General features: G+C 30.4%; 39 protein-coding genes and 1 pseudogene (1 of these 40 only partly in view). 2 read left to right on the forward strand and 38 right to left on the reverse strand.

Annotation, left to right across the window (positions count from 1 at the left end; genetic code table 11):
- The 5 genes from spoIIAB to FAY47_RS01995 form a co-directional block, all read right to left on the reverse strand.
- Positions 1-352 carry the 5' portion of an anti-sigma F factor gene (gene spoIIAB, locus FAY47_RS01975; RefSeq protein WP_143314710.1) on the reverse strand. Its footprint begins 80 nt before the window's first position, so the window shows 352 of its 432 coding nt (coding positions 1-352); the start codon lies at positions 350-352; its stop codon lies beyond the left edge, outside the window.
- Between the two features lie 14 nt (positions 353-366).
- Positions 367-702, reverse strand: coding sequence for an anti-sigma F factor antagonist (gene spoIIAA / locus FAY47_RS01980; RefSeq protein ID WP_143314711.1), 336 nt, complete (start codon positions 700-702; stop codon positions 367-369).
- A gap of 191 nt (positions 703-893) precedes the next feature.
- A complete protein-coding gene (locus tag FAY47_RS01985; protein WP_143314712.1) occupies positions 894-3,185 on the reverse strand; it encodes an AAA family ATPase in 2,292 nt (763 codons plus the stop codon).
- A 135-nt stretch (positions 3,186-3,320) separates the two neighbouring features.
- Positions 3,321-4,367, reverse strand: coding sequence for a DNA polymerase IV (locus tag FAY47_RS01990; RefSeq protein WP_143314713.1), 1,047 nt, complete (start codon positions 4,365-4,367; stop codon positions 3,321-3,323).
- A gap of 13 nt (positions 4,368-4,380) precedes the next feature.
- Positions 4,381-5,331, reverse strand: coding sequence for a DUF4003 family protein (locus tag FAY47_RS01995; RefSeq protein ID WP_185966687.1), 951 nt, complete (start codon positions 5,329-5,331; stop codon positions 4,381-4,383).
- Between the two features lie 249 nt (positions 5,332-5,580).
- Here FAY47_RS01995 and FAY47_RS02000 point away from each other — a divergent pair, with 249 nt between their 5' ends.
- Complete coding sequence (locus tag FAY47_RS02000) at positions 5,581-5,991, forward strand: hypothetical protein (protein WP_143314715.1); 411 nt, start codon at positions 5,581-5,583, stop codon at positions 5,989-5,991.
- 47 nt (positions 5,992-6,038) lie between these two features.
- Here FAY47_RS02000 and FAY47_RS02005 read toward each other — a convergent pair whose 3' ends face one another.
- Positions 6,039-8,585, reverse strand: a complete 2,547-nt coding sequence (locus FAY47_RS02005) for a calcium-translocating P-type ATPase, PMCA-type (protein WP_143314716.1) — start codon at positions 8,583-8,585, stop codon at positions 6,039-6,041.
- Between the two features lie 196 nt (positions 8,586-8,781).
- Between FAY47_RS02005 and FAY47_RS02010 the strand changes: the two genes are divergently transcribed.
- Positions 8,782-10,425: a putative manganese-dependent inorganic diphosphatase gene (locus FAY47_RS02010; RefSeq protein ID WP_143314717.1), complete on the forward strand. Its 1,644-nt coding sequence runs from the start codon at positions 8,782-8,784 to the stop codon at positions 10,423-10,425.
- Positions 10,426-10,467: 42 nt separating this feature from the next.
- Here FAY47_RS02010 and FAY47_RS02015 read toward each other — a convergent pair whose 3' ends face one another.
- The 32 genes and pseudogenes from FAY47_RS02015 to FAY47_RS02165 all read right to left on the reverse strand — a co-directional run bounded on the left by FAY47_RS02015 (position 10,468) and on the right by FAY47_RS02165 (position 40,855).
- A complete protein-coding gene (locus tag FAY47_RS02015) occupies positions 10,468-11,238 on the reverse strand; it encodes a flagellar hook-basal body complex protein (protein ID WP_143314718.1) in 771 nt (256 codons plus the stop codon).
- Between the two features lie 17 nt (positions 11,239-11,255).
- Positions 11,256-12,026: a flagellar hook-basal body complex protein gene (locus FAY47_RS02020; protein WP_143314719.1), complete on the reverse strand. Its 771-nt coding sequence runs from the start codon at positions 12,024-12,026 to the stop codon at positions 11,256-11,258.
- On the reverse strand, positions 12,023-12,145 hold the full coding sequence (locus FAY47_RS21115; protein ID WP_279232032.1) for a hypothetical protein: 123 nt from the start codon (positions 12,143-12,145) through the stop codon (positions 12,023-12,025). The genes FAY47_RS02020 and FAY47_RS21115 overlap by 4 nt, the downstream gene beginning before the upstream one ends.
- A 77-nt stretch (positions 12,146-12,222) precedes the next feature.
- A complete protein-coding gene (locus FAY47_RS02025; RefSeq protein WP_143314720.1) occupies positions 12,223-12,672 on the reverse strand; it encodes a hypothetical protein in 450 nt (149 codons plus the stop codon).
- A gap of 14 nt (positions 12,673-12,686) precedes the next feature.
- Positions 12,687-13,412 carry a FliA/WhiG family RNA polymerase sigma factor gene (locus FAY47_RS02030; protein WP_143314721.1) on the reverse strand — a complete coding sequence of 242 codons (726 nt, stop codon included), beginning with the start codon at positions 13,410-13,412 and terminating at the stop codon, positions 12,687-12,689.
- A 204-nt stretch (positions 13,413-13,616) separates the two neighbouring features.
- Positions 13,617-14,471 (reverse strand): MinD/ParA family protein, encoded by an 855-nt coding sequence (locus FAY47_RS02035; RefSeq protein WP_143314722.1) that lies wholly within the window; start codon positions 14,469-14,471, stop codon positions 13,617-13,619.
- Entirely contained in the window at positions 14,465-15,586 is a 1,122-nt protein-coding gene (gene flhF, locus FAY47_RS02040) for a flagellar biosynthesis protein FlhF (RefSeq protein WP_143314723.1), read from the reverse strand. Before flhF ends, FAY47_RS02035 begins: the two co-directional genes overlap by 7 nt.
- Positions 15,587-17,656 carry a flagellar biosynthesis protein FlhA gene (gene flhA / locus FAY47_RS02045; RefSeq protein ID WP_243129513.1) on the reverse strand — a complete coding sequence of 690 codons (2,070 nt, stop codon included), beginning with the start codon at positions 17,654-17,656 and terminating at the stop codon, positions 15,587-15,589.
- A 36-nt stretch (positions 17,657-17,692) separates the two neighbouring features.
- A complete protein-coding gene (locus FAY47_RS02050) occupies positions 17,693-19,528 on the reverse strand; it encodes a fused FliR family export protein/FlhB family type III secretion system protein (protein ID WP_143314725.1) in 1,836 nt (611 codons plus the stop codon).
- A 13-nt stretch (positions 19,529-19,541) separates the two neighbouring features.
- A complete protein-coding gene (gene fliQ / locus FAY47_RS02055; protein ID WP_143314726.1) occupies positions 19,542-19,811 on the reverse strand; it encodes a flagellar biosynthesis protein FliQ in 270 nt (89 codons plus the stop codon).
- Between the two features lie 11 nt (positions 19,812-19,822).
- Positions 19,823-20,602: a flagellar type III secretion system pore protein FliP gene (fliP, locus tag FAY47_RS02060; protein WP_143314727.1), complete on the reverse strand. Its 780-nt coding sequence runs from the start codon at positions 20,600-20,602 to the stop codon at positions 19,823-19,825.
- Positions 20,595-20,984, reverse strand: a complete 390-nt coding sequence (locus FAY47_RS02065; protein WP_143314728.1) for a flagellar biosynthetic protein FliO — start codon at positions 20,982-20,984, stop codon at positions 20,595-20,597. Before FAY47_RS02065 ends, fliP begins: the two co-directional genes overlap by 8 nt.
- Before the next feature lie 4 nt (positions 20,985-20,988).
- Positions 20,989-21,471 (reverse strand): flagellar basal body-associated FliL family protein, encoded by a 483-nt coding sequence (locus FAY47_RS02070; protein WP_143314729.1) that lies wholly within the window; start codon positions 21,469-21,471, stop codon positions 20,989-20,991.
- A gap of 80 nt (positions 21,472-21,551) precedes the next feature.
- On the reverse strand, positions 21,552-21,743 hold the full coding sequence (locus FAY47_RS02075; protein WP_143314730.1) for a flagellar FlbD family protein: 192 nt from the start codon (positions 21,741-21,743) through the stop codon (positions 21,552-21,554).
- A gap of 98 nt (positions 21,744-21,841) precedes the next feature.
- The gene (locus FAY47_RS20775) at positions 21,842-24,061 is read right to left on the reverse strand and encodes a flagellar hook-basal body complex protein (RefSeq protein WP_341480394.1); all 2,220 of its coding nucleotides are present in this window, start codon (positions 24,059-24,061) and stop codon (positions 21,842-21,844) included.
- A pseudogene (locus FAY47_RS21280) lies at positions 24,041-24,550 on the reverse strand (flagellar hook-basal body complex protein); the annotation flags it as partial. The pseudogene FAY47_RS21280 and the gene FAY47_RS20775, both read right to left, overlap by 21 nt.
- 82 nt (positions 24,551-24,632) lie before the next feature.
- Positions 24,633-25,019 (reverse strand): TIGR02530 family flagellar biosynthesis protein, encoded by a 387-nt coding sequence (locus FAY47_RS02090; RefSeq protein ID WP_143314731.1) that lies wholly within the window; start codon positions 25,017-25,019, stop codon positions 24,633-24,635.
- A 42-nt stretch (positions 25,020-25,061) separates the two neighbouring features.
- Positions 25,062-25,781 carry a flagellar hook capping FlgD N-terminal domain-containing protein gene (locus tag FAY47_RS02095; protein ID WP_143314732.1) on the reverse strand — a complete coding sequence of 240 codons (720 nt, stop codon included), beginning with the start codon at positions 25,779-25,781 and terminating at the stop codon, positions 25,062-25,064.
- A gap of 11 nt (positions 25,782-25,792) precedes the next feature.
- Positions 25,793-27,238, reverse strand: coding sequence for a flagellar hook-length control protein FliK (locus FAY47_RS02100; RefSeq protein WP_143314733.1), 1,446 nt, complete (start codon positions 27,236-27,238; stop codon positions 25,793-25,795).
- Between the two features lies 1 nt (position 27,239).
- Positions 27,240-27,683, reverse strand: coding sequence for a flagellar export protein FliJ (fliJ, locus tag FAY47_RS02105; RefSeq protein ID WP_143314734.1), 444 nt, complete (start codon positions 27,681-27,683; stop codon positions 27,240-27,242).
- Positions 27,684-27,699: 16 nt separating this feature from the next.
- On the reverse strand, positions 27,700-29,007 hold the full coding sequence (fliI, locus tag FAY47_RS02110; RefSeq protein WP_143314735.1) for a flagellar protein export ATPase FliI: 1,308 nt from the start codon (positions 29,005-29,007) through the stop codon (positions 27,700-27,702).
- Between the two features lie 14 nt (positions 29,008-29,021).
- A complete protein-coding gene (locus FAY47_RS02115; RefSeq protein WP_143314736.1) occupies positions 29,022-29,786 on the reverse strand; it encodes a flagellar biosynthesis protein in 765 nt (254 codons plus the stop codon).
- The gene (fliG, locus tag FAY47_RS02120) at positions 29,770-30,786 is read right to left on the reverse strand and encodes a flagellar motor switch protein FliG (protein ID WP_143314737.1); all 1,017 of its coding nucleotides are present in this window, start codon (positions 30,784-30,786) and stop codon (positions 29,770-29,772) included. Before fliG ends, FAY47_RS02115 begins: the two co-directional genes overlap by 17 nt.
- 6 nt (positions 30,787-30,792) lie before the next feature.
- The gene (gene fliF, locus FAY47_RS02125; RefSeq protein WP_143314738.1) at positions 30,793-32,364 is read right to left on the reverse strand and encodes a flagellar basal-body MS-ring/collar protein FliF; all 1,572 of its coding nucleotides are present in this window, start codon (positions 32,362-32,364) and stop codon (positions 30,793-30,795) included.
- A 17-nt stretch (positions 32,365-32,381) separates the two neighbouring features.
- A complete protein-coding gene (fliE, locus tag FAY47_RS02130; RefSeq protein ID WP_143314739.1) occupies positions 32,382-32,687 on the reverse strand; it encodes a flagellar hook-basal body complex protein FliE in 306 nt (101 codons plus the stop codon).
- A gap of 11 nt (positions 32,688-32,698) precedes the next feature.
- Positions 32,699-33,103 (reverse strand): flagellar basal body rod protein FlgC, encoded by a 405-nt coding sequence (gene flgC / locus FAY47_RS02135; protein WP_143314740.1) that lies wholly within the window; start codon positions 33,101-33,103, stop codon positions 32,699-32,701.
- A gap of 5 nt (positions 33,104-33,108) precedes the next feature.
- The gene (flgB, locus tag FAY47_RS02140; protein WP_143314741.1) at positions 33,109-33,516 is read right to left on the reverse strand and encodes a flagellar basal body rod protein FlgB; all 408 of its coding nucleotides are present in this window, start codon (positions 33,514-33,516) and stop codon (positions 33,109-33,111) included.
- Positions 33,517-33,765: 249 nt separating this feature from the next.
- Positions 33,766-34,623, reverse strand: coding sequence for a flagellin (locus FAY47_RS02145; RefSeq protein ID WP_143314742.1), 858 nt, complete (start codon positions 34,621-34,623; stop codon positions 33,766-33,768).
- Between the two features lie 106 nt (positions 34,624-34,729).
- The gene (locus FAY47_RS02150) at positions 34,730-35,398 is read right to left on the reverse strand and encodes a glycosyltransferase family protein (protein WP_185966689.1); all 669 of its coding nucleotides are present in this window, start codon (positions 35,396-35,398) and stop codon (positions 34,730-34,732) included.
- A 1-nt stretch (position 35,399) separates the two neighbouring features.
- Positions 35,400-37,529, reverse strand: a complete 2,130-nt coding sequence (locus FAY47_RS02155; protein ID WP_143314744.1) for a glycosyltransferase family 2 protein — start codon at positions 37,527-37,529, stop codon at positions 35,400-35,402.
- A gap of 23 nt (positions 37,530-37,552) precedes the next feature.
- A complete protein-coding gene (locus tag FAY47_RS02160; protein ID WP_143314745.1) occupies positions 37,553-38,605 on the reverse strand; it encodes a glycosyltransferase family 2 protein in 1,053 nt (350 codons plus the stop codon).
- A 9-nt stretch (positions 38,606-38,614) separates the two neighbouring features.
- Positions 38,615-40,855: a glycosyltransferase gene (locus FAY47_RS02165; RefSeq protein ID WP_143314746.1), complete on the reverse strand. Its 2,241-nt coding sequence runs from the start codon at positions 40,853-40,855 to the stop codon at positions 38,615-38,617.
- Positions 40,856-41,075: the final 220 nt, after the last annotated feature.

A 41,075-nucleotide genomic window follows, 5' to 3' on the forward strand; every position in this document is an offset into this window, starting at 1 on the left:
TGAAAGTTTCCATAACCGTAAAACCCATACCTGATCTTTCAAGATCTGGCCTTGATGTATATAATGGCTCTTTTGCTTTTTCTAAATCCTCTATACCTTTTCCATAATCGATTACAGTTATAGTAACTTCATTTTTTAATAGCTCAGCTTCTATTAAAACCCTTTCGTCTTCTTTTCCTTCATAGCCATGAATGATTGAATTTGTAACAGCTTCTGATACTGCTGTTTTCACATCTGTTATCTCTTCTATTGTTGGATCTAGTTGAGAGACAAAAGCTGCTATTGCAACCCTTGCGAAGCCCTCATTTTGGGACTTACTTTCAAATTCAATTTTTATCTTATTATCATACATGAAAAACCCCTCCATTAAATGCACTTTAGTGCTTCTGTCACATTACTATAGCTATCTATAATTTTGAATAATCCTGACAACTCAAATACTCTATTAACACCATTAGTAACATTAGTTACACAAAGTGCACCACCTTTTGACGATATCTTTTTATATCTTCCAACTACAACCCCAATTCCTGAACTATCCATAAATGTTACTCCTGAAAAATTTAAGATTAATTTTTGGATATTGTCTCTGTCAATTCTATCATCAATCTTAACTCTAACCTCTTCAGCACTATGATGATCTAGCTCTCCAACTAGATTTGCAATGAGTTTATCTTCATTCTTCTCAAACTTTAGATACATATTATGTTACCCTAGAGATCCCCCTTAGAGTAATTCACCTCCTCGTAAGCCCTTTTTCCATATTTTAACACAGTTGTTAAGTGATAGTCAACAATATTATGAATTTTATTACATTTATTGGAACATCAAAAAAATATAAAGCGAAGCTTGTTGAAAAATTCACTTGCCTCGCTTTATATTTTTCTTTAATTTTATTTTACTCTATATTTATCTATTTCCTTGGAAATATCTTTGTAAAATCCCTCCAAATCATGACTTTTATCTAGCATCATAATCTCTATTGCATCCTCTAAATCATCCATAGTATAGATATGGAATTCTCCCTTTAATATAGCCTCTTCTACCTCTGGTTTTAAAATCACCTCTTCTTTATTTAATGAAGGAATTAAAACACCTTTGTCTCCCCATTCCCCCATAAGCTTACAAGTTTTATAGAAACCTTCTATCTTCTCATTTACTCCTCCTATAGGTTGAACTTCACCAAATTGATTAATTGACCCTGTTACTGCTATATTTTGTCTGATAGCATATTTACTTAAAGCTGATAATAAACATAAGAATTCCGAAACAGATGCACTATCTCCATCAATTTTTCCATAAGTTTGTTCAAAACTCAAATGAAAATCTACAGGTAACTTTTCATAAGGGTTTATGATAGTACTTAATAGTCCTGAAAGTATATTTATTGATTTTTCATGTATACTTCCTGATAAATTACTTTCCTTTTGAACATCTATTAGCTTTCCATCCCCTTTACATGCAATACATGTAACCTTCATAGGTTTTCCAAAACTATAATATCCTGAATTCAAAACAGCTAATCCATTTATCGATCCGACTTTTTTCCCCTTTAATGAAATTAATATTTTCTTTTCTTTATACATATCCATTATCTGCTCTTCTACTAGTTCTTCCTCATATGCTACCTTTATTATGTCCTTACCAAAAACTTCTCTTCTTCCATGATTTTTTATTTCATTTTCCGTCAATATTAATATTTTATCTATATCACTTTCTTCTATACTAACCTTTTTTTTACTATTAGCTATTCTAGATAAATATTTTATTATTTCTTTAATTCCATTATCATCTATATTATTTATATTATATTTCTTTCCCCTATCTATAATATAATTCTTTAAATACTTACCTTTTATATCTTTATAATTAATTACATTAGAAAACTCTACTCTAAGAGGAAATAACCTTCTAAAGTCCTCATCAGCATCATAGAGGACATCATAACTTTCATAATCTCCAATTATAATCACTTTAACCTTTATAGGAATAGCCTTTGGTTTTAATCCATTAATAGATAATATATCTAAATAACTTTTAGATAAATCTATATTCACTTTTCCTGACATTAAAGTCTTTTTTAGATAATAATAACTATAACCATTGCTTATTAATTGATTTAATCTTAAAATAATACATCCTTCATTTGCTAAAAGAACCGATCCTGGTGTTATTAAAGAAAGTTCACTTGTATATAATCCATTATGATTTTCATATTCTACATTACCTAATAAATTTACTATACTTGGGTCTTCCTCAAATATAACTCTAGGTTTTTTATAATTACTGTTATCTACCAAGACAGAGATATCATATTTATTTAATATTTCATTGATATTAGCTTCATCTTCATCTATATTAATTGTATAACAATCTACTAAATTCTTTTCTATATTAAAGAACAATTTTTCTAAATATTCATAGGCATCATCATCAGTTATAAATTTTAACAAACATTCTTGCTTCTCTTCTTCTAACTCAACATCTAAAAATTCTGCGTATATATCCTTTAACTTTTTAATAGATGTAAGCTCGATATCCTTTAGCTTTTCAAGTACTAATTCTGCTTTATTCCTGAGTTTAGAAGCCTTTTTTACTATTGAATCCTTTGATTCATTTGCTAAGACATCATATTCTTTTTCAGTCATAGCTTTACCTTCTTTTAAAGGTAAAAAAGCAAAACCTCCAGTAGTTGCTTTTACATCAAACCCTTCATTCTTTGCCATATCTACAAGTTCACCAATATAATTACTTCTTTTACTATGAACTTCTTCTATTATATTATCTTTTTCTGATTCAGAGGAGGTATTATAAAACTCCATCACTACTTCATAATAGCTATTTTTAATATTCTCAACTTCATCTTTAAGCTCTTTCCCTTTTCCATTACTCAAAAAAATCGCCTCTGGTTTTTTGGGATCATCTATAGTTACATAACAAATATCTTTAGGTGAATTTGAATCCTTGTGAATATCCTCAATAAATTTAATTAGGTTATTTAGCTTATCTTTTGAAAAAGAGTCTATTAGATATAAATTATACCCCTCTTCTTCAATTTCAATAGCTCTCCTAACCTTTTGATATGCTAAATTTATACTAGGAATATCATTAAATTTTACATTTTCTTCTCCTTCATTTAGATCAATATTAAATAGTACTTCACTTGGAGTTAACTCTTTTTTCATTTAATAATTACCCACTTTTAAAACTGTACTAAAACAGTCTTATTTAAGTAGCTCCCTCCTTTTTAGTAATCTACTATATTAATATTCTTCTACTGCCTATTTAGATAATACTTTTAAAAAATTAATATAATTTTTCTAAAATAATTTGAGTTGTTCTATCCTTGTTTCTTTAAAGGAAGATATACTAATCCCTATTAATCTAAGTTCCTCATTAATTTCTTCTCCTATAAGCATTTCTTTAGCGACTTCATATATCTCTTCTTCTGTAGATATATAATAATTTAAGGTCTTACTCCTAGTGTGACTTTCAAAATCACCTGTTTTATATTTTAAAGTTACTGTCTTCCCTAAAATATTTTTAGATGCTAAAATAGAGCCTACTTCCTTTGAAAACTCTTTAATATAAATTAATAATTCATCTTTATCCATTGTATTTTCCTTTAAAGTCCTCTCTTTTCCAACAGACTTCCTTTCTCTAAAGGTTTCAACATCTCTGTTATCTATACCTCTAATCCTGTCATATACCACAAGTCCCATTTTCCCTAAAATACCTTGTAAAAAATCTTTAGGAAGCTCATATAGATCTTCTACTGTAAAAACGCCCATATTATTTAGCCTTCCTACTGATTTTTTACCAAGTCCAAAAACTTTTGATATAGGAATCGGCATAAGTATATCAGGTATCATTGCTTTAGTTATAACCATAATACCATTTGGCTTATTCCAATCAGAAGCTAGCTTTGCCAAAAACTTATTATAAGAAATGCCAATTGATAATGTAAGTCCTAACTCCCTCCTAACTCTTTCTTTTATATATAATGCTGCTTTCTCTCCAGTTTTAAATCTGCTATCTGTAATATCTAAAAAGGCCTCATCTATTGAAAGAGGCTCAATTATTGGTGTTACTTCCCTGAATATTCGAAAAATTCTCTCAGAGGTTTCTTTATATCTAAAATATCTTACAGGTAAAAAAATTCCCATAGGGCATTTTTTTCTTGCTAAGAAAACAGGCATAGCTGAATGAACTCCATATTTTCTAGCTTCATAGGAACAGGTAGAAACTACACCTCTTTCACCTATACCCCCAACTATAACTGGCTTTCCCTTTAATGAAGGATTATCTTTTATCTCAACTGACGCAAAAAATGCATCCATATCTACATGTAATATAATTCTATCCATATCTATGTTTTTATTAAGCTAATACCTCTGCAAATATACCTTGATTCTTACTTACAAGGATTAAATATATTCCTACAGATAGAAGCTCATTAATATACCTTTCTTCTTTTATATTTCTAGAGTATTCAATTATTGCTATACTTATAAATTTTCTAAATCCTTTATCCATGTAAAATTCATATTGTCCATCTTCGTCACATAGATACTGTATTACTTCATTTATCTTATTTATATATTTTTTAGATTCATCATATCCTGATATAGCTCCAAAAAGAGGTATTAACTGATGACTTACCTTGATGTCTTCTTTTTCAAACTCCAAAAGCAACTCTTCCACTTTATCAGTAGCTTTCTTATTTTTATTTAATAGCAAAGTCATAGCTAATCCTTGTATACTATTATTTGAAAGTATATCTAATTTCGTATATCTCTCAAATAGTTTATCCATATATTCTATAATTAACTCTTTTCTTACATCATTTATAGCTAAAAGAGCACACTCTAAATAATCTTCATGATTAGTAACATTATTATACTTTCCTCTAATCACTTCATAAATCTCTCTCATATATAAAATCCTTGAAAAACGTTCTTCATCTTCTACATATTTAACCAATGTATAGCTAGCTAAAACTAAATGTTGACTATCTTTAAATCCTACTTCCATTAGTTTATCGTATACAGAAAACATATTACTTATAAAATTATTAACATCCTCTTCTAATGATATTAATAAAGACACTATATATAAAATATCTCCTCTAAAAGCAGACATTCTTGAAGTTTCTCTTTTTATTAAACTCCTTACTTCTTTTATTTTTTTTGTTGGAATTTCTTTTCCCTCTTGTGCATAAATCAATGAAGATAAATGATTAATGTAATCTCCATCAAACCTTAATTCCTCTTTTGCTTTTCTATAATTTCTTATTGTTGAGTCACAAATATCTTCTATTTTCATCTTCATCCCACTCACTCTTTCTACCATATTTATATACATATATATTATACTATAATTATCTCTTAATAAGGTATTAAAAACCTTATTTATTCCTTAATTTAATTTTATTAATATAATTTGTCAACATGATGTCAAATTTATAATATATATATTAATTAATTTTAATTTTACAAAACTTTAAACTATGTTATAATACTCATGATAAGGTTTAATTATCATAGGACTTATATGTAATATATATAAAGGAGATTTGCTATGAGCTTTAAAGATAAGTTTGACAAATATTTTAGAGATTCTTATTTTCAAAAATACGGAGATAGGATAGCTAGTGCTGCAGGTACAGTTGTTTCTATAAAAATCAAAGAAAAAAGTTACCTTTTCTTTCACAGATTAGTTGTAGATATGATTATAAAACCTGAAGCTGGTAAAGCAGTGCTTAAAGCTAAGTATGTGAAAAACAGATGGTTTAAAAAAGTAGATTTTATTCCTGTAAAAGTAGGGCATAAGGTTATGCTGATGGGACTTAAGGGTATTAAAGGTAAGAAAGATGCTGATGTTCTTACTTTACAAAATATACTTAATCTGACTACTAAAAAGGATTTAGTTCCAATAGATCATTCTCAAATAAAAAAATCAAGACAACAAGCTGGAAGAATGAGATACTAAAGATTTAAGCCTTGGCATGATAGAAATATTATGACAAGGCTTTTTTATTACTTTGTTTTTATAAACAGATAGACACTATTTATCATAGCAATAGTTCCTGAGAAAAATAATACAATAAGCCATTGATTTAAGGCTAAAGGTATTGTATGAAAAACATTTTGCAAAAAAGGAACATAAAGTATGCTGCAAAGCATAATTATAGAAACTGTTACAGCACCAACTAAATACATATTAGTAAATAATTTTATTTCAAATATTGAATGTCTCTCTGACCTGCACTCAAAAACATGAAATAATTGTGACATTACAAGCGTAGCTAGCGCAATAGTCCTGCAAGCTACTAAGTTCATTCCATAAAATCTTGATATCATAAATGAAAGTAAAGTACATATTCCAATTAAACATCCTCTAACTAAAATCTTTTCTGCTAACCCTCTTGCAAATATCCCCTCCTTTTTTTCCCTAGGAGTTTCTCTCATTATATCCTTATCTGCAGGGTCCACCCCTAAAGCTATAGCAGGAAGCCCATCAGTTGCTAAGTTTACAAAAAGAATCTGTATCGGCGTTAATGGATTAGGCAAAGTAAATAATGATGCTAAAAACATAGTTAATACTTCTCCTAAATTACAAGACAATAAATATCTTATAAATTTTCTTATATTATCATAAATAACTCTTCCCTCTTCAACAGCTGCTACAATAGTTGCAAAATTATCATCCATAAGTATCATAGATGATGCTTCTTTAGTTACATCTGTACCCGAAAGTCCCATAGATATACCTATATCAGCTTCTTTAATCGCTGGAGCATCATTTACACCATCACCTGTCATAGCTACAACATTATTTTTCTTTTTAAATCCTCTTACTATTCTAAGCTTGTGATCTGGTGAAACTCTAGCAAAAACTCTAGTTGTGTCGAGCCTTTTATCTAATTCCTTATCGCTTATATTTTCTAACTCTTCACCTACTATAACCTGTTCTTCACTATTACATATATTTAAAGATTTTGCTATAGCTAAAGCTGTATTTTTATGGTCTCCAGTTATCATTATTGGTCTAATTCCTGCTAGTTTGCATTTTAGTACTGCATCTCTAGCTTCAAGTCTTGGAGGATCTATACTCCCAGCTACTCCAATAAATATTAATCCCTGTTCTAACTTTTCACTTTTAGTTAGTCCTTCTTCTTTATAGGCAGCAGCTATACATCTTAGTGCCCTTGATGACATTGCTTCAATAAATGCTGCTACCCTCTTTCTTTTTTGAAATGTTAGAGGTTTGACTTTGTCATCTTCTAGTATAAATGAACACTTTTCTATTAACCTTTCTGGAGCACCTTTTACATAGCAAGTTTCTTTACCACTTTCCTTTATAATTACAGACATCATCTTTCTAGTTGAATCAAAAGGAATGTCAAAAACTCTTTCAGCTTTACCTATGTAACCTTCAAGATCCTTTACATCTTCAAAAAACAACTTAATTAAGGCTGTTTCTGTTGGATCTCCATGTAAAGCTCTTTCCATATATTTCTCATTAAAGTCATAGTTACAATCATTACAATAGACTAATGCCTTTCTAAAGAATTCATAATCCTTTAATTTTTCTCTTTCTAATTCAACAATTCTTCCATTTATATATACTTCTTTTACTGTCATCTTGTTTTGTGTTAATGTACCTGTTTTATCTGAGCATATTATTGATGTACAGCCTAAAGTTTCAACAGCTGGCAACTTTCTAATTAGAGCATTTCTCTTAAGCATTCTTGATACTCCTAGAGCTAAGGCTACTGTTACTATGGCTGCTAATCCTTCTGGAATTGCCGCAACAGCTAAGCTTACTCCAAGTAAAAACATTTCTGTTACATCATTTCCTCTAATTATTCCAAGAACTGTTACTACTCCACATATAACCAAACATAATATAACTAAAATTTTCCCTAAAGATTCAAGCCTTTCCTTTAACGGTGACTTTTCGTCCTTAATATTATCTAGAAGGTTGGCTATTTTCCCCATTTCAGTGTCCATACCAATTCTAGTTACCTTAAATATACCCTTCCCTTTTAATACGGTTGTCCCCATAAACACGTTACACTTTTTACTTGAAGAATCTTTACTAACACCAACTGACTCACCAGTTAATAGTGACTCATCTACCATAATTCCAGAAGCTTCAAATAACTCCCCATCAGCTGGTACTCTATCTCCTGCTTCTAATACAACAACATCACCTATAGTTAAATAAATAGAATTTAAAACTTTTATTCTTCCATCTCTAAATACTTTACAAGTTGGTGCTGCTAAATTTTTAAGCGCTTCCAATGACTTTTCAGTTCTAAACTCCTGAATAAACCCAAGTATAGCATTAACTATTACTATTATTATTATAGTAATTGCATCTGCTGTATCTCCCATTATTCCTGAAATAACTGTTGCTCCTAATAATACCCACACCATAAAATCATTAAATTGAGATAAAAAGATAACAATAGGTGAAATTTTCTTTTTATGTTGTAATTCATTTAATCCAACTTTATTTATTCTTTTTTCTGCTTCTCTTGTTGATAATCCCGGAATTACTGTCTTTTCCTGTATCACCCTTTTTCCTCCTTAAACAAAACTCTATAATATATATATTTTTCTTCTATTGACTTAGAACATAATAAAAAATACATAATATATTTCTTCTGTTGTATAAGATATAAAAAAAACTCTATTTCGACCCTTTCTTTACTTTTTAGCCTTTTAGCCTTAAAATATAATATGTAAATTTAATAATAAAGGAGGAATCGTCTTGAAAAACGTAGTTTATGTAACTGGACATAAAAACCCAGATTCGGATTCTATATGTGCAGCCTATGCATATGCTGAATTTAAAAACAAAACTAGTGAGCTTCCTGCAATTCCAGTAAGACTTGGAAATGTAAATAGAGAAACTCAATATATCTTAGATAGATTTAACGTAAAGGCACCTGAATATCTAGAAACTGTAAAGCTTAAAGTTGGTGATTTAGATATAGATAATATAAGTCCAATTTCACCTGATATTTCATTAAAAATGGCATGGAATATCATGAGAGATAAAAACGTAAAATCTTTACCTGTAGCAGATATCAATGATCATTTAGTTGGAATACTATCAATTTCAAATTTAACTTCATCTTATATGGATATTTGGGACAATGTAATTTTAGATAAGAGTAATACTACTATAGACAATATAATCGATACTCTTTCTGCTAAAGAAATATATATAAACGCTAACAACCAAAGATTTCCTGGCAAAATTGTAGTAACTGCAATGCAACCTGATAGCTTAAAAGGAATGGTTGAAAAAGGAGATATAGCTATAGCTGGTGATAGACCAGATGTGCAAGAAGCTTTAATAAATATAAATGTTTCATTAATGATAGTAACAGGATCTCATAAGGTTTCTGATAAAATTATAGAAAAAGCTAAAGAAGCTGGAGTTAATATAATAAGTACTCCTCACGATTCATTTACTGCTTCAAGATTAATAATACAAAGTATTCCTGTTAGTTATGTTATGGCTAATGACAATCTAATATCTTTCACTGAAGATGATTTAGTTGATGATATAAAAGATACTATGATTGAAACTAGATTTAGAAGTTATCCTGTAACTGATTCTGATGGAAAGGTTGTTGGAACTATTTCTAGATACCATCTTATTTCTAACTTTAAGAAAAAAGTTATTCAAGTTGACCATAATGAAAGAGGCCAATCTGTTGATGGATTAGATGAAGCTGAAGTTTTAGAAATTATAGATCATCACAGGGTTGCTGATATTCAAACTAATAATCCAATTTACTTTAGAAACGAGCCTCTTGGAAGTACTTCTACAATAGTATCAAAGTGCTTCTTTGAAAATGGAATAAGACCTTCTAAGGAAGCAGCAGGGCTATTATGCGGGGCAATAATTTCAGATACTCTTCTATTTAGAAGCCCAACATGCACAGAACAAGATATTCATGCATGTAAAAAGTTAGCTGAAATAGCTGGAATATCTGATATAGACGACTTTGCCAAAGAAATGTTTAAGGCAGGAACATCATTACAAGGCAAAACAGTAGAAGAAATATACAATCAAGACTTTAAACCATTTAAAATCGGTGATATGAAAATCGGTGTTGCACAAGTAAACACTATGGATATAGATGGATTTATGCCACTTAAGGAAAATATGCTTTCATATATGAATAAAAAAGCAGAAGAAGGTGGATTTGATACTATTATACTTCTACTTACCGATATATTGAATGAAGGATCTCAAGTTTTAGTAGCAGGTAAGTCTCCAGAAATAGTAGAGAAGACTTTTTCAGTGAAACTAGAAGATTCAACTTGCTTCCTTCCTGGTGTACTATCAAGAAAGAAACAAGTTATACCACCACTAACAAATACAATAGCATTAATATAATAAAAAAATTAGTGATAAAAATTTTATCACTAATTTTTTTATTTATCTTCTCATATTATTAATCATTTCAAGCATTTGATCAGCAGTGGTTACACCCTTTGATGAAAGTTGGAATGCTCTTTGTGCTACTATAAGATCTGTCATTTCAGTAGTTAAATCTACGTTAGATGCTTCTAGCATACCTTGACGGACATCAGTTTCTGTAGATCTCTCTAACCTTGCTCCATCTGTAGGCATAAATAAGTTCTTCCCAACTGAAGTAAATGAAGTATCTCCTGTAGCTGTATACACAGGAATTTCAGCTACCTTTGTAAAAGAATCTCCTTCTTTAGTAAACACATTTCCTGCTGTATCTACTAAAATATTATTTCTTTTAAAACTAGTATTATCTTCTGATCTTCCATTTACATAATTTAATTCAAGCTTATTCCCATTAGCATCAACTAATCTTCCCATTCCATCAATCTTAAATGAACCATCTCTAGTATAAGCAACATTTCCATTAGCTAGTTGAACTCTAAAGAAACCTGGTCCATCAAGAGCAAAATCTGTAGGTAATTCAGTTGTCATCAAATTACCTTGAGAGTTATCTCTAAACATTTCACTAGCTTTTACACCTGTTCCCATTGAAGCTCCTTTATCATTAGTTCTATAACCTTGTCTATTTAAAGATTCACTTAATAAATTTTGAAATCCTACATTTACCTTTTTATAACCTGTAGTTTCTGAATTAACTATATTATTTCCTATAGTATCTAATCTAGTTTGATTAGCATTCATACCAGCTTTACTAGTACTTAAAATTCTATACATCCCATTTCACCTCTTTATTATCTAACAGAACCAATATTGTTTGCAGCTTTCCCCAAACTTTCATCAATCATGCTAACAAACTTTTGATTTGTTTCAAAACTTCTCATTGTGCTTATCATATCTACCATTTCATTCATTATGTTAACATTTGATGTTTCTAAAAATCCTTGGCGAACTGTAGCATTATTCACATATACCGCATTTTCTCCAGTATAATAGTTGTCCCCTGCTTTTCCTAGCTTTGAATAATCCTGAAAATCCGCTATAGCTAACTTATAATTAGAAACTCCATTAACATTAACGTTATTATAATCATCTATTGTATAATCTCCCTTACCAACATTTATTGGTTCTACAGCACCAGTTCTGTTGTTTATTCCTAATACTAAATCACCTGAATTGTTGACTAAATTACCATTATTATTAACTCTAAATTGACCATCTCTAGTATACTTAACACCTTGTGGAGTCTGAATTGCAAAGAAACCTCTACCATCTATAGCAAAATCGCCAATATTTTCGGTCTGCTTTAAGTCACCTTGAGTAAATGCTGTGTCAACAGTATCAATAGCTACACCTAAACTCATTTTACCTAATTTTTGTGTAACATTATTATTTCCAAGTATTTTGTCTTTATTTTCAACTAACACATCTTTAAAGCTCTTTGTTGCAAGATTTTCTCTTTTATATCCTGTTGTATTAGCATTTGCCATATTATTAGTAACAGTATTTTGCTTATTTTCCATAGCTATCATTCCTGATACAGCTGTGTAAAGACTTCTAATCATTTTTTCCCATCCCTTTCAAATAGTACTTTGCATTCACCTTCGTAATGCATTCCCATATCTCTAGCTCTCTCTTCTATCTTAGCATCGGAAATAGTACTCTTATACTCATAACCAAACATGAGTATAACTCCTAAGATTAATCCTATACCTATTCCAAATAGTATTTTTCTATCACTAAAAAAATCTATTATTATCTTTACTTTTTGAATAATCCTCTTACTAATAGTACTTCCCCCTTGCCTAAAGATAGCTTCTCACAAATTTCATCTTCACTTAAGCCCATCTCAAGAAGCTCTTTTATTCTTTCTGTTTTACTTTTTTCAGTAATATTATTGATGACTCCTTCATCCGAACCTAGTAAATATGCTTTTTCATCTTTTTTCAATTCTTCTTTATCTTCGTCTATTTCTTTAACACTATCATTATCGTCCACTTTATATGAATTCTTTAATTCTAGGATATCCTGTTGTATTTCCAGTAAACTTTCAGCCATATCCTTTCTAACCTCACCTATTTTAATTTCTAGGTCAGAAACATCTTCCTCTTTGTATTTTAACACATTTCCAAAGGAGTTTTCACCTTTTTTTATAGCTTTATAATTTAAAAATATTAGAATTATACCTATTACTATCAATATTATTGGCATACAATTTACCTCTTCTATAAATAATTCATAGCAAGCATCTTTTCACGTAGCTTTCTAATAGCCCTGCTATGCAATTGACAAACTCTAGATTCAGAGACATTTAATACTACTCCAATTTCTTTTAATGTTAATCCTTCATAATAATATAAATTTAAAACTGTTCTATCTTTTTCTTTAAGTCCTTCTATAGCTCTAGCAAGCATTGCAACTTCTTCATCTTTCTCATAGCTTTGCTCAGGGCTTGGACTATTCTTATCTTCAATAATACCCATTATAGTCATATCTTCTCCGTCAGAAAATATGATATCTTCTAAAGAAACAACTGAAATATAATTTATATAATTTTCTATCTCTCCTATTTCATTAATAGATAGATTCATATGTTTTGCTATTTCATCTATAGAAGGCTCTCTAAAGAATTTTCTTTGTAGTTCTTCAACAGCTTCATTATATCTATTTAACTTATCCATTGCTCCCTTAGATATAGGTCTGCACTTTCTAATTTCATCAATAATTGCACCCTTTATTCTTATTGATGCATACGAAGAAAACTTCATACCTTTATTTTTATCATATTTTGACATAGCATCCATTAAGCCAATCATCCCATAGCTTACTAAGTCTTCATACTCCATATACTTGTTTTTCCCTAAACTTACCCTTGAAGCAATATATTTAACTAAAGGTATATATTTTGCTACTATTTGTTCTTTTCCTTCTACAATATCTAAGGTGGTCATTACCTCTTCCTCCTCTAAATCTCTCTCTACATAAGCTCGCGCTGTTTTCTCATTACATTAAATACCTTTTTAATTGTCTTATTTCTCTCTTTTTTCGTTTATATCCACAAATGTACTATCCATCTTTACATTTGTCACACCTAATTACCTTACCTACAAGTGAATACTTTTCTTTATCGTTCTTCAAACTATCATAATTTTTCTCTAAGAAAATATATTAAATAACTTCTTAAATAGTCCTTGAGCACCTAATTTACTATCTGAACTTTCTCCTAAAAACTTCTTTGAGATTTCCTCAATTGATCTTGAAGCATCTGAATTAGGATACGAAAGTACAAAGGGAACCTGCTCTCTTACTCCTTGAACAAGTTTTCTATCATCTAGAATACATCCTAAATACTCTACCTTAACAGATAAAAATCTATTTATCGCTCTTTCAAACTTTCTAAAAGTTTCTTGACCTTCTTCTTTTGTAAACGCTCTGTTAACTACAACTTTAGCCCTGTCTTTAATGTTAAAGTGATCTGTAGCTTTTATTAAACTATATGCATCAGTTAATGATGTTGGCTCTGGAGTAGTAATTATTATAAGTTCTTCAGAACACGCAATAAACGCTAAAACACTTCTACTTATTCCCGCTCCAGTGTCCATAAGTATATAGTCAAACCCATCTAAGCTTTCTAGCTTTTTTAAAAATATATCTCTTTCATTACTTTGAAGATCTTCTACTTGATTTAATGCAGATCCGCCTGGAAGTAACATTATTCCTTCTGGTCCCTCAACAAGTATATCTTCTATATTTCTACCTTTTATTAAATCAAATACATTATATCTTGGGTATACCCCCATAAGTACATCATCATTTCCCATACCTATGTCAGCATCAAAAATTAAGACCCTTTTTCCCTTTTTTTGAAGGGTTATTCCAAGATTTACTACAAAGTTACTTTTTCCAACTCCACCTTTACCAGATGTTACTGTAATTATTTTTGCTTTCCTATAGTTTTCATTATTCTCTTCATTAACCAATCGTCTTAATCTTTCAGCTTGATCTAACATAGGGCTTCCTCCCCAAATATAAATCTTATAATATCACTTTTTGTTGGCGCCTTTATATCATCTGGAACATTTTGCCCAGTAGTTATAAATCGTAAAGGTTGCTTAGAAATTTTACGAATATTATATATACACCCATAAACTGAAGTTTCATCAAGTTTAGTTATTATCACACTCTTATATTCTAATTCCTTATATCCTTCTAAAATTGTTTTGATGTCTCTATTTTTAGTAGTTGCACTAATTACTAAATTAACGGAATCTGGATTAGCCTTTTGAACAAATGCTCTAAGTTCAGAAATCTGCATAGTATTTTTGCTACTTCTTCCAGTAGTATCAATTAGTACTATATCACAATCCTTCATTGATTCTACTGCCTCCTCCATTTCCTTCATGGTTATTACCACCTTAAATGGAATATTCATAATTTCCGCATATGTTTTTAACTGTTCAACAGCACCAATCCTATATGTATCTACTGTAATTAAACCAACTTTCTTCTTATCTATCAGAGAAAGCTTTCCAGCAAGTTTTGCTATAGTTGTTGTTTTACCAACTCCAGTTGGACCTACAAATACTACATTCCCACTTAATTCATCTTTAGATATTTCTATTTCATCTTCAATTACCTTTCGAAACTTGTCAGAAATATCTTCATCTCCAACTTTAGTTTTTAACTCTTCATAAAACTGAACATCTATATCTATATCCTTAATTAAAGTAAGAAGTTCATCTTCTGGTGCCTCACCTTTATCAGTATTTTTAATAACCTTATTTAGAAGTTCTTTCATTTCAGCAACTTCTGCTTGAAGTTGGTTATTCTCAGCTGGCTCTGTCTCTTTTTTAGTCCCAATTTCCTTACTCATAACTCTTTTAAAGTTATGTAGAGATTCTTTGAAAAGATCATCAGACTGTTTTTCCTCTGCCTTCTTACTTGATCCTAAAGTAGAATTTTCAATTGCTGCAGTTACTTCTATCAATTTACTTGAAAAAAAACCTTTTATTCCTGGTCTCTTAATCTTTCTCTGGCTTATAATTACAGCTTCTTTTCCCAGTTCATGTCTAATTCTAGTAAGTGCTTCATTCATATTGTTTGCTGTATATTTTTTTATAACCATTTACACTGATACAACTCCTTCAGTTCTTATTTCAATATCGTTTGGTATTTCATTTAATGAAATAATCATTACGTGAGGGAATGCCATTTCAACTAACTTTCTAAATACTGCTCTAATATTTGGAGAAACTAGTATCACCGGTTGATTATTATAAAAATATACTGAATCTATAGTTTCTCTTATATTATGGAAGATTCTTGTTGTAGTATCTGGATCAATTGTTGGGAATGATCCTTGCATTGATTTTTGAACATTTGAAGCAACAAGTTCTTCTAGTTCTGGAGTTAATGTAACTACAGTAACAGCTCTTTCTTCATTAATTATCTGATTACATATTGTTCTTGCTAAAGCGAATCTTACATACTCAGTTAACAATTCTATATCCTTTGTATTTCTTGAATTATCTGCTAGTGATTCCATTATTGTTACCATATCTTTTATAGGAACCTTTTCCCTTAATAGATTTTGTAATACTTTTTGTAATTCTCCAATAGTCATCAAATCAGGTATTAATTCTTCAACAACAGTTGAATATTTCTCTCTTGTATTATCAACAATAAGTTTAACTTCTTGTCTTCCTAATAATTCATATGAATGTGCCTTAATTGTTTCTGTTAAATGGGTCACCATTACGGTTGTTGGATCTACCACCGTTAACCCTTTAATTTCAGCCTCTTCCCTTTGATCCTTATTTATCCATACAGCTGGCAAGTTAAATGTAGGTTCGACGGTTTTAATTCCTTGTATTTCAGAACTATCACCATTTGGATCCATACACAAAAGCATACTTGCCATAAGTTCTGAAGATGCTATTACTGTTCCCCTTATCTTAATTACATATTCATTAGTCTTTAATTGTAAATTATCTCTTATTCTTATTGGTTGAACTATAATTCCCATCTCAATTGCACATTGTCTTCTTACCGAAGCGATTCTTTGTAGTAAGTCTCCTCCAGTAGTTTCATCTGCTAAAGGAATAAGCCCATAGCCAATTTCAACTTCCATAGGTTCAACAGAGATAAGATTCATTACATTCTCAGGCTCTGTACGTTCCATTTCAACTAGTTCATCTTCTTCAAGAGCTAATTCTAATTCTTGTTGCTTTGTTTCTTCTTTATATAAAAGATAAGCAAGAATTCCTGTAGCTAAAGAAGCTGCAAAAAATGCTACCTTTGGCATATTAGGAACTAATCCTAAAAACAGCATGACACCACTAGCAACTCCAGCTGCTATTGGGAAAGCTGTAAGTTGTGTAGCTAATGTCTTACCAAAGTTATCTGGACTACCAGAACGTGTTACAAGTATACCTGATGCTGTTGAAATTAGTAGTGCCGGCACCTGCGATACAAGTCCATCACCAACTGATAATCTTACGTATGTTTGAGCTGCTGTAGCTGCATCCATACCATGCATTAAAACTCCAATTACAATACCAGCAATAATATTAATAGTTGTTATTATAATAGATGCTATAGCATCTCCTTTTACGAACTTTGAAGCACCATCCATTGCCCCATAAAAATCTGCTTCTGATTGCAAATCTTGACGTCTCTTCTTTGCCATAGCCTCATCTATAAGACCTGAATTTAAATCTGCATCAATACTCATCTGCTTACCAGGCATAGCATCTAAAGTAAATCTTGCTGATACTTCTGATACTCTTCCAGCACCATTTGTTATAACTATAAATTGAATTACTACAATAATCAAGAATATAATTATACCAACCACATAATTTCCTCTAATAACGAATTCTCCAAAGGCTTCTATAATTTTACCTGCATCCGCCTCTGATAAAATAAGTCTTGTTGATGATATATTAAGTGCTAATCTTATTAATGTAGTTACAAGTAACAGAGTAGGAAACACTGAAAATTGCAATACATTTGTCGTAAACATAGTTATAAGGATTATAACTATGGATAATGTTATATTAAATGCTAACAAAACATCTAATATCCCTTTAGGTAAAGGTATGATTATCATCATTACTATTCCAATTACACCAAAGGCAACTAGAACATCAAGATTACTTTTTATATCAAACTTTTTCTTATTTACAGTTGCCAAATTAATCCCATCCTTTATACATACCATATATTAAACTTATTTATTAAGCTTATATACCATTGCTAAAACTTCTGCCACAGCTTGATACATATCCTGTGGTATTTCTTGATCTATTTCAACTTGCCCATAAATCATTCTTGCTAATGGTTTGTTCTCCATAATAGGTACATTATTTTCTTTTGCAATTTCTTTAATTTTCAAAGCAACTAAATCTGCACCCTTTGCCACTACCTTAGGTGCTTCTGTAACTCCATCCTCATATTTTATAGCTATAGCTAAATGAGTTGGGTTAGTTATTACTACCGTTGCATCTGGCACTGAAGACATCATTCGCCTTGTAGCCATCTCTCTTTGTTTTTGTTTAATTTTACTTTTTATTTGAGGGTCACCCTCCATTTGTTTATACTCTTCTTTTATTTCTTGTTTGGTCATTTTCATATCTTTATTATAAAATCTTAACTGTATAAAATAATCTGCTGCTGCAATAATAATTAGTACTATACTTATCTGAATAAAAAGTCCTGAAAATAACTTTAAAAGGTCCTTCCCCAGTGAAGGTAAGTATGAACTAGATATTTGAAGTATAGAATTATAATTATTCATTACATATTTATAACTTATTAACCCTACTATAGAAACAACAATTAAATTTTTCACTAAATCTGCTACACTTTTTTTAGAGAACATATTCTTTAATCCTGATATTGGATTTAATTTACTTAAGGATGGCTTAAGAGGCTCTCCAGTAATAATAAATCCTGTCTGCATAAGACTCCCAACTACCCCTGCTATCATTATAGGAACAGCTACCGGTAGTATTGCTTTAAATGATTTCCAAATCAAGTCTATAAAAATATATTTTACAGACACTACATCTAAATCCTCTAGGATTCCTGATTGCAGAGTAAGTTGCATATAGTCCTTTAAACCTACAACTATCATTCCACTAAACATAATAATGATCATTGTGCAAGCTAACATTGTTATAGCTAACCCAACATCCTTACTTCTAGCAATTTGTCCTTTTTTTCTAGCTTCATTCTTCTTTTTTGGCGTAGCTTCTTCTGTTTTATCATCACTTGCAACTAAAAGTACCAAGGGCATAGCCGTCATACTTTTTAGCAACTTACTTAAAATATCTGGTATAGTTCCAAATGTTGATATGATTAACTTTATCATAATTGGCAAAAATACCACAAAAGTAATAAGTCCAACTGCAAGTCTTACTGGCATACCTAACACCATTACATTAATAGCAGGTACTGTCCTTGAAACTAATGACATAGATAAATCTGTTATAAGTCCAATTATTATTATAGGAATTGCAATCCTCACACCTATAATAAAATACTTTATAAAAGAATCTAATATTATATAAAATGTATCTCCATATAGTATAGATTGTCCAACATGAACAACATCAAAGCTTGTTATAATACACTTAATTAACACATGGTGTCCATCTACTATAAAGAAGATTACTGCTGCCATATAATAAGAAAGATTTGATAGTAATGTACTATTAGAATTATCGCTTGGATTTAACATGCTCATCATAGATAAACCTAACTGTGCATCCATAAAAGCTCCTGCCATTTTAACTATCTCAAAAATAACATTTATTATGTATCCTAATATTAAACCACTCATAACTTCACTTACTATAGCAACGACTAGCATGTAATTATTTGAAATTTCAAGTACAACTTTGCTATCTATCCTAGATGCAACTGCTAAAGACAAAATAATACCTAATGCTGCCTTTAATATCACAGGAGTTCCTCTTGGATAAAATATCTTAACTACAAAAAAGAATGTAGTTATCCTTACTAATATTAAAAAAATAGCTAGAAAGTAGGCTGTATCAATCATACTGCACTACCCCCTATGTTGAAACTTTGACAATCATTTCAAATATTCTTTCAGTAAAGCTCATAAGAGTATGTAACATCCAACTTCCTAACAAGATTCCTACAACTGCAACACCTATAAGTTTAGGTACAAATGTAAGTGTTTGTTCTTGTATTTGTGTTGTAGCCTGAAAAATACTTATTATAAGCCCAATTATAATAGCCACAACCAAAATTGGACCTGCTACTTTTAATCCTGTTACCACAGCATCTTTTATAATGCCTACTATTAAACTTTCACTCATAGACCATCACCTCACCCAAAACTCATAATCAGAGATTTCGTTAATAGATACCATCCATCTACCATAACAAACAATAATAGCTTGAAGGGTAAGGACACCATTGCCGGAGGTAACATAAACATCCCCATGGCCATCAGCACACTACCAACTACAATATCTATAAGTAAAAATGGTAGGTAAATTAAAAATCCAATTTGAAATGCAGTTTTTAATTCACTAATAGCAAATGCAGGTATAACTACATAAAAAGGAACATTTTCTTTAGTTAATTCTTGGTCATCTTGTAAATTCGCAATTTCAATAAATAATTCCAAATCTTTTTTTCTCGTTTGCTTATACATAAATTCCTTTAATGGCTTTGACCCTTCCTCAATTGCCTGCTCTTGAGTAATGGTATTCTCCAAATAAGGTTTGATTGCTTTATCATTCATTTGAATAAAAACTGGCATCATTATAAATACACTTAGAAATATAGCTAGTCCAGTTAATATCTGATTAGGTATTGATTGGGTAGCACCAATAGCACTTTTTAAAAATGAAAATACAACAACTATTCTTGTAAAAGATGTAACCATTATAACTATAGATGGTAACAAACTTAAAATAGTAAAGAATATAAGCAGTTTTATATTTGATACGTAATCATTGCTTGTTCCATCACCACCAACATTTATATTTACATTAGGTAAATTTATTTTTTCTGGTGCAGCATTTGCTATAACGCTAGTAAACCCAATTATAGCTAATGAAAACAAAATTATATAAATCCATTTTCTCTTGTTTCTATTCATGCTTATCTTCCTTCGACTTTATTTTGGTTATAGCTAAATGAAGTTTCTTCTTTGATGACATTATAAATTTATCATACATTTGTGTCATTTCTCTAAGATATTCTTCATTATCATTTTCAATTTTATCCATCTCTTCGCTAGATAAATCCTTTAATTTTTCTGTATGCCCTGCTGCTGTAAGTATTACCATACCTTCTTCACCAGTACGCACAACTACAATAAAAGTATCTTTTGAAATTTGAGTTCTATCAACTACTTTTACATATTTCTTACCTGTAGTTTTCTTTATGCCTTGTCTTGTATATTTTAATACGATAACCATTAGTGCAAAAATTATTATTAAGGCGCCTATAAATTTCGCTATTACTTCAATCAATTCCATATCACTATTGTATTACGAAATTAGTACTTTTTGCTCCAGTAAATAGTACATCTACTATTTTACCTTTGTCTAATTCCTTATTAATTATTTCAACTAAGCCTTTTTTAAGCTCTTCTTTTTTATCTGCTTCAAAATCTGTAGACTGTTTTCCTTTTAAATACCATACAGTCGCATCTTGAATATTTAATTTCTTCTCTTCTATTTCCTTTGCTAGGTTCTTATTACTTTTATCATAAGATAAAGCTACTGATGTTTTTAAATACTTTTTTGCGCCTTTGTCACTTAAATTAATTTGAGTATCTTCCATAAGTTGATAATTTGCTGTTTCAACTTTAGCTACTGTAACAGTATTTTTTGCTTGCATATAAAAATACACGCCACCAAAAGTCCCTATACCTGCAATAACTAGTGCAAGAACAACAACAATCATCATTTTATTTCCCTTTTTAGGTGAATTTTCTGTTTCAATATTTTCATTTTTAGCCATTTAAATCACTCCCACTCTTTTCCAGCAATCAATATGTTAACTTCTATATTGTGCTCTTTTTAATTCTCTAGTTTATTTTTCTAGAAGTTGCTGTTAAATATACTTCTTTTGTACTTTATTACTCTTTCTCTTACTTCATCGATGCTTTGAAGGACTATATACTTTTTCCCATTTGTTAAAGTAATGATAGTTTCAGGAACTTCTTCAAGCTTCTCTATGTGATCAGCATTTAGAACAAACTCCTTATTATTCATTCCAGTTACTTCTATCATTTTCTATTCCCCCTATTACACATAGTTATATAAGATTAACTAATATATAGGATTAAGTTAATCTTAATCCTATATATTATTATACTATCTTGTGTAAATTATCTCTTAAGGTTAATAATTTCTGTTAGAATATCATCACCTGTAGATATCATTTTACCTGATGCTTGGAATGCTTTAGTTGTAACTATCATGTCAGTAAATTGTTCTGCTAAATCAACATTAGACATTTCAAGATATCCCTGTCTGCATACTCCATAGCCTTTACTGTTATCATCACCAGTAGTTCCTGTACCACTCATTATAACAGGATCACCTGAGTTAACTGACTTAGTAACTATATTATCTCCAACAGTTGTTAACCCTTCTGGATTTCTAAAGCTAGCCATAGCTATTTGTCCAAGTGCTGCAACTCTACCATCTGATAACGTTGCATTTATTATTCCTGTTCCACTAATAGAGTAACTCTTTACTTGAAGGTCAGTACTTGTTCCTGCTATTCTCACTTTTTCTGGAATCTTTAAGGACTTTAACATACCGTCATAAGATTTCAAATTATTACTAGCATTTACATAATACACCGATCCGTCAGAGCCTAAACTTTGAACTGATGTACCACCATTTGCATTATCTGAATGAGCATAAGTTCTATCTATAGGTACAGCATTTCCTCTTACATATTCCACTGATCCCATTAATCCAAGATTATTTAATTTATTATTTATAGCACTCTCTACTTCTCTTCCTGTTACTGCTCCTCTTAATACAAAATTACCATTTACAGTTATTGTCTTAGAATTTGTATCAACGTCAACTGAGGTAGAATCAGTAATTGCTCCGACCTGTATCTTATATCCATTTAGAGCAGCACCACCTTTAATGTTAAAGTTCATATCACCTATGGCACCTTGTATTTGATCTGGATCTTTCTTATCAACTCCACCAGAAATTTGACTTGATGTTATTCCTGAAAAAGCTTTTGATGTTCCAGACTTGTATGTCACAAGTGCACTTCCATTTAAACCTAAAGCATTATTAATTGCATTTTGCAATGCTGTATAAGATACCGAACCTGCTGATGTAAAATCACCTGATATATTTATAATCTTAGATCCTGCTGGTGCTTGTTCTACAGCTGTTGGCGAGCTAGGTCCAGTAATGTTAATTATATTAAACTGATAACCATCAAGGTAATTTGCGCTCTTACCATCATTTACTAATTCACTTGGTTTTGGAATGCTAAAGTTAAAACCACCTAAATTTATTCCATCTGGATTTGCTGAAACTTCATCTTTTCCGCCTATAAAATAAAGCTTAGAAGTTCCTGCTGTTCCTGTATAAGTTCCTGATAATTTAATTGTAGGATTAGAAATTCCACTTAAACTTAGTTTTGATGCTATTGTTTGGTTAAGAGTATCAATATTACCAGCATTAATAGTATCTAACTGACCAGATATCGTTATAGTTCCTGCACTCTTATCAACTGTCGCAGTAACTGGAGCACCAGCCACATTCGACATTACTAAATGATAAGCATTAAGGTCATCTCCTTTACCAACTAAATCCACAGTAAAGCCATACATACCAGTTGCTGCAGTTACTGTTCCTGAAGTAGAAGAAATACTAGGAGCTTCAGCTGCTACTGATGTTGTTGTTTTATCCTTAACATAACTAAATCCTGATGAATTATTAGTTATATTCTTTATTGGCTTATTATTTACATCTCCAATATTTTTTGAAATAAGATAATCATTGATTGTACTCTTTAATGTATCAATGTTAATATTTCCTTCTGAAAAATTTCCGTCTAATAAAATTACTTTTGGATCTGATGGCACTATTTCTGCAGCTGGAGTAGCTTCATTTATTGATCTTAGTTTGAAAGTATAGCCATTTAAAGCTGCCCCTTGATTAAATTCTATAGAGAATCCACCAACTTGCACTTTTCCTGGTGCAGTTGCATCAGTACCTCCAGCTATTGTTTTAGAATCTATACCAGTAATTGTTTCAACTATTCCACCTACTGTTATAGATTGTGATATTCCTTCAGCTGTCAAACCATCATTAACAGCCTTTTGTACTTGGTCAGTTTTTAAGTTACCTGAAGGCGAAAAATCACCATCTACTATTATTTCATGCTTAACTTTATCTACTTTACAAGCTGTTGAAGTACCAGGCCCTACCTTTCCTAAAACTACGCTATATCCATTTAATTGTGTTCCAGGACCAAAAGCAAATGTTAATCCTCCTGCTGTAACCGCATTTGGCGATACTGATGTAGCTGCTTGAGCATTATCATCATTAGTTAATGAATACCCCATAACTCTATATCCACTAGCAGTTAAAAGATTTCCATCTTTATCTACTGAGAACCCACCATCTCTTGTATAATTTAATTCAGTTCCTGAATTAGAAAGCGACTGCTCACTAATAGCGTGAATTCCAGCCTTTTGACTTACTTGAATAGTATTATCTCCAGCTATCACTGGTCCAGCACTTACTATGAAATATCCATCACCATCTATAGCTACATCTAAAGCTCTATTTGTAGTTTGCATCGAACCTTGAGTCATTATTTTATCTATACTTGCAAGTTGCACACCTAGTCCAACTTGTTTAGCATTAGTACCACCTCTATTAACTGATGGTGCCATAGCATTTGAACTGTTTTGACTTAATAAGTCTGAAAATTTAGCTCTTGAAGATTTAAACCCTGTTGTATTTACGTTAGAGATATTATTACCTATAACATCTAACTTAGTTTGGTTAACCTTCATTCCACTTATACCTGAGTACATTGATCTTAACATATTATCTTGACCTCCATAACTTTCATAATTACTTGCCTCTATCATTCAGCAAGTTTAGGCTTCCTTATATTTTAGGTCCAGCCTATAGTATTACAACACTATCAACATTTGTAAAAACATTGCTTTCTGCTCTATTTTTATCTATTGCTGTAATTACTGTCTTGTTCTCAATACTTGCAATTAGTGCCACATCTTTGTATACCATAACAGAGTTTTTAGCACCTTTACCTTCTGCAAGCTCAAAACCTTTCCCGATATTTTTCATATCATTTTCTGAAAAACCTATTTCTTTAAGTCTCTGTGCTGCATGCTTTGATAAAGTATATCCGCTATTTTTATCTAATGTTTGATTTAATACATCTTTAAAGCTTGTTCCATTTTTATCTTTAACTTTAGATGTAGAAACCTTTTGCAGTCCACCTATATTTCCTACAGGATAAGCTCTGCCATTAATTATTCTATAGCCCACAATATCACCTTATTTCTTTATTAAGAATTTCAAATTTTTCTCTTACTTAGTAGAAGTATAATCTCCAACCTTCGCTACCTTGTCATAAGAGTATTCTTTAATTTCTCCAGAATCTAATTGAAGTCTTACTTTAATTATTCCATTATCCTTAAATACACCTTTTACAGTACCGTTAATAGCATTTCCCTTGTCATCCTTTTCGGAAAGTTCAACCTTTTGATTTATAAAGGATGAAGCTAATAAGAAAGCCATATTCCCATTCATGGTTGTCAATGGTGGAATAGAATAGTCTTCTACATTAACAACACTGACAATATCACCAATATCAAAAGGTATATATCTGAAAGTACCATTATCTTCTACCTTTAATTGAATTTTTGTACTATTTCCATCAGTATCAACTGCAGCCACAATCCCAGTATAGTTATTCCCATCTCTATCCAACTCTTTAACAGTTACACCTTTTCCAACTAAGCTTTCATTTGAATTCTTAGTCAAAGTTGCATTTAAATTGTTCATTTGCTCCATTGAAGCAAATTGAGCAAGTTGAGTTACATATGCTGTAGAGTCAACATCCTTTGTAGGATCCTGATGTGAAAGCTCTGCTGAAAGTATTTTTAAAAACGAATTTTTGTCCATACCTTGCCCTGCTTTAATTATCTTAGTACCTTTATCAGTTTTACTAGATGATGTCTTCGAATAATCTAACCCACTCACACCATAACTTGTATTCTTACTTACTCCTGAATTTGTATCAGCCATATTCAAACCTCCTATGCTAACATATTAATATTACTCAATTCATTTAACTCTGACTCAGCAGGTTCTTCTTCTGTATAACTTTCCTTAGATGTTTTGGCATTTGAATTGCCTTTCTTGTGTTCTCCCTCAGAAAAGTTATTTTGGAATTGGCCATCTTTAAAGAATGTTGTATCATCATCATATACTCCAATATTAACTTCTTGGATTTTTATATTTTGATTACTTAAATGATTCTTTACTTCAGACGCTTGTTGAGATAATAAATTATATGTTTCCTTTGCAGAAGCCTTAATATTTAATTTCATATTTCCATCTTCTTCAACCAACCTAATAGTAATTTCTCCAAGATTTCCTGGATTCACTTTAACTATCATCTCTTTTAAGTTGTTGGAAGTCATAAACTTAACACTTTTAATAACATCTTCTGCCATTGTAGCTCTATTAACAACTTGTACTTCTTTAATAGCTGCCACATTTCCACTTTGAACTGTACTTGTTGCAAAGAATGGAACTTTAGGTGTTCCTTTGCTATCTTCTCCAAGAATAGATTTCAATATTTTATCATCTTTTGAAAGATTCGAATCATTCTTTGACTCATTTCCACTATTATTAGAAGATTTTTCATAGCTAGGATTTTCTTTAACTACAGTTTCAACTTTTTCAAGAGCTTTATTGGTTCCCTCAGCATTATTAACTTTATTATTCTCTTTTGGAATAATGATCTTTGTAATATCACCTTTATTAGAAACTTCATCTTTGTTCGCTTTTTCTAAAAGTGAGCTGACTTCTTCCTTTAACTTATTTAGCAAGTCCTGTAGAAAATTCTTATCTTCTATTTTGTTCCCACTAAAATTAGCATCCTTATCTATAGCTACCCCTAATTGATTTAGTAAACTCTGAGCTGTAGTTAAACTCTTTTTATTAAGTAATTCATCTGCATTATTCATATCAAGAAGTTGCAGTAAATTATTAATAAGACTTGCTGGATCCACTTCTTTACTTGTACTATTTGTGGAACCATTATTATCTAAATTATTCTTTAACTCTAACGCCTTCATTAAACTTTCATTTATTGAAGAATTAAGTTTATCTACCATATCTACTTTTTCTTGTAAACTTAAATTTCCTTCATTTGCTGACTTAGCCTGATTCAAAGTTTCAACTAATGCAGCCAAACACTGAAGAATATCATCTTTTGATAAAGTTTTAACTTTCTCATCTAATTCTTTAGCATCTTCTAGCTCATTATCAGTAGCAGCTTTCTTATCATCTTTAGCTACACATTTTGCTTCTTTAGCTACTGAGGCATTAACTTCCTTCTTATCTTGAAGATAATCACTAAATTTATTGCCAGTTTCTGCAGTTGTATTTTTACTCTTTTCTTGCACGCTATTACTTTGAGTTACAATATCATTGACTTTTTGAATCTCAACACTAAAGTTTAAACTTGTTTTCATCTTATTCACCTCCTTTCAAAGCTCTCATATAAGCATATAAAGCAAATTCATCTATATCTATTTGCTCTAGCCTATCCTGCTCTTTGATAAAGCTTGAATATTCTTTTTCCTTTAAAGTTTCAACAGTTTTTCTATCTACCTGTTTCTCCTTTAAATCTTTTCGTCTAAATTCTAGTTCCTGCTCTTTTAAAATTAGTTCTTTTTCTTTTACTTTTATTCCACCTTCAAGTGCAAATAAGTAATTTCGCTTAATCTTTTGATAAATTACATCTTCTCCAGGTCTAATGCCTTTGTAATTTTCATAATTTTCCTTAAGGTTATTTAATTCAGTCTCAACTTTAATCTTGTCATTTTGACTTTTAGAAAATAATCTCTTACTTTCTTCCTCTTTTTCTTCCCTTAATTCTAAAAGCTTTTGAAGTCTAAACTTATATCTTTGAGCCATTGTAGCACCTCACTACTTAGTTAAACATATGGGTTAGATTACTAATGCTTTCCTCAAAGATTGCTTTTTCATCTATACCTTGTCTTAGGAACTTTTCTAACGGTTCATTATATCTAATTGCTAAATCAATCTTTGGATTACTTCCTCTAGCATAAGCACCTATATTTATTAAATCTTCTGATTCCTTATAGGTTGCCAGCATATCTCTTGCATAGGATGCAGCTTCTTTATGTTCATTCTCTGCAATGCTAGACATAAGTCTACTTACACTATTTAGTATATCTATTGCTGGATAATGATTTTTATGCGCTAGTTTTCTTGATAAAACAATATGTCCATCTAGAATACCTCTAACAGCATCCGCTATAGGTTCATTAAAATCATCACCATCAACAAGTACTGTATAAAAAGCAGTAATTGATCCCTTATCAGACGTACCTGACCTTTCCATTAGCTTTGGTAGTTTTGCAAAAACTGATGGTGTATATCCTTTTGTTGCTGGTGGTTCTCCAACAGCTAGTCCAACTTCTCTTTGGGCCATAGCAAATCTGGTTACAGAATCCATCATTAGAATTACTTTTTTACCTTGATCTCTAAAATATTCCGCTATAGCTGTAGCTGTAAGAGCGCCCTTAATTCTTATTAAAGCAGGTTTATCAGAAGTAGCACATACTACTACTGATTTTTTCATACCTTCCGGCCCTAAATCTTTTTCTATAAATTCTAGAACCTCTCTTCCTCTTTCCCCAATAAGACTAATTACATTTACATCTGCTTCCGCTTCCCTTGCTATCATTCCAAGAGTTGTACTTTTACCAACACCACTACCTGCAAATATACCTATTCTTTGGCCTTCACCTACAGTTAAGAAACCATCTATTGCCCTCACTCCTGTAGGCATTACATCTTTTATCCTTATTCTCTTTAAAGGATCTGGTGGTTCATTTTCCAATGGATAATTTACCCCAAAAAGTTCTTCGTCACTATCATAAGGATTTCCAAGTCCATCAAGTATCTTTCCTAGTAAATCATCAGAACAATTTACTCCTAAAGGTTTATTTTGTGGAACCACTCTACATCCTGCTGATACGCCAGTAAGTTCACCAAGAGGCATTAATATTACATACTTTTCTTTAAATCCAACTACTTCACAATTAATAGGATTACCGTTTTGATTATATATTTTACATAATTCTCCTACAAAGGCTTTGATACCTTCCACCTCAATAGTAAGCCCTATAACTTTACTTACTACTCCTTCAGAGTAAATTGTTGAGGTTTCTTTAACTTTATCTATTAGTCCTTGAAAGTTTATATCCAATATTTCTCACTCACTTCTTATCCTATTATGGCTTTTTTTATACTTTCTAAACCAAAATCTATTCCAACTTCTATTTTTCCTGTATTCTTTTGAATTATTGCATTACCAGGTTCTATCTCATCACTTATCATTAAGAATATTTCCTCGGAAATGCTATATGTAGTTTTCCAAAATTCTATTTTTTCTCTTACTTCTTCTTCGTGGACTTCATTACATCTAATAATTACACTTGCTTCGCCCTTTGATTTCTCAAAAGCTTCTTCAATCATACTATTAATTCCACCATCAACTAACACTTCTCTTCTAAGTATCTTTTCTGCTATAGTTAATGACAACTTAATTATATCATTTTTCTTGCTATTCACATAGCTATTATAATCATTTGTTGCACCTAGTAATATATTCCTCGCTTTTTCTTTTATTTCCTCTGCTTCCTTTTCAGCCTGTGGAATAATACTTTCTAGAGCTTCTCTTTTGCCATCTTCATATCCATTTTCTGTTCCTTGCTTATAACCTTTTTCATAAGCCTCTCTCTCTAAAGCTTCTGCTTCTTCTATGGCCTCTAAACGAATCTTTTCACCATTTCTTCTAGCTTCTTGAACAATATTTCTAGCTATATTTTCATAGCTAGAAATATATCTTTGCTTTTCAGCTTTCCATTCAGCATGATGATCCTCTTGTGACCCTTTTTCAGTGTTTTTCGATTCATATTCTGTAGAAATCACTCTAGACTCACCACTTAGAACATGCTCCTTTTTCACTAGGTTATACGATGATTGCATCTTCGCCACCTCTTGAAATTATAATTTCTCCTGCATCGTCTAATCTTCTAATCACAGAAACAATTTTTTGTTGAGCCTTTTCTACGTCCATAAGTCTTACTGGTCCTAAGAACTCCATATCTTCCTTTAATGAAGCTGCAGCTCTCTTTGATTGGTTTCTATAAATAGCATCCCCAACTTCTTCAGAACATCCTTTAAGTGCAAGAGCAAGATCCTTAACATCAGTTTCTCTAAGAATTCTCTGAATAGATATATCATCAAGAGTAAGAATATCTTCAAATACGAACATAGAACTTTTGATTCTATCTGCAAGTTCAGCATCTTCTCTTTCAAGACTTTCAGTAATATTCTTTTCTGTAGTCCTATCAACTTGGTTTAATATACCAACCAATGTTTCCACCCCACCAAGACTTGTCATCTCAGTTCTTACAACAGAAGAAAGCTTACCTTCTAATACTTTTTCAATTTCCTTTATAACCATTGGAGAAGTATCCTTCATTGTTGCAATTCTTAGAGCAACTTCACTTTGTGTTTCTTCTGGTAACTCTGCCATAACTTGAGCAGACTTATCTGCTGGTAAATAGCAAAGTATTAATGCGATTGTTTGAGGATGCTCATAAGTTATTGCATTTAATAACTGGTGAGCATCTGCCTTTCTAGCAATAGAAAATGGTCTATATTGTTGAGTTGCTTCTGACACTTTATCTAATATTTCAGTAGCTCTTTGACTTCCTAAAGCTTTCGAAAGCAATTGTCTTGCATAGTCCATACCACCTTCGATGATATAATCCCTAGCCTTATTTATTTCTAAAAACTCATTTAATATATTTTCTCTTTGTTCGGAATTAACTGATGTAATATTAGCTATTTCATAAGTTATCTTTTGAATTTCAGCTTCTGGTAATTTCTTTAAAATTGAAGAAGAAGCTTCTGGTCCAAGAGTTATGAATAATATAGCTGCCTTTTGTACTCCAGTTAATTTATTACTTTCTTTAGACAAAATTCATCACCTCTCATTTTCTGATAACCAAGATTTTATTGTTTCTAATACCTGATCAGGCTTTTCCTTAGCGTAATTTTTAATTTCATTTTCTATATGAGCTTGTTTATTTGGCACCTCAAATTGTATTGGTGTATATTCCGTAGTATCTTCTACAGGTAATTGATCATCTATAACAACATCAAGAGATCTATTGTCCTCATCCTCAACAATTTCTTCAGCCTTATTCTTTCTTCTTCTTATAACTATAAATACTATAAGTCCTATAATCACCGCTGCCGCTATAACACCTGCAATAATATACTTATTCCTCTGATTGGCAGCTAATTCAGCGTTAAAGGCATCTACTTGAGCCTTAGCTTGATCTTTTTGTGCAGTATCAAAATTCATACCTACTAGAGATAATTGATCTCCCCTATTTGCATCTATACCTATTGCATCTCCAACTGCCTTTTCTAAATCAGCCTTTGTTGCATCATCAATAGCACCGTCTACAAATACAGAGGCAGTTAATCTTTTAACTTCACCCGGACTGCTTATTGTCTCAGTTTCACTTTTACCACTGTCATAATTTGTTGTTTGTGATTCCTTACTAGAATTTGATTTATTATTATTGTTTTGTATTGTATTACTCATATTATTGTCAACAGGACTTTGGCTTGTAGTTCCATCTCCTGAAGAATTTGTTTCTTTACTAGTTTGTTGGCTAACTATAACCTTATTTGGATCTATAGTTTTAATTGTTTTCTTCTTAGAATCAAAGTCCAAATCTACATTAACATTTGCAGAAACCTTACCTTTACCTAAAACAGGTTCTAGAAGTCCTACTATAGCTTTTGAATATTTATCTGCATCTGCAGCTTCTAAATCTCTTTGCTTTGTTAAAGTTTCTGAGCTAACTGTTGTTCCATCATCTTTACCTATGTTCTTAGTTAATAAGTTCATGTTATTATCTATAACTTCCACATTTTCTTTTGGTATGTTTTCAGCACTCATTGAAACCATAGCAACTATAGATTTAACTTGATCTTCAGTTATCTTCTCACCTGGTTTTAGTTTTAAAACCACTGCTGCTTTGCCTGGCTGCTTGTCCTTAACAAAAACTGAATCTTCAGCTGGAGTAATATTTACCTTTGCCGATTCTACTGGATCAAGACTTTTTATAGACTTTTCCAATTCACCTTGTATCATTCTAATTTTCTTTATATTAAATTCTTCATCAGTCATACCAAATGAACTGCTTTTATCCATTAGTTCATATCCCTTGCTGCCTCCTGTCAAATCTCCTGCCAGTTCTAGCCTTAATTCATCCACCTTGTCCTTTGGAACTAAAATTGAATCTCCATCAACTTTCATTTCAACTTTATCTTTTCCTAACTTCTCTTTTACCATCTTAGCATCTTGAGAATCTAAATTAGAAAATAGCACTTGATACTTATTAGCTGATGAAACAACTACCATACTTACTAATGCTACAATCGTGGCAACTATAGCTACGATTATTGCAATTCTTACCTTTTTACTAAAGGATTTAAATTTTGTCCAAAGCTTTTTTAACATCTCCGAAAGCTTTTTCATCTATAGCACTCCTTACTTTATAACTGCATTTGATTTATTTCTTTATATGCATCTAATAACTTATTTCTAACTTGAACAGCAAATTGCAATGAAATTTTTGCCTCTTCTCCTGCAAGCATTACATCACTAATTTGAACATCTTCACCTTTAGCAAAAGCTGTCCCCATTTTATCTGCTGTTATCTGTTGATCATTTATCCCCTGTAATGATTTTTCAAGTGTGCTTGAAAAAGCTTCTAACCCACTATTCACTTTTTTATCTGTTTTTGTATCTTTATTTGATTGAAATATTTCTTCACTAGGTACAAAACTGCTTACTCTCATAAATTCATCTCCTACTTCCCAATTTCTAGTGCCTTCATAAACATAGATTTATTAGCATCAAGTGTATCTGCATTTGCTTCATATGCTCTTGTTGAAGCTATCATATCTGCCATTTCATTTAATATATTTACATTTGGATACGCAACATATCCCTCTGCATTAGCATCCGGATGTGATGGATCATATTCATATCTTAAATCTGATTTATCGTCCTCAATACCTACGGCTTTTACCCCATTAGGATTCATTTGTTTGTCTAAGGCCTCTTGAAATATTGCTACCTTTCTTCTATAAGGTCCGCCATTTTCAGTTCTAGTTGTTGAAGCATTAACCATATTTGACGTTATTGTATCCATTCTTAATCTTTCAGCAGACAACCCACTGGCACTAATTCTCATCGAATCAAAGCTACTCATCTCTCCTAGTTCCCTCCACTTATAACATATTTAATATTGCTTAATTTACTGTTTGCTTGCTGTACTAAAGCATTATATTTTAATGTGTTTGCAGCCTGGTTTACTTTTTCAACGTCTAAATCAACGTTATTCCCGTCTTCTCTCATACTAGTATTTTCATCTTTTTCAACAGTAATATTCCCCTGAGAATTACTATTTGTCATATGCTTCTCATCAGTAGTTTTCATTTGAACACTCATATCTTTATTTCCTTTGAGATTTTCTTCGAAAACTACATTAAATCTTTTATAATTGGCCGTATTTATATTAGCCATATTATTTGCTATAACCTTGCCTCTTATATTTGAAGCTTGAATTCCTTCTTTAATTAGATTATATGAGCTTCCCTCATTTCCTAGTAAACTAATATCCATATAATTCCACCTCCTAATGTCTATTCTCAAACCCCTATTTTTTTATATATACAAATACATAATTCTATTATAATGCATCATGTTTTAATTTTCCATAATATTTTAATTAAAATATATGTAAAAAAAACATTTATTGAACAATTTCTTGTTTTAAAGGGTCTAATTTAATAAAATATCTCTTTTACTCCCCAAAAAAAAACAACGACTCAACAATTTTCCACTTTAAAAACTTTGAGTCGTTTAAAAACTTTATATTCTTTTTAATACAGATAGCGCATCTTGCGGAAATTTGTTGCTTTGTGCTATAAGAGCTATCTGTGTTTGATTTAATATTTGTGTTCTTGCAAGTTCTGCCATTTCTACAGCTACATCAGTATCTCTTATATTACTACTTGCTTTTTCAACATTCTGAGTATTTGACGCTAATCTATCTGCTGAATCTTCAAACTTGTTTTCAAGCGCTCCATATCTTGCTCTTATATCAGTAATTGTTGTAATAACTTCATCCACCATAGAAATCGCTTTTCCTACATTAGCACGGTCAGTTACATCTATATCACTAAATTTATTTCCATCTTTATCTCTTAAATTGTTGGTACTTACATTGTATAAAGGAACACTCATTGTATCTCCAACTTTTGCTCCAGTAACTAGTTCTCTATAATTAGGGTAAGAATTGTTACTGACTTCAGTGTCACCTATTAGCTTAACCCCATTAAATTCTGTATTACTCGCTAAATCATCAATTGCTTTTTTCATTTGATCTATTTCATCTTGAATAGTTTTCACGTCTTGGGGACTTTTACTACCATCTGATGCACTTACTGCTAATTCCTTTATTCTCACAAGCGTATCATTAACTTCTTGCAAAGCTCCATCTGCCGACCTAAGCATAGAAACTCCATCTTGTAAGTTTCTTTGTGCTGCTTCTAAACTTTTTATTTGTATCCTAAAGCCTTCACTTTGCCCAATTTTGTTTGGATTATCTTTTGCAGAATTAATTTTAGTTCCTGAGCTAATTCTATCTATAGCAGTTTCATTGCTTTTTAAATTCTTCTTATATCCACGATATAAGTTAAGCGAATTTATATTATGATTTAATCTCATACCTCTCCTCCTAAAACATTATTTTATAATTTATCGACTTATATCCCCAAATCTTTATAGTTATCATAACTATTTTCTATATTCTGCCTAAAACATTCTTTACGAATCATTGTAACAAATTTAAATCACCATTATAATATTGAAGAAACTTTTTTCTATACCTTTCATAGTAATCAGTTCCCGCTATTCCACAATCATGCAAACACAATATCCTCTCTTGTTTAGGTACGCATACTTTATAACCTTTTCTTCTGAATTCCATACACTGCGATATATCGTAAAAATGCCATCCATCAAAAACTTCTTCATTCCATCTCACATCATACTGGGTTATCATTATGCAGCCATCTATCGCTAGTACTTCATCAATATCATATTCATTACCATAATCAACTATCTTTAACTTAACTATACTTTCATATAAAGTTCCTACTTTATGAGGTGACTTCCACCATATACCACTATTATGTAAATCCTTCGAACCTACTACCCCTAGCATTCCAATATTACTATCTTTGCTAAAAATACTAACAATCTCTTTAATGAAGTTTTTATTTACTATGAGAACATCTTGATGTAAATACACTTTATATTTAGCATCTGATTTATCAATTGCTTCATTATATCCCGAAGTTATGCTTGTAGCATAATTAATTTCAATAGTTTCTATTTCATAACCATCCGGTACATATAAATTTTCTATATAAAATAAACATTCTTCATAAGCTTTTTTATCATTAACACAAGTAATAAAGGCTATTTTCCTATTATTCACTTTATTCTCCTCCGCTAATTTCATCTATTAACTGTAAAACATCATCATTTTTGATTCTTATTTTCAAGGCATATGTTAATGCAATTTCCTTTTCTCCAAATAAGTTTAACACATATGCCAAATTATACAAGGTATCCTCATCTTCCTCATTTAACTCATAGGCCTTTTGTAAAAATGGTAAAACAAGATCATATTTTTCTTTATAAAACAAATTTAAAGCCACCAAATTCAAAACATAATTCTTATTTAAAACTAAATCTTCAATTAAATTTACAACAACTTTTTCAGAGATTTCTGCTTTATCTATAATAGCTACTATTTTTTCATTGCTTAATTCATTATCGGATTTAAAATCTATTCTTCTTAGTAAAGCACTTAATTCTTTATAAGTATCCAATTTATTTTTTAGTATTCTATATTTTTCTTCATACTCTAAATTCAAGCTATAATATTCTAATCTTTTCACATTAAATTCTGCTTGTGCAATCTTACCTTCTTCCATAAAGTATTCTATATTGTAAATAATTTCGTCTTCACTATACTTTTCAAAAACCATATACACTTTAGCCAAGTTACCTATTTCATCTTTTGCTTCAAAACCATCAATATATTTAAAATTTTTACTTTTGAATATCCGAATTGCCTCATCAATTATTTCAGTAGTTATTTTTCCAGAGCTGCACTGAAAATTATCTATAGACAAAATTAGTTTTCCATTTTCATTCTTCATCATATTAAATATATCAGTTAAAATAGCCCCATCATTTTTTACACCATCATAATTAGACACAACAATAATATCAAAGGTATTAACTAAGCCTTTATCACTTAAATTATCTATAACCTTTATACTCTTGCTAGCAATTTTCTTCAAACTCTCTTCTATCTCATATCCGTAGAAACTTGCTTTTCTATAAATACTACTTAAACTAGCTATACTACTACCTGTTCTACAAAATACTTCTATAATTTTGCTATCGTTATCTGTTATAAATTGAGATAAGTTATAATCTATTATCAGATTATATCTAGTACTAAATCCCCATTTTTCTTCAAACTTTTTTTCGTTTGTATTTAATAGTTTAATATATTTATCAGCATCTTTTTTAAATGATACACTACCAAAATGGTGTATATAACTATCTCTGCAAAGTAATAATTTATATCCTTCCATGACTATTCTCAAACTTATATCATCATCTTCAAAATTACCTGGAGTAAATCTTTCATCTAATAGACCTATTTTATCTAAAACTTTTCTTTTTATCAGCATTGCAAAACCTACAAGCTTTAATCTTTGTTCATATTCCTCATCATTTGGTATATTATTTTGTAGTGCATAATCCATATACTCATCAAAAGTTCCATATTGGTTACTTATTTGTTGATAGTACGAAATACTATTACTTACAGATCCTGTAGCTCCTATATTTTCATTAGAGTACAATGCTAATCTAAGGTTAAAAATTGAATTAGGCATAATAACAGTATCATTGTTTAAAAGAAAAATATCATTTTCTTTTTCTGCTATCATTATTCCTTGATTACACCCTGCTGGAAATCCCTTATTTTCCTTATTCAAAATACATTTAATGTCACTTTGTTCATTTAACCAATTAGGCGTATCATCAGATGAGTTATTATCAACTACCAACAATTCATAGGAATCACTAGAATTATATTGTTTTATACTTTTCACACATATTTGGGTATATTCAAGATTATTGTAAGTCAAAATAATTATAGATGCCTTTTTCACTTCAATATTATAATTTTCTTTTAAGTTAGTTATGTTGCCACTTATTACTTTTTTATTTTCTAATTCGCTACATAAGAACAAAGCCTGCTCATAACAGATATAAGCTCTATTATATTCTCCTTTTAATTCATAGATATTTCCCATAGTACAATACAAATCCGAATTAAACATATTATATTTAAGACCTGCCCTAACACATTCCATAGATCTTTCTAAGTCACTAGTATAAATATATAATACCGCTTCAGTTCCCAATATTTCATCATCACTACCTAAATTACTTTTATAATAATCAATCAGCGTTCTAGCTTCATTGTATTCTTCACTTATAATTTTTTGACCTATAGCTTCTTTTATTTCTTTAAGATTCATTTTTATGCCTCTCTTTATATAATTTATTTTTTATCTAATATACTTAGTCTTTTTTGAGCAGGTTCATATTGATCGCACATTCTATAATGTTTACTTGCTTCTTTCACATCACCTAAACATTCAAGAATAACTCCAATATTATAATTGGCTAAGAAACTATTAGAACCAATCATCTTAGCTTTAGTTTTTCTCATAGCTTTTTCAAATTCATCTATTGCTTCTCTAAACATACCATTATTCATATAAATTAATCCTACTAAAAAAACAAAATCAGCACTATTTGAAAATTCATTATATATATTTAAAAGCTTCATAGATTCTTCATACTGCTCTGAATTAATAAGTGAATATCCATAGCTTTCCACCATATCCTGAACATATTCTAATTCTAAATTCAAATCAAAATATAATGCCTTCTCAAAATATTTGGAGGCATCAATATATGACTCTTCAGTATAAAAACTTTTCCCCAATTGATATAGTATATACGGATCTTCTCCTTTTTCCTCCAGCTCACTAGTAAGCATTGAAATATTTCTCTTTATTTTATCTTTCCTTAAAATTTCATCTTTTCTATATCCGAAATGATTTACTTCTACCGGTATATCATATTTTTCAACTTTAATATTCTCAATAGGAACAATCTGTTCATGAATACTACCTCTAAACATATAGTATTTTTTAGAAAAAAGTCTGCTAATCCTCTCCCTAGACTCACACTTTACCCCTTTTTGAGTAAATTCATTTTTTATTAATAACCTTCCTATCTTTTGTCGATTATTTTTAATTAATGAATCTAGCAAAGCAGTATCTAAATTTATTACTACTTCATCACTATCAACTATTAGCACAAATTCATTGCTAGCATTACTTATAGAAAAGTTTCTAGCATTACTAAAATTATTATCCCATTTATAGTCAAAAACTTTATCTGTATATTTATATGCTATTTCTTTTGTATTATCTATGGATCCTGTATCAACAATCACTATTTCATATCCATATTTATTTATACTCTTAAGGGTTTCCTCTAAAATAACCGCTTCATTTTTAACTATCATACATACAGAAATCATATTTTTCTCCTATAAATTTTGAATTATATTTAAAATTTCAGCCTTCATATTATTGTCTTTACAATGCTCATATGCTAGATCGTAGTAAGCTTTAGCCTCATCAATTCTTTTCATACTTTCTAGGACACAAGCTATGTTATATGCTGAATCAAACTTATCTTCTAATAGTTCATAAGCTATTGCTAAATTTAAAATTGCTTTCTCATTTTCACCCAACAAATATTCTACTACACCTTTATAGTTACATATCTTCCCATCATACATAAACAAATCATCTAAACTTGCCAATATTTCTAAAGCCTCTTCAGTTCTATTACTATTCACATATTCCTCAACAATATCAAATAATTTTTCCTTTTCTAATTCCATTTCTTTAGTTATAGTATTTAACTTTAATTCCTCTTGGTACTTTCCAAATACATTTCCATACTCAGGAAACTCCTTCAATAACTCTCTCAAACCCTTTATATATGCAAGTTTATTTTTCGAAGCGCTTTTTATCAATGATTCATTTTCAATCCAAAAAATATCATATTTATTCAAAATAGAGTGAATTGCATCACTTGACAAAATCTCCTTATTGTAAATCTTTCTCAAAAGATTTAGTTTGTTAATACGCGTTCTCTCTAACAAACTTTTATATCTATCATCCTCAATGGATTTGCTTAAAATCAAAGTTTTTTCAACTATTGTTACAAAATTCAACTTTTTAATATCTATTGCTAAGAAATTATCTACCGAAAATTCGTATAATATTTTCAAACAATCATAATCTCTAATTATAGCATTAACATATGCTTCGGCAGTTTCCTTGCTTAATCTCCCAATTAATTCTATCTTTGTTTTATCCTTCGAAATTAACTTAATTAATAAATCAGACTTCCATGTATAGAAACTACTAAAATCTATTAAATTGTAATTTTGTAATATATCTTCATCTTTATTGAAATAAATAGAATTTATATATACTTTTAATCTATCATCAAAATCTATCAGCTTTTCTTTTATACCTTTAGAGAAATTATTTGTATCTTCCATATCTAACCTTCTAATAACTGAGATTATATTTCCAATATCTCTATCCTCAATCTTTACACTTTTATAAAAATTATAAAACTTATTTAAATCTCCTACTGATAATGATGAGAAGATATATATTTCTTTTAAAACTTCTTTCATTTTATCGTCTTTGATAAGATCAAATGTTTCAATAACTTTTTTATATTCATTACTATTGTAATAACATATTGTTCTTTCTTTCAACACTTCATCTTTCCTATCAAATGCAGACTCAATCATAGTAATATCCTCAATAATACCATCCTTACGCTTTTCTCGTATCTCGAAGTATCTGTCGAAGTAAATTTGAGCCTTATCATAATTCTTTAAATTGCTGTAACTCAAAGCTAGTATATAGTAAAAATCTAAATTAGTTGTCTTATTTTGTATAGCTTCTTCAGCTATCTTAATTGCCTTACCATATATTTGTTTTGTAAAAAGTTCTTTTGCATAAAAATGAAGCACATATAAATTTATTTTTCCATCTCTTCGTTGCGTTGTCATTCTGTAGGCTTCTCTAATTGAACTCATTGTATTTGCATCATCATTGGCCATTGCATAGGTTTGAGCTAATTGAAATAAAACATATATTTTATCATTGCCCTTAGCTTTAGATAAATCTTCCAATAACAACTTTTTATTACGTTCATTTTTATATCTTACTAATTCATAATCAGCTCTTGAATATCCATTATGCAAGAAACTTATTTTTGTATTTCCTAAAGGCTCTGTTAATATTGGCTGTTCATGAATTCTACCATTAAATTTAAAACTGCTAATATTTTTGAATAATCTAAATAACGACCCCATGACATAGTTTTTATCTTTAACAGAAATAATATTTTTTATGTTAACTGTTGCACTATTAAAAAATTCACTTCTTCCATCCATGAAAAAACTTATTAACTCTTCAGGCGTTTCTAGCACTTCATCAGCATCTAATACTAAAATCCATTCACCTTCACAGTACTTTAAACTTATATTTCTCATTTCAGCAAAATTTCCACTCCAAGGATGTTCATATACCCTTTCCGTATATTTACTAGCTATATCTATAGTACTATCTTCACTTCCTGTATCTACTATTACTATCTCATAATCAATCTTACCATCTAACGCCTTCAAAGCATCTAATGTTTTTGATAAATTCTTTTCCTCATTTTTAACTATCATCGCAATGCTCAACTTCATAGCTTTTCTCTCCTTTTGTTGCAATATAATATAATTATCGTTTTTTTTTAGATAAACTTAAATTAGTTTTCAAAAAAAAAGCCAGTTACAAGGATTTTCCTTATAACTGACTTAAATTATTCGTTAATCTTTAATTATCTTAATAATTGAAGAACGTTTTGTGGTTGTTGATTAGCTTGACCAAGCATTGCTTGAGCAGCTTGTTGAAGGATGTTATTCT

Source organism: Clostridium sp. HBUAS56017 (assembly GCF_007115085.1).
GTDB classification, from domain to species: domain Bacteria; phylum Bacillota; class Clostridia; order Clostridiales; family Clostridiaceae; genus Clostridium; species Clostridium cibarium.

Excerpts from the sequence above, each read along its gene's own strand:
- FAY47_RS02020 (WP_143314719.1), bottom strand. The coding sequence starts at position 12,026 with ATGATTAGAAGTCTTTACACAGCTGTATCAGGAATGATAGCTATGGAA.
- flgB (WP_143314741.1), bottom strand. The coding sequence starts at position 33,516 with ATGGATATTAGTTTACTAGGAAATGAGGGAAGCTCATATAATCTAATT.
- FAY47_RS02075 (WP_143314730.1), bottom strand. The coding sequence starts at position 21,743 with ATGATAGAAGTAACTGGAATGAATAATAAGGAGTTTGTTCTAAATGCT.
- flhF (WP_143314723.1), bottom strand. The coding sequence starts at position 15,586 with ATGGTTATAAAAAAATATACAGCAAACAATATGAATGAAGCACTTACT.
- FAY47_RS02015 (WP_143314718.1), bottom strand. The coding sequence starts at position 11,238 with ATGTATAGAATTTTAAGTACTAGTAAAGCTGGTATGAATGCTAATCAA.
- fliE (WP_143314739.1), bottom strand. The coding sequence starts at position 32,687 with ATGAGAGTAAGCAGTTTTGTACCTAGTGAAGAAATATTTCAATCAAAT.
- FAY47_RS02025 (WP_143314720.1), bottom strand. The coding sequence starts at position 12,672 with ATGCCAATAATATTGATAGTAATAGGTATAATTCTAATATTTTTAAAT.
- FAY47_RS02115 (WP_143314736.1), bottom strand. The coding sequence starts at position 29,786 with ATGCAATCATCGTATAACCTAGTGAAAAAGGAGCATGTTCTAAGTGGT.
- FAY47_RS20775 (WP_341480394.1), bottom strand. The coding sequence starts at position 24,061 with ATGGGGTATTCATTAACTAATGATGATAATGCTCAAGCAGCTACATCA.
- FAY47_RS02165 (WP_143314746.1), bottom strand. The coding sequence starts at position 40,855 with ATGAAGTTGAGCATTGCGATGATAGTTAAAAATGAGGAAAAGAATTTA.
- FAY47_RS02160 (WP_143314745.1), bottom strand. The coding sequence starts at position 38,605 with ATGATTTCTGTATGTATGATAGTTAAAAATGAAGCGGTTATTTTAGAG.
- FAY47_RS01995 (WP_185966687.1), bottom strand. The coding sequence starts at position 5,331 with ATGAAGATGAAAATAGAAGATATTTGTGACTCAACAATAAGAAATTAT.
- FAY47_RS01990 (WP_143314713.1), bottom strand. The coding sequence starts at position 4,367 with ATGGATAGAATTATATTACATGTAGATATGGATGCATTTTTTGCGTCA.
- FAY47_RS02000 (WP_143314715.1), top strand. The coding sequence starts at position 5,581 with ATGAGCTTTAAAGATAAGTTTGACAAATATTTTAGAGATTCTTATTTT.
- FAY47_RS02145 (WP_143314742.1), bottom strand. The coding sequence starts at position 34,623 with ATGAGATTAAATCATAATATAAATTCGCTTAACTTATATCGTGGATAT.
- fliQ (WP_143314726.1), bottom strand. The coding sequence starts at position 19,811 with ATGAGTGAAAGTTTAATAGTAGGCATTATAAAAGATGCTGTGGTAACA.
- FAY47_RS02065 (WP_143314728.1), bottom strand. The coding sequence starts at position 20,984 with ATGGAATTGATTGAAGTAATAGCGAAATTTATAGGCGCCTTAATAATA.
- FAY47_RS02095 (WP_143314732.1), bottom strand. The coding sequence starts at position 25,781 with ATGGCTGATACAAATTCAGGAGTAAGTAAGAATACAAGTTATGGTGTG.
- FAY47_RS02070 (WP_143314729.1), bottom strand. The coding sequence starts at position 21,471 with ATGGCTAAAAATGAAAATATTGAAACAGAAAATTCACCTAAAAAGGGA.
- FAY47_RS02050 (WP_143314725.1), bottom strand. The coding sequence starts at position 19,528 with ATGATTGATACAGCCTACTTTCTAGCTATTTTTTTAATATTAGTAAGG.
- fliJ (WP_143314734.1), bottom strand. The coding sequence starts at position 27,683 with ATGGCTCAAAGATATAAGTTTAGACTTCAAAAGCTTTTAGAATTAAGG.
- flgC (WP_143314740.1), bottom strand. The coding sequence starts at position 33,103 with ATGAGTAGCTTTGATTCGATGAGAATTAGTGCCAGTGGGTTGTCTGCT.
- spoIIAA (WP_143314711.1), bottom strand. The coding sequence starts at position 702 with ATGTATCTAAAGTTTGAGAAGAATGAAGATAAACTCATTGCAAATCTA.
- FAY47_RS02100 (WP_143314733.1), bottom strand. The coding sequence starts at position 27,238 with ATGAAAACAAGTTTAAACTTTAGTGTTGAGATTCAAAAAGTCAATGAT.
- FAY47_RS01985 (WP_143314712.1), bottom strand. The coding sequence starts at position 3,185 with ATGAAAAAAGAGTTAACTCCAAGTGAAGTACTATTTAATATTGATCTA.
- FAY47_RS02030 (WP_143314721.1), bottom strand. The coding sequence starts at position 13,412 with ATGACCACCTTAGATATTGTAGAAGGAAAAGAACAAATAGTAGCAAAA.
- FAY47_RS02035 (WP_143314722.1), bottom strand. The coding sequence starts at position 14,471 with ATGTTAGATCAAGCTGAAAGATTAAGACGATTGGTTAATGAAGAGAAT.
- FAY47_RS21115 (WP_279232032.1), bottom strand. The coding sequence starts at position 12,145 with ATGTTTGGTTATGAGTATAAGAGTACTATTTCCGATGCTAAGATAGAA.
- fliF (WP_143314738.1), bottom strand. The coding sequence starts at position 32,364 with ATGAAAAAGCTTTCGGAGATGTTAAAAAAGCTTTGGACAAAATTTAAA.
- FAY47_RS02155 (WP_143314744.1), bottom strand. The coding sequence starts at position 37,529 with ATGAATCTTAAAGAAATAAAAGAAGCTATAGGTCAAAAAATTATAAGT.
- fliP (WP_143314727.1), bottom strand. The coding sequence starts at position 20,602 with ATGAATAGAAACAAGAGAAAATGGATTTATATAATTTTGTTTTCATTA.